This is a genomic window from Cysteiniphilum sp. 19S12-1, from assembly GCF_052030685.1.
Classification (GTDB): Bacteria; Pseudomonadota; Gammaproteobacteria; order Francisellales; family Francisellaceae; genus Caedibacter.
In genome coordinates, this window is record NZ_JBQAJM010000007.1 from 1 (window position 1) to 57,671 (window position 57,671).

General features: G+C 38.5%; 60 protein-coding genes (1 of these 60 running past the window's edge). 18 read left to right on the plus strand and 42 right to left on the minus strand.

The genetic code is table 11. The annotated features are described in order from the left end of the window. Positions 1–67: 67 nt before the first annotated feature. From ACTS4L_RS03370 to putA, 3 genes are all read right to left on the minus strand, one after another. Positions 68–706: an MFS transporter gene (locus ACTS4L_RS03370; protein ID WP_440651702.1), complete on the minus strand. Its 639-nt coding sequence runs from the start codon at positions 704–706 to the stop codon at positions 68–70. Between the two features lie 112 nt (positions 707–818). Continuing rightward, the gene (locus tag ACTS4L_RS03375) at positions 819–1,532 is read right to left on the minus strand and encodes a class II aldolase/adducin family protein (RefSeq protein ID WP_440615685.1); all 714 of its coding nucleotides are present in this window, start codon (positions 1,530–1,532) and stop codon (positions 819–821) included. A gap of 14 nt (positions 1,533–1,546) precedes the next feature. Beyond that, positions 1,547–5,014: a bifunctional proline dehydrogenase/L-glutamate gamma-semialdehyde dehydrogenase PutA gene (gene putA / locus ACTS4L_RS03380; RefSeq protein WP_440615684.1), complete on the minus strand. Its 3,468-nt coding sequence runs from the start codon at positions 5,012–5,014 to the stop codon at positions 1,547–1,549. 194 nt (positions 5,015–5,208) lie between these two features. Between putA and cls the strand changes: the two genes are divergently transcribed. Together cls and ACTS4L_RS03390 are read left to right on the plus strand one after the other, a co-directional pair. Next, a complete protein-coding gene (gene cls / locus ACTS4L_RS03385; protein ID WP_440615683.1) occupies positions 5,209–6,600 on the plus strand; it encodes a cardiolipin synthase in 1,392 nt (463 codons plus the stop codon). A 2-nt stretch (positions 6,601–6,602) separates the two neighbouring features. Next, entirely contained in the window at positions 6,603–7,352 is a 750-nt protein-coding gene (locus ACTS4L_RS03390) for an endonuclease/exonuclease/phosphatase family protein (protein ID WP_440615682.1), read from the plus strand. 206 nt (positions 7,353–7,558) lie between these two features. On the opposite strand, the gene rpmE is transcribed toward ACTS4L_RS03390, so the two are convergent. Beyond that, a complete protein-coding gene (rpmE, locus tag ACTS4L_RS03395) occupies positions 7,559–7,777 on the minus strand; it encodes a 50S ribosomal protein L31 (RefSeq protein ID WP_440615706.1) in 219 nt (72 codons plus the stop codon). A 135-nt stretch (positions 7,778–7,912) separates the two neighbouring features. Continuing rightward, complete coding sequence (locus ACTS4L_RS03400) at positions 7,913–8,650, minus strand: ferredoxin--NADP reductase (protein ID WP_440615681.1); 738 nt, start codon at positions 8,648–8,650, stop codon at positions 7,913–7,915. A 249-nt stretch (positions 8,651–8,899) separates the two neighbouring features. Here ACTS4L_RS03400 and ACTS4L_RS03405 point away from each other — a divergent pair, with 249 nt between their 5' ends. Continuing rightward, positions 8,900–9,127, plus strand: coding sequence for an antitoxin (locus ACTS4L_RS03405; protein ID WP_440615680.1), 228 nt, complete (start codon positions 8,900–8,902; stop codon positions 9,125–9,127). Beyond that, positions 9,124–9,534, plus strand: a complete 411-nt coding sequence (gene vapC / locus ACTS4L_RS03410) for a type II toxin-antitoxin system tRNA(fMet)-specific endonuclease VapC (RefSeq protein WP_440615679.1) — start codon at positions 9,124–9,126, stop codon at positions 9,532–9,534. The genes ACTS4L_RS03405 and vapC overlap by 4 nt, the downstream gene beginning before the upstream one ends. Positions 9,535–9,574: 40 nt before the next feature. Here vapC and thrC read toward each other — a convergent pair whose 3' ends face one another. The 7 genes from thrC to galE form a co-directional block, all read right to left on the minus strand. Continuing rightward, a complete protein-coding gene (thrC, locus tag ACTS4L_RS03415; protein WP_440615678.1) occupies positions 9,575–10,873 on the minus strand; it encodes a threonine synthase in 1,299 nt (432 codons plus the stop codon). Continuing rightward, the gene (locus tag ACTS4L_RS03420) at positions 10,870–11,856 is read right to left on the minus strand and encodes a homoserine kinase (protein WP_440615677.1); all 987 of its coding nucleotides are present in this window, start codon (positions 11,854–11,856) and stop codon (positions 10,870–10,872) included. Before ACTS4L_RS03420 ends, thrC begins: the two co-directional genes overlap by 4 nt. Before the next feature lie 181 nt (positions 11,857–12,037). After that, entirely contained in the window at positions 12,038–12,376 is a 339-nt protein-coding gene (locus tag ACTS4L_RS03425; RefSeq protein WP_440615676.1) for an endonuclease domain-containing protein, read from the minus strand. A 351-nt stretch (positions 12,377–12,727) separates the two neighbouring features. After that, the gene (gene thrA / locus ACTS4L_RS03430; protein ID WP_440615675.1) at positions 12,728–15,193 is read right to left on the minus strand and encodes a bifunctional aspartate kinase/homoserine dehydrogenase I; all 2,466 of its coding nucleotides are present in this window, start codon (positions 15,191–15,193) and stop codon (positions 12,728–12,730) included. A gap of 186 nt (positions 15,194–15,379) precedes the next feature. After that, a complete protein-coding gene (hemB, locus tag ACTS4L_RS03435) occupies positions 15,380–16,348 on the minus strand; it encodes a porphobilinogen synthase (RefSeq protein WP_440615674.1) in 969 nt (322 codons plus the stop codon). Between the two features lies 1 nt (position 16,349). After that, entirely contained in the window at positions 16,350–16,634 is a 285-nt protein-coding gene (gene yhbY, locus ACTS4L_RS03440; protein WP_440615673.1) for a ribosome assembly RNA-binding protein YhbY, read from the minus strand. Between the two features lie 103 nt (positions 16,635–16,737). Then, a complete protein-coding gene (galE, locus tag ACTS4L_RS03445; protein ID WP_440651704.1) occupies positions 16,738–17,733 on the minus strand; it encodes a UDP-glucose 4-epimerase GalE in 996 nt (331 codons plus the stop codon). A gap of 330 nt (positions 17,734–18,063) precedes the next feature. Here galE and lptF point away from each other — a divergent pair, with 330 nt between their 5' ends. From lptF to ACTS4L_RS03475, 6 genes are read left to right on the plus strand one after another with little or no spacing between them, the layout of a single operon-like run. Next, a complete protein-coding gene (lptF, locus tag ACTS4L_RS03450; RefSeq protein ID WP_440615671.1) occupies positions 18,064–19,152 on the plus strand; it encodes an LPS export ABC transporter permease LptF in 1,089 nt (362 codons plus the stop codon). Continuing rightward, positions 19,149–20,219, plus strand: coding sequence for an LPS export ABC transporter permease LptG (gene lptG, locus ACTS4L_RS03455; RefSeq protein ID WP_440615670.1), 1,071 nt, complete (start codon positions 19,149–19,151; stop codon positions 20,217–20,219). The genes lptF and lptG overlap by 4 nt, the downstream gene beginning before the upstream one ends. Positions 20,220–20,223: 4 nt before the next feature. After that, complete coding sequence (gene rsmD, locus ACTS4L_RS03460) at positions 20,224–20,817, plus strand: 16S rRNA (guanine(966)-N(2))-methyltransferase RsmD (RefSeq protein ID WP_440615669.1); 594 nt, start codon at positions 20,224–20,226, stop codon at positions 20,815–20,817. Positions 20,818–20,869: 52 nt separating this feature from the next. After that, positions 20,870–21,493 carry an RnfABCDGE type electron transport complex subunit B gene (locus ACTS4L_RS03465; RefSeq protein WP_440615668.1) on the plus strand — a complete coding sequence of 208 codons (624 nt, stop codon included), beginning with the start codon at positions 20,870–20,872 and terminating at the stop codon, positions 21,491–21,493. A gap of 9 nt (positions 21,494–21,502) precedes the next feature. Beyond that, the gene (gene nth / locus ACTS4L_RS03470) at positions 21,503–22,141 is read left to right on the plus strand and encodes an endonuclease III (protein ID WP_440615667.1); all 639 of its coding nucleotides are present in this window, start codon (positions 21,503–21,505) and stop codon (positions 22,139–22,141) included. Continuing rightward, positions 22,138–22,569 (plus strand): DUF1841 family protein, encoded by a 432-nt coding sequence (locus ACTS4L_RS03475; protein WP_440615666.1) that lies wholly within the window; start codon positions 22,138–22,140, stop codon positions 22,567–22,569. The genes nth and ACTS4L_RS03475 overlap by 4 nt, the downstream gene beginning before the upstream one ends. An 86-nt stretch (positions 22,570–22,655) precedes the next feature. On the opposite strand, the gene ACTS4L_RS03480 is transcribed toward ACTS4L_RS03475, so the two are convergent. The 3 genes from ACTS4L_RS03480 to relB are packed head-to-tail and all read right to left on the minus strand — an operon-like array spanning position 22,656 to position 23,712. After that, complete coding sequence (locus tag ACTS4L_RS03480; RefSeq protein WP_440615665.1) at positions 22,656–23,228, minus strand: recombinase family protein; 573 nt, start codon at positions 23,226–23,228, stop codon at positions 22,656–22,658. After that, a complete protein-coding gene (locus tag ACTS4L_RS03485) occupies positions 23,221–23,490 on the minus strand; it encodes a type II toxin-antitoxin system RelE family toxin (protein WP_440615664.1) in 270 nt (89 codons plus the stop codon). The genes ACTS4L_RS03480 and ACTS4L_RS03485 overlap by 8 nt, the downstream gene beginning before the upstream one ends. A 3-nt stretch (positions 23,491–23,493) precedes the next feature. Continuing rightward, a complete protein-coding gene (relB, locus tag ACTS4L_RS03490; RefSeq protein WP_440615663.1) occupies positions 23,494–23,712 on the minus strand; it encodes a type II toxin-antitoxin system RelB family antitoxin in 219 nt (72 codons plus the stop codon). 199 nt (positions 23,713–23,911) lie between these two features. Between relB and ACTS4L_RS03495 the strand changes: the two genes are divergently transcribed. Next, on the plus strand, positions 23,912–24,376 hold the full coding sequence (locus tag ACTS4L_RS03495; protein ID WP_440615662.1) for a hypothetical protein: 465 nt from the start codon (positions 23,912–23,914) through the stop codon (positions 24,374–24,376). Positions 24,377–24,619: 243 nt separating this feature from the next. Here ACTS4L_RS03495 and ACTS4L_RS03500 read toward each other — a convergent pair whose 3' ends face one another. The 8 genes from ACTS4L_RS03500 to rpsB all read right to left on the minus strand — a co-directional run bounded on the left by ACTS4L_RS03500 (position 24,620) and on the right by rpsB (position 29,651). Then, the gene (locus tag ACTS4L_RS03500) at positions 24,620–24,859 is read right to left on the minus strand and encodes a tyrosine-type recombinase/integrase (RefSeq protein WP_440651718.1); all 240 of its coding nucleotides are present in this window, start codon (positions 24,857–24,859) and stop codon (positions 24,620–24,622) included. Continuing rightward, positions 24,856–25,071, minus strand: a complete 216-nt coding sequence (locus ACTS4L_RS03505; protein ID WP_440615661.1) for a hypothetical protein — start codon at positions 25,069–25,071, stop codon at positions 24,856–24,858. Before ACTS4L_RS03505 ends, ACTS4L_RS03500 begins: the two co-directional genes overlap by 4 nt. A gap of 91 nt (positions 25,072–25,162) precedes the next feature. Further along, a complete protein-coding gene (locus tag ACTS4L_RS03510) occupies positions 25,163–25,963 on the minus strand; it encodes a phosphatidate cytidylyltransferase (protein WP_440615660.1) in 801 nt (266 codons plus the stop codon). Further along, a complete protein-coding gene (gene uppS / locus ACTS4L_RS03515; RefSeq protein ID WP_440615659.1) occupies positions 25,960–26,700 on the minus strand; it encodes a polyprenyl diphosphate synthase in 741 nt (246 codons plus the stop codon). The genes ACTS4L_RS03510 and uppS overlap by 4 nt, the downstream gene beginning before the upstream one ends. A gap of 6 nt (positions 26,701–26,706) precedes the next feature. After that, positions 26,707–27,264 (minus strand): ribosome recycling factor, encoded by a 558-nt coding sequence (frr, locus tag ACTS4L_RS03520; RefSeq protein ID WP_440615658.1) that lies wholly within the window; start codon positions 27,262–27,264, stop codon positions 26,707–26,709. A 12-nt stretch (positions 27,265–27,276) separates the two neighbouring features. Continuing rightward, on the minus strand, positions 27,277–27,993 hold the full coding sequence (gene pyrH / locus ACTS4L_RS03525; protein ID WP_440615657.1) for a UMP kinase: 717 nt from the start codon (positions 27,991–27,993) through the stop codon (positions 27,277–27,279). A gap of 6 nt (positions 27,994–27,999) precedes the next feature. Continuing rightward, entirely contained in the window at positions 28,000–28,872 is an 873-nt protein-coding gene (gene tsf, locus ACTS4L_RS03530; RefSeq protein ID WP_440615656.1) for a translation elongation factor Ts, read from the minus strand. 53 nt (positions 28,873–28,925) lie between these two features. Then, a complete protein-coding gene (gene rpsB / locus ACTS4L_RS03535; protein WP_440615655.1) occupies positions 28,926–29,651 on the minus strand; it encodes a 30S ribosomal protein S2 in 726 nt (241 codons plus the stop codon). Positions 29,652–29,957: 306 nt separating this feature from the next. On the opposite strand from rpsB, the gene ACTS4L_RS03540 reads away from it, so the two are divergent. The 4 genes from ACTS4L_RS03540 to ACTS4L_RS03555 are packed head-to-tail and all read left to right on the plus strand — an operon-like array spanning position 29,958 to position 32,946. Continuing rightward, the gene (locus ACTS4L_RS03540; protein WP_440615654.1) at positions 29,958–30,968 is read left to right on the plus strand and encodes a metal ABC transporter solute-binding protein, Zn/Mn family; all 1,011 of its coding nucleotides are present in this window, start codon (positions 29,958–29,960) and stop codon (positions 30,966–30,968) included. A 4-nt stretch (positions 30,969–30,972) separates the two neighbouring features. Then, positions 30,973–31,683 (plus strand): metal ABC transporter ATP-binding protein, encoded by a 711-nt coding sequence (locus tag ACTS4L_RS03545; protein ID WP_440615653.1) that lies wholly within the window; start codon positions 30,973–30,975, stop codon positions 31,681–31,683. 4 nt (positions 31,684–31,687) lie between these two features. Beyond that, complete coding sequence (locus tag ACTS4L_RS03550; RefSeq protein WP_440615704.1) at positions 31,688–32,470, plus strand: metal ABC transporter permease; 783 nt, start codon at positions 31,688–31,690, stop codon at positions 32,468–32,470. Continuing rightward, entirely contained in the window at positions 32,467–32,946 is a 480-nt protein-coding gene (locus ACTS4L_RS03555) for a Fur family transcriptional regulator (protein ID WP_440615652.1), read from the plus strand. Before ACTS4L_RS03550 ends, ACTS4L_RS03555 begins: the two co-directional genes overlap by 4 nt. Here the strand turns inward: ACTS4L_RS03555 and ald are convergent. The 7 genes from ald to gshB form a co-directional block, all read right to left on the minus strand. Then, the gene (gene ald, locus ACTS4L_RS03560) at positions 32,914–34,053 is read right to left on the minus strand and encodes an alanine dehydrogenase (protein ID WP_440615651.1); all 1,140 of its coding nucleotides are present in this window, start codon (positions 34,051–34,053) and stop codon (positions 32,914–32,916) included. The genes ACTS4L_RS03555 and ald overlap by 33 nt on opposite strands. A 163-nt stretch (positions 34,054–34,216) precedes the next feature. Next, positions 34,217–35,905: a peptidoglycan D,D-transpeptidase FtsI family protein gene (locus ACTS4L_RS03565; RefSeq protein WP_440615650.1), complete on the minus strand. Its 1,689-nt coding sequence runs from the start codon at positions 35,903–35,905 to the stop codon at positions 34,217–34,219. After that, positions 35,898–36,224 carry a cell division protein FtsL gene (ftsL, locus tag ACTS4L_RS03570; protein WP_440615649.1) on the minus strand — a complete coding sequence of 109 codons (327 nt, stop codon included), beginning with the start codon at positions 36,222–36,224 and terminating at the stop codon, positions 35,898–35,900. The genes ACTS4L_RS03565 and ftsL overlap by 8 nt, the downstream gene beginning before the upstream one ends. A gap of 1 nt (position 36,225) precedes the next feature. Continuing rightward, positions 36,226–37,152, minus strand: coding sequence for a 16S rRNA (cytosine(1402)-N(4))-methyltransferase RsmH (gene rsmH / locus ACTS4L_RS03575; RefSeq protein ID WP_440615648.1), 927 nt, complete (start codon positions 37,150–37,152; stop codon positions 36,226–36,228). 42 nt (positions 37,153–37,194) lie between these two features. Next, entirely contained in the window at positions 37,195–37,932 is a 738-nt protein-coding gene (lptB, locus tag ACTS4L_RS03580; RefSeq protein WP_440615647.1) for an LPS export ABC transporter ATP-binding protein, read from the minus strand. Positions 37,933–38,118: 186 nt separating this feature from the next. Next, positions 38,119–39,411: a glutamate-1-semialdehyde 2,1-aminomutase gene (hemL, locus tag ACTS4L_RS03585; RefSeq protein WP_440615646.1), complete on the minus strand. Its 1,293-nt coding sequence runs from the start codon at positions 39,409–39,411 to the stop codon at positions 38,119–38,121. A gap of 46 nt (positions 39,412–39,457) precedes the next feature. Next, the gene (gene gshB / locus ACTS4L_RS03590; protein ID WP_440615645.1) at positions 39,458–40,414 is read right to left on the minus strand and encodes a glutathione synthase; all 957 of its coding nucleotides are present in this window, start codon (positions 40,412–40,414) and stop codon (positions 39,458–39,460) included. A 126-nt stretch (positions 40,415–40,540) separates the two neighbouring features. Here gshB and ACTS4L_RS03595 point away from each other — a divergent pair, with 126 nt between their 5' ends. Beyond that, positions 40,541–40,684, plus strand: coding sequence for a hypothetical protein (locus ACTS4L_RS03595; RefSeq protein WP_440651706.1), 144 nt, complete (start codon positions 40,541–40,543; stop codon positions 40,682–40,684). Between the two features lie 300 nt (positions 40,685–40,984). Here the strand turns inward: ACTS4L_RS03595 and ACTS4L_RS03600 are convergent, their stop codons facing one another. Together ACTS4L_RS03600 and ACTS4L_RS03605 are read right to left on the minus strand one after the other, a co-directional pair. After that, positions 40,985–41,692, minus strand: coding sequence for an SDR family oxidoreductase (locus ACTS4L_RS03600; protein WP_440615644.1), 708 nt, complete (start codon positions 41,690–41,692; stop codon positions 40,985–40,987). A gap of 282 nt (positions 41,693–41,974) precedes the next feature. Further along, the gene (locus tag ACTS4L_RS03605; protein WP_440615643.1) at positions 41,975–42,163 is read right to left on the minus strand and encodes a hypothetical protein; all 189 of its coding nucleotides are present in this window, start codon (positions 42,161–42,163) and stop codon (positions 41,975–41,977) included. Positions 42,164–42,794: 631 nt separating this feature from the next. On the opposite strand from ACTS4L_RS03605, the gene ACTS4L_RS03610 reads away from it, so the two are divergent. Together ACTS4L_RS03610 and ACTS4L_RS03615 are read left to right on the plus strand one after the other, a co-directional pair. Then, positions 42,795–43,490 carry a hypothetical protein gene (locus ACTS4L_RS03610; RefSeq protein ID WP_440615642.1) on the plus strand — a complete coding sequence of 232 codons (696 nt, stop codon included), beginning with the start codon at positions 42,795–42,797 and terminating at the stop codon, positions 43,488–43,490. Beyond that, a complete protein-coding gene (locus ACTS4L_RS03615) occupies positions 43,483–44,295 on the plus strand; it encodes a hypothetical protein (protein WP_440615641.1) in 813 nt (270 codons plus the stop codon). Before ACTS4L_RS03610 ends, ACTS4L_RS03615 begins: the two co-directional genes overlap by 8 nt. Before the next feature lie 233 nt (positions 44,296–44,528). On the opposite strand, the gene ACTS4L_RS03620 is transcribed toward ACTS4L_RS03615, so the two are convergent. From ACTS4L_RS03620 to pnp, 10 genes are all read right to left on the minus strand, one after another. Then, complete coding sequence (locus ACTS4L_RS03620) at positions 44,529–50,015, minus strand: RHS repeat-associated core domain-containing protein (RefSeq protein WP_440615640.1); 5,487 nt, start codon at positions 50,013–50,015, stop codon at positions 44,529–44,531. Between the two features lie 4 nt (positions 50,016–50,019). Then, a complete protein-coding gene (locus tag ACTS4L_RS03625; protein ID WP_440615639.1) occupies positions 50,020–50,679 on the minus strand; it encodes a hypothetical protein in 660 nt (219 codons plus the stop codon). A gap of 142 nt (positions 50,680–50,821) precedes the next feature. Continuing rightward, on the minus strand, positions 50,822–51,427 hold the full coding sequence (locus tag ACTS4L_RS03630) for a hypothetical protein (RefSeq protein WP_440651708.1): 606 nt from the start codon (positions 51,425–51,427) through the stop codon (positions 50,822–50,824). A gap of 213 nt (positions 51,428–51,640) precedes the next feature. Beyond that, positions 51,641–52,879, minus strand: a complete 1,239-nt coding sequence (locus ACTS4L_RS03635) for an MFS transporter (protein WP_440615637.1) — start codon at positions 52,877–52,879, stop codon at positions 51,641–51,643. Between the two features lie 17 nt (positions 52,880–52,896). Then, positions 52,897–54,144, minus strand: coding sequence for an MFS transporter (locus ACTS4L_RS03640; RefSeq protein WP_440615636.1), 1,248 nt, complete (start codon positions 54,142–54,144; stop codon positions 52,897–52,899). Positions 54,145–54,295: 151 nt separating this feature from the next. Next, positions 54,296–54,757 carry a hypothetical protein gene (locus tag ACTS4L_RS03645; protein WP_440615635.1) on the minus strand — a complete coding sequence of 154 codons (462 nt, stop codon included), beginning with the start codon at positions 54,755–54,757 and terminating at the stop codon, positions 54,296–54,298. Between the two features lie 173 nt (positions 54,758–54,930). Continuing rightward, positions 54,931–55,386 carry a nucleoside deaminase gene (locus tag ACTS4L_RS03650; protein ID WP_440615634.1) on the minus strand — a complete coding sequence of 152 codons (456 nt, stop codon included), beginning with the start codon at positions 55,384–55,386 and terminating at the stop codon, positions 54,931–54,933. A gap of 24 nt (positions 55,387–55,410) precedes the next feature. Next, the gene (locus tag ACTS4L_RS03655; RefSeq protein WP_440651710.1) at positions 55,411–56,577 is read right to left on the minus strand and encodes a metallophosphoesterase; all 1,167 of its coding nucleotides are present in this window, start codon (positions 56,575–56,577) and stop codon (positions 55,411–55,413) included. 537 nt (positions 56,578–57,114) lie between these two features. After that, positions 57,115–57,459, minus strand: coding sequence for an iron-sulfur cluster insertion protein ErpA (gene erpA, locus ACTS4L_RS03660; protein WP_440615632.1), 345 nt, complete (start codon positions 57,457–57,459; stop codon positions 57,115–57,117). Between the two features lie 13 nt (positions 57,460–57,472). Beyond that, a protein-coding gene (gene pnp, locus ACTS4L_RS03665) for a polyribonucleotide nucleotidyltransferase (RefSeq protein ID WP_440615631.1) crosses the window boundary here: on the minus strand, positions 57,473–57,671 show its end. It continues 1,877 nt past the right edge of the window; the window shows 199 of its 2,076 coding nt (coding positions 1,878–2,076); its start codon lies beyond the right edge, outside the window; its stop codon occupies positions 57,473–57,475.

Sequence of the window (57,671 nt, forward strand, 5' to 3'; positions counted from 1 at the left end):
TTGATTAAGGAATAGCCTACATGATTTGACCGGCAATTCTAGTTGTCGTGACCGGTAAAGCTAATTGTCATCTAATAAAAGGCGACTCACGCACTGAATGCTGCAGGAACATCGAGGTTAACGCAAAAATAAATCCAATAAAGAATGCCACACGCCAACCGTACTCAAGCATTTGTGCTTTACTAAAAACCGTGGCTAATACACCAACAACTACGGCACTTAGGATCGTACCTACCTGAGACGACATCGCCGCTAAAGCCGTTGCAAACCCACGATATTTTTTGGGCGCACTTTCAGCCAACATGATCAAAACACCAGTATATTCGCCACCTACCGAGAAACCTTGCAGCATACGCGCTAAAATTAAAATCACCACCGCCCAAATACCAAAGCTATTGTATGTTGGCATAATGGTCATAATAAACATTGGAATAGACATAAGCCCAATGCTAAGCGTGATCGCATAACGTCGCCCTAACCTATCACCAATAGAGCCTAATACAAAGCCACCCAGTGGTCGCATAAAATAACTGGCAGCAAAAATGCCAAACACGGTAATCAAACCAACGGTTCTATTTTCATCTGGGAAAAATAAGATACTTAAATAAGTTGCTAAATAACCATATAAACTAAATTCAAACCACTCCAGTGCTGCACCTAGGGTTGTGACTGCAACCGTTTTCTCTGTGCTTGCTTGCTTTGTCATTCGATTCATAACCTTTTTATCTTGTAGCGCGACGAGTCTATCAAAATTCTAAAGATTAATTAACTGAACCGACTCAAAATGTATCGAATTTGCTAAAGTTTGATATATTTTATTAAATATCAGACTTCAATAAATAATTGACTCGACGTTTGAGCACCTCAAATTCTTTTTCTGGTGTCAAAATACGATCGAATTGGGTCTTGGTTTTTGCGCATATTGCTTCATCTAATGCAATCAATGAAGCGTTAACACTTTGTAGTTTAATTTGCAGCTCACACACTTTTTCTAGGTAATATAATAAATAAACAGCTTCCGCTATACTTTTACCCGTCGTTAATAGACCATGATTACGTAAAATCATAACCTTTTTATCCTTCAAACTTTGAACGATTTCATGCCCTTCATTTGCTAACGCTAAGCCATTGTAATCATGATAAGCAACATCATTATAAAAGCGTAATGCTTGCTGATGACAAAACAACAAACCACTTTGTAATGAAGAAACCGCAACGCCATAGGTACTATGGGTATGCATCGCACTATGAATACTGCTACTTGCTTTATAAATTTCGGCATGAATATTAAAAGCTTGCGGCATGACCGTATAGCCATTTTGTGATAAAATCTGACCATTTAGATCAACTTTAACCAGATTTTCTGCAGTAACTTCTTCAAAGGGGACATTATGCGGGGTAATTAAAACCTCGTTTGATTCGACCATACGTGCACTTAAATGCGTTGCCAATAAATCATCCCAACCATAGTGGTAGACAATATGGTGACTTGCCACGAGGTCCTCACGCAGTTGATGCTCTAAGTCAGTCATATAAAACGTTATCCTTATTGCTCTAAGCTCATTAAAGACGCATTACCGCCTGATGCGGTCGTATCAATACTAATCGTGCGCTCAACAGCTAAACGATGCAAGTAAAAAGGTCCCCCTGCTTTTGGCCCTGTACCTGATAGACCTTGACCACCAAAAGGTTGCACCCCAACAACCGCACCAACAATATTGCGATTAACATAAATATTACCAACGCGAATATGCTTTTTAAAGAAATTAACGGTTTCTTGAATGCGACTATGCACACCAAAGGTTAGACCATAACCAGTTGAGTTAATGTCTTTAACAACCTTTTCAAGCTCGCTTGCTTTAAAGCGCACAATATGAAGCACCGGACCAAATACTTCACGCTTAAGCGCATGGATACTATCGATCTCAAATACCACAGGGTAAATATAATTTCCTTTCTCAAGTGCTTTATCCTCGCTAACCTCATGCACAAGCTTTGCTGATTGGCGCATGTTATCGATATGTGCTTTTAAGTTAGCTTGCGCTTCCTGATCGATCACAGGACCGACATCGGTTTCAATAAACGCTGGATCATGTACCTTTAACTCATCCATTGCCCCTTTCAACATAGTGATAACATTATCAGCAACATCTTCTTGTAGATACAATACTCTCAATGCTGAACAACGTTGCCCCGCGCTATCAAACGCGGATGAAACCACATCACGCACTACCTGCTCAGGCAAAGATGATGAGTCAACAACCATCACATTTTGCCCACCAGTTTCAGCGATAAATGGTACAATCGCACCCTCTTTGGCTGATAGTGTTTGTTGAATGGTTTTGGCTACCTCAGTAGACCCTGTGAAGATCACACCTGCAACACGTGGATCTTGCGTTAATGTACTACCAACGTCTTCTCCTGTACCTGGTACAAATTGCAATACACCCTCAGGAATACCTGCTTGATGCAGTAATTTAATCGCTTCATAAGCAATAATTGGTGTTTGCTCAGCAGGTTTTGCAACTACCGTGTTACCCGCAGCCAAGGCGGCTGTTACCTCACCTAAGAAAATCGCTAAAGGAAAATTCCACGGACTGATACAAACCACAGCACCACGACCATGTAGGCTAATTTGATTAAGCTCCCCTGTAGGACCTGGTAAAGTTTTAGGTGAGGCAAATTCAGCACGCGCTTGTGCAGCATAATAACGACAAAAATCAACGGCCTCACGAATTTCATTAACCGCATTTGCCAATGTTTTACCTGCTTCACGCACAGCAATCGCCATAAATTTTGGCATATTTTCTTCTAACAAATCCGCACACTTATCCAAAGCATCCGCACGTTTTTCAGCTTCAACTAGGCTCCAAGCGTCAAATGCAGTATGCGCAACTTCCATCGCTTTTTCAGCCATTATCTTATCGGCATTATAAACTTTGCCAAATATTTGATTATTTGCCGGATTAAAAATATTTTCCGCAGTAAGTTTTGATGTATCAACACCTTTAATTAAAGGTTTAGCAATATAATCATCACGATCAAATTGACTCATTTGCAAAGCCAATTTTTCCAAAGTACGCGTATCATTTAAATTATAACTTTTTGAATTCATTCTCTCTTCTCCAAACATATTCACAGGTAAAGCAATTTGTGGGTGAGGCATAAAACCTAAACGTGTCGCTTTCTCCACAGGATCTTCAACCAAGCTCTCAATGGGCGTTTGTTCATCAACAATGCGATGGACAAATGATGAATTGGCACCGTTTTCTAATAGTCGCCTGACCAAGTAAGGTAGTAAATGTTTATATGTGCCCACAGGTGCGTAAATACGACAAGGAATATTAAAATTATCTTCACCAACAACATGATCATAAAGCGCATCACCCATACCGTGCAAACATTGAAATTCATAATCACGATAATCTCCTGCTAACTGCATCACTAGCGCTGTCGTATAGGCATTATGCGTCGCAAACTGTGGGTAAATATGTTTGCTATTGGCAAAGAGCTTTTTAATGCACGCTTGATAAGAAACATCAGTATAACATTTTTGAGTAAATACCGGATAACCCTCTAGCCCTTCAACTTGAGCATGCTTAATCTCAGAGTCCCAATATGCCCCTTTGACTAAGCGGATCATGAATCTATGTCCCGTGCGCTTGGCCAAATCAATTAGATAATCAAGTACAAAGCTAGCACGTTTTTGATACGCCTGAACAACGATACCAATGCCTTCAAAGCCTTGCAAAGACGTCTCATGTGCTAAACGACTCACCAATTCAAGTGACAACTCTAAGCGTTCTGTCTCTTCGGCATCGATATTTAGACCAATATTATAGCGTTGTGCTAGCTCAACTAATTTTAATAATTTAGGGTACATCTCAGCATGCACACGATCTGCTTGCGCCACTTCATAACGTGGATGTAAAGCAGATAATTTAACTGAAATCCCAGGGTTAGTGCGTACACTGTTTTTTGTTGCTGCAAATCCTATGGCATCAATCGCCTGACGATATTCATTATAGTAATATTCAGCGTCCGCTTTAGTAGTTGCCGCTTCACCCAACATGTCATACGAGTAAGTAAAGCCCATCGCTTCTTTTTCTTGGGCGCGTTTTAAAGCTTTATCAATCGTCTCACCCATCACGTATTGCTGACCAAGCACTTTCATTGCATGCATCACCGCGCGACGCACAACAGGGCGTGAGCGCTTATCTAAGAAGCCTTTTAACACGCCTTTAAATTTATTTTGATATTGACCTGGCTTTAATATCTTACCTGTCAACATCAAACACCAAGTTGCGGCATTAACAAACAGGTACTCACTATCACCAACATGCTCATGCCAATTAGCACTCGTTAATTTATCTTTAATGAGCTTATCTGCCGTATGCTTATCTGGAATACGCAATAAGGCTTCTGCTAGACACATCAATACAATCCCTTCATCACTTGAGAGATCATACTTGGTCATGAAGGCATCTAGTCCGCTCTTACTTAAACGCGTTTCACGTACACTGGCTACCAAACCGCTAGCAATATCCTGCACAGATAAACGCTCTTTATCTTTGAGTGCTGCTTGCTTGGCGAGCTTCTCTACAATCATTTGTTCATCACACAACCAGTGCTTTGATATCTCTTGCATCAAACTGGATTGATCAAACTTATTATTTCTATCTAAAATCATCGTTAATTCCTGAGAAGGGAAATTTATATTACTTGCTTTCTGTTGCGCTGTTTGTTTTTTAACGGTTAAAACCTTATCAATCATCATTTGATGGGTCTCGTCTGCCGGTTTTGCTTTAATAAACCAGTTAAAAAGATCCTGATCTTCACATCTAAGCAATGCATGAAATGCTTCTTTTTCAGCTTGAGATGCTGTTAAGTAAGCACATTCGATATATGGCAAAAGAATAAGGTCTAATTCGAGCATGCCTCTTCTTGCCGCCCAACGTAGGCGCGACAAAACTTCTTGATCTGTCGCATTTTCATTTTCGTTTTCAACAATCATCGTTCACCCCTTAGCCACAATAAAAGATTCCTAAATTCTCGGCATGGTAGCATAAAAAATAAAAAAAACGTAAAGAAAACTAGCGATTCAAAATACTTGTAATTTTATCAAACTTTGACACTGTCCATTTATCAAAGCCATGCTATTATTGTTATAGAACTTGCTAAACCTCATCTAAGGATAGAAGGAAATAAATGAGTCTATTTAACCTTATTGAGTTACATACATTTTTAATAATATGTGAAATTTTAATTTTAATCGTTGTCGTGCGTATGGTTGCAGAAAAACAAAAACCAACTAGCATGATGGCATGGCTTCTTGCGATTATTTTAATACCCTATGTTGCCGTGCCATTTTATTTCATTTTTGGCATTCGCAAACGTAAGCGCAAACGTCATAAACATGAATTTAATTTACGTAAAATTGATCATGTCGACACTTATAACCCACACCCTATTCGTACCGTACTGATTAATCAGGATATTCCAGCACCTACAAGCAATAATCACTTTGAACTTTATCTTGACGGTATTCATGCCTATGAGGTACTCATTAATCAAATTCATAAAGCCAAAACAAGCATCTACATTAGTACCTATGTTTTTCAAAATGATCATGTAACCTTAAGACTTCTTGCCGCATTGACTGAAAAAGCCAAACAAGGAGTCACAGTGAAGCTCTTAATCGACTCTCTAGGCTCCTATCGCGTGTATTTCAATCAGCGAATTTTTAAACGCTTGCGCAAAGCTGGAGGCAAAGTGTGTTTCTTCATGCCAATTATTCAAATGCCTTTTCGTAATTATATTAACTTTAGAAACCATCGAAAAATTTATCTATTTGACAATCATACTGTGCTCACCGGAGGAATGAATTTAGGCGATGAATATATGGGACCCACTGCTTGCAATAAGCGCTGGGATGACATCTTGTTTAAAATACAAGGGCATGCAGTTTGCCATTTTCACAACATCTTTGCTTCTGATTGGGAGTATTCAGCAAAAGAGCATCTTGATCAAATGAGAGAGGTTTGTTTGAAAAAAAACTATGGGCAAAACTTAATTCAAATCGCCCCTTCAGGACCTGATATCCCTAATGATGCCTTATATGACTCACTTATTGCCGGCATTTATGCCGCACAAACACGAATCTGGATTGTAACCCCTTATTTTGTACCATCTGACTCATTGCTGGAAGCACTACAAATTGCTTATCATCGTGGCGTTGATGTCAAGCTGATCACGCCTAAAGTTTCCAACCACTTAATTGCTGATTTAGCGCGTAGTAACTTTATGCGCCAACTTGCTAAAACCGGCATTGAAATCGCGCTATTTGACAAGAAAATGATCCATGCAAAAGCCGTTTTATTCGATGATAAAGCAGTTATGCTTGGTTCCGTCAACCTCGACAATAGAAGCTTATTTTTGAATTATGAAGTAGTGACCTATGCTTATGAAGCCCCCATTATCAAACAAATTGATCAATGGATGAGTGAGTTTTTAAAAGATGCTGACAAGAGATTGCCAGCACCATCAAAAGCACGTAAGTTAGGAGAAAGTATGGTTAAAGTTTTATCACCTTTATTATAGTTATGTTTAAGCCATCACTAATTACGCTAAGCTGTGAGAGTCAGGTTAAATCCTCATTTACGCCTGATTTTTTTAACATCTTGAGTTGGAATATCTACAAGATCAATCATAAGGATCCTGCTGAGTTTCAACATTTTATCAAAAGCTTACAGCAAGCATATAACCTTCACTTTTATTGCTTACAAGAAGCAAAACATAGTGATAGCGCAAGCTTTCCATTAGATGGCTTTTGTTTGCATTTTGCACCTAATTTACAACTTAAATCACATGCCTATGGTGTGATGACTGCAAGCAGTATTATGAGTCATCAAGCACAGCAAATCTTGTCCAAAAAAACGGAAGTTCTATTTAAAACACACAAATCAAGTCTTGCCAATCACTATGTTTTTGCTGACAACACCCCACTAATCATCATTAATGTACATGCGATTAATTTTAATAACTCACGTATTTATGCAGAAGAAATTCTGCAATTGCATGATTATCTTGCCGAGTACCAAGACGCTGCTATTATTATTGCCGGTGATTTCAATAGTTGGAATAAAAAGCGTAATTCACTCATTCATGAGTTCTGCCATGCGCTGAACTTAACACAAGCACAATTTGAAGAAGATAAACATATCAAGCGTTTTGCCAAGCATCCGCTTGATCTTGTTATGTATCGCAATCTCAATTGCCGATATGCCACGGCAATCGATAGCCGTAAAATCTCAGATCACAATCCATTATTACTTAAATTTAGTCGGAGTTAATGACTATGAATGAATTTAGGAAATAAGTTGTGTTTCATCAGATATTACCTCTCCCCTTGAGGGATCGCTCGTGCAGCTTACGCTGCGCGGGTGAGGGGGAATTAAACTCAACTTATTTTTTTGCTATTACTATGGATATAAAAAAAGCGCCCTTAGGCGCCCTTTTTATTATCAAAATCGCCCACCAAAGTGAGCAATGTTGCAACTTATAGTTTACGAGACTTTAAGTTGCCAAAACGTTTCTGGAAGCTATCCACACGTCCAGCTGTATCAACCACACGTTGCTTACCAGTATAGAATGGGTGACACATTGAGCACACATCTAATTGAATATCTTGGCTCTTTGTAGAGCGTGTTTCAAATGTATTGCCACAGCTGCAGCTTACTGAAATTTTTTCATACTTTGGTTGAATCTCTAAATTCATTTTCATTTACCTCTTTAAATATATTCTTGCCGCCACCTAAGCCCATCTTAAGCACCGCAGAGTAAAAACGCTGCACATCATAGCGCAAAGCATATCATCTCTCAAGCTTTTAGCTCGATTAAATTAACGAATTCACTAATTCGATGAAATATACTTCTCACGACGTACACGCTTAGCATCAAAACCACTATCTGTTAATAGGGCAAATGCATCATCAATCATATTGGGGTTACCGCATAGATAGACAACATCTACCTCAGGGTTTAAATCCAATTGATCAAAGACATGCTGCACATAACCTTTTTGCTCATCAGCAGCTAAAGCTTCTTGTTCACGAGACAAACAAGCCTTGAAGTATAGCGAATTTATCTTATCTGCATATTGACGAAAGTCTTCTGCATAAATCGCATCAGCCTTATACTGCACGCCAAGTAGGATATGCACCTCTTTTACATCTTCAGCTAAAGCTTTCTCAATCGTTGGCAGCATCGCACGATATGGTGCAATACCCGTGCCAGTGCCTACCAGAATAAGCTTACGGATTTCCTCGCCCTCTTTTAATACTAAGCGCCCTGCAGGCCCCATTGCGTTGAATTTATCCCCTACCTTCATATTAAATAAATGATCTGAAGCTATCCCTCCACCAACATAAGAAATGGCGATTTCAATCAAATCCGTATCTTTAGGAATGCTTGCCACACTATAACTACGTCGCCTGACTTTGCCATCTTCATGATCAAACAAGAAAGTAATAAACTGCCCCGGAACAAAATTAAATGCACTGCCATCTGCTTTTTTAAACGTTAAGTGTTTAACATTAGGTGCAATATCTCTTGATTCAACCAACTCTGCTTCAAATTTCTCAATTGCCATAAAATTTAGAATGATCATTTATCAATAATGGGCAACAGTTTACGAGTGTTATTATCAATAATCCATTATTTTGTATGTAATGATGTATAAATAAGTTGCATCAGCTAGCACTCCCCCTTGCCGGAGCGGTCGTGGAGCTTAAGCTCCACGAGTTAGGCGGTAGTTATACATTGATATATATTTCTATGTACATCCTATCGCGATGGTATATACTACTAAATATATATTAAAGCTAACGGAGCAATAAAAATGATCTCGACAGTTTTTAAAAATGGTAATAGCCAAGCCATCAGAATACCACAAGCACTAAAGTTGGAATCCAACAAAGTGGACATTAATAAAGTTGGTAACGCCCTTATTGTTCGGGAAATTCCTCAATCATGGGAGCAAGCTTTTAAGTGTTTAGATGAGTTTGATAATTTCATGATTGAAAAACGAATCGATCTGCCATTACAAAAAAGAGAGGATATAAGATGATTAAGCTTATGTTAGATACTAACATTTGTATTTTTATCATTAATGAAAAGCCACCTATGGTACTCGAAAGATTTAAACAATATAAATTTAATGAAATCGCTATATTATCTATCGTTTATTCAGAGTTGGTATACGGTGCTTATAAAAGCAAAAGAGTTAATCAAAATATATCAGCATTGGCAGGGTTTGTTGCCCCACTTTCTATTGTTGAGTTTGACCACGATGCTGCTAATGAATATGGACTTATTAGATCATCTCTTGAAGCAACAGGAAATTTGATTGGTGCAAACGATTTACTCATCGCTGCTCATGCAAAATCGCTGAATATACCATTAATAACAAACAACACTAAAGAATTCAAGAAAGTAGATGGTCTTACTGTCATTGATTGGGTTATAAAGCAATAGATTATTGACACTTTATACGCCTTATCAATTCAAGCCATTACTAACTTGATAAATCAATTTCAAAATACGCCTGATAACGCTCTGTCAAAGCATTAAGGTTAGCAGTAATTTCAATACTTTCTTGCTTCTTTTCCAGCAAGTTCATTAAATGCTCAGGCACTTTAATTGTCTCTTGGACAACCGGTTCAATCACTTCTTCAAACTTCGCCGGATGGGCAGTCGCGACAACGATATAATCTGTATCTTCCGGTAAGTGTTCACGCGCAAAAAATGCGGTTGCCGTATGTGGGCAAATAAGCATATCATGCTCATTCTTTACCTTAGCAATCATCTCTTTAATGTCACTATCAGATGCTTTAAAAGCTTTTATCTCATGAGCAAAAACATCAAAATCAGGGAAAAGCGCATAAAGGCGCTCAAAGTTACTTGGCTTACCGACATCCATCGCATTAGCAAGTGTTTCGATACTTGCTTTATTTGGCAATCGTTGATTCGCTAAGAACTGACCAATCACATTGTTTTCGTTTTGCGCAATGACAATATCACCAATCGGCAAGCCCATTTTTTTCGCCCAAAAACAAGCGCAAACATTACCAATATTACCCGATGGCACGATGAAATTTGCCTTTTGACCATGCTTTATAAAATACTGCCAAGACACATAAGCATAATAGGTTGTTTGCGGCAAAAGTCTTCCGATGTTAATGCTATTGGATGTATTCAAATAAGTATTATTTTGCCACCATTTATCGGCAAATGCACCTTTAACCAATGCTTGACAATCATCAAATGTACCATCAACTTCAACTGCACAAACATTGTCTTGCCAACAGGTAATCTGTTTTTGTTGACGCAGTGAGATTTTACCCTTAGGAAAAAGTACCAGCACATTGATATTTTGCTTTTGATGAAAGGCTGCGGCAACAGCAGAGCCTGTATCGCCTGACGTTGCTACCATAATCGTGAACTTCTTATCTGTTTTAATATGACTTAAAGTGTTAGCCAAAAACCTTGCGCCAAAATCTTTAAACGATAAGGTTGGACCATGAAAAAGCTCAAGAACCGATGTTTTTTGATCAACATTGACCAATGGCAAGGGAAAGCTAAAACTATCATGGCAGATTGTATTTAATTGACTAGCAAGCAGATCACCTTTAAAAAATGGTGCTAGCAGCTTTGTTGCAAAATCAGGATAAGTGATTGTACTATCTAAAATCTGCCAATCAAATACGGGGAAAGATTGAGGCACATACAGCCCACCATCTTCTGCTAAGCCATTTTGTAATGCATTTGATATTGATACAGCTTTTGCATCACCTCTTGTACTGATAAACTTCATACTTCCTCCTTTGCGATAATTTGCCCACCTTTTTCGGATAAGCTTGTGATATATTTCTGCGCTGATAACCCCTCTTTAGCAAATACACCAACTAACTCATTGGCAACCATTATTGCATCATTTTTATTACGACTTAAAGCAAATAGTGCAGGACCGGAACCCGAGATACCAAAGCCAAGTGCGCCAAGTCTAATTGCGCTGTCTTTTGCTTGATCAAAACCTTTAATAAGCACTTTACGTTTTGGTTCAATTAATACATCTGCAAAATATCTTTTAAAACGTGCAAGATCACCTTCATAAAGCGCGCTAATGATTGCGGTAGTTTTGGCACTTTGTGCAACAAAATCTTTGACTGTAAAAGGTACATCAATAAGCTTTCGCGCCTCTTTGGTTTCGACTTTTAAGCTCGGCACGACAACACTAGAATATAAACCTAAACTCGGTAGTTGGATAAACTCACATGGTTTAGAGTTTTGCAACAACACCAAGCCGCCAAACATTGCAGGGACAGCATTGTCTCCATGATAAACCCCACCGGAGATAAGACTCTCGCCATAAATCGCATAATCAATTATTTGATCTCTTGCCAGTGGTTCCAATAAAAATTCATTAACGGCTAAAATCGCTGCCACCGAGGATGCCGCTGAACCGCCAATACCAGAGCCTAAAGGAATTCCCTTTTCAATAACAATGTCTAAACCAATTGATAGATGGTGATCTTGCAAAAATTTCTTTATTACCGCGCCACAGACATTCTTATCGATATCTAAACTAAGATCATTTTCTGTTAATACGCCACAGATTTGTCTAATGACTAATTGTTTGTCATTCCGCTTTTGCAAGTGTACTTTATCACCAACACCCGATAACGCAAAGCCCATGAGGTCAAACCCTACCGCAAAATTTGCACTGGTTGCTGGCGCAAACGCACTGACTTTGGTTATTTTTTCATTTATTTTTATGCTTTTTATCATTTCATCCATTGGCTAAATCCTTTACCTCTAAACGCATCATTTGTTCATGCCCCCTCACTCAACCACTTTTCAACTAATGATTTATCATTATGTGTAACTTTTTTATAATGCAAAAGGCTACTGATCACCTCTCCCCTTGCGGGAGAGGTCGCACTGCGACTGCAGTGCGGGTGAGGGGTATTTTTATCTATCACTTCTGTAGCTCCTTATAAATATCATTTAGAACATCTTCCGTTTTTTCCAAAACATCATGATTCCAAAAGCGTAATACGCTATATCCTTTGCTCACCAATTTTTGTGTTCTTACCTCATCTACAGCCTTTTTCTGCATATTATTATGCTGACCACCGTCACACTCAATAATCAATTTTTTTTCAAAACAGATAAAGTCCACGACATACGCATCAATAATAACTTGCCTTCGAAATTTATAGTTGCCTAAATGTCGATTTCTTAGGTAATACCAAAGTTTTGTCTCTGCATCGGTTTGATTTGTTTTTAACTGTTTTTGGAATAGCTTAATATTCATAACACCCCTCACCCGACAGGCTTTGCCTGTCGACCTCTCCCGCAAGGGGAGAGGTAAGTTATTTTCCAGTATTCTAGTGCATTACCAGCTTTATATCTCTTGCCTGACAAAACAGCCTCACTATACATTAAAATTTAAAATTCAACTGCATTATTTACCTCTCCCCCCGTGGGAGGTCGCACTGCAATCGCAGTGCGGGTGAGGGGTGTTTTTATCTACTGCCACTTAACTCATTCCTATTCAACTTCTCATTTACCTCTCCCCTTGCGGGAGAGGTCGCACTGCGACTGCAGTGCGGGTGAGGGGTATTTTTATAAGATTCCACTAGATACTATTCCTGTGAATTTCATCTTAATTAGAAATCGCTAATATATCACCAAAAACACCCGCAGCAGTCACTTCAACACCAGCACCTGCTCCTCTTATCACCATTGGCGAATGCGCGTAGCGCTTGGAATAAATCAGCACCATATTATCGGCACCATCTAGGCTAACAAATGGACTATTTTGTGCCAATGGTGCGACAGATACTTTGGCTTCACCTGTGTCTGATACTTCTCCGATAAAATGAAGTGCTGAAGCTTTCCCTTGTAATGCTTTAAGCTGTTGTGTCAATTCCTTATCATGGGTTTTAATATTCTTTAAAAACGCCTCTTTTGAGCATGATCTTAAATTCTCAGGTGTTAAATTCTGCACTTCAACATCACTCAACTCAAGATTCAAACCAATTTCACGCGCCAAACAAACCACTTTGCGCACCACATCCATACCGGATAAATCTTCACGTGGATCGGGCTCTGTGTACCCTTTGCCATAAGCCAGCATTAAACTTTCAACAAAGCTTTTGCCTTTATTGACTTCATTGAAAATAAAGCTCAATGTCCCTGAAAAGACTCCTTGGATTTTATGGATTTTATCCCCTGTTTTTTGCAAGATCTCTAAGGTGCTAATAAGAGGTAATCCTGCGCAAACATTGGTTTCATATTTAAATGAAACATTATGATTACATGCCACTTGGCGAAGTTTGCGATAATAATCCATCGATTGCGTATTAGCATATTTATTGGGTGTTACTACATGAATGCCTTGTGCTAAAAAATCGACATAGACTCGAGCAATATCAACACTTGCTGTTGCATCAACTAATATCTTGTGCGCACAAGACAGTGATTGTAAGTGCTTGACTAAAGCACTTGTATTTGCTTTGCGATCACTTGTTTTTAGTAGACTAAGCACATCTTCTTCTACTAACAAATCATCACCACATAGCAACTTAGTTGAGCTCATTACTGCAACCAAACGCAAATTAATATTTTGCTTATGCAACACTTGTTGCTGTTGTTTTAGCTGATTGACAAGCTCAGCACCGATGCCACCGACACCAATCAATGCAATCACCATTTCTTGTACGGGTGGGTTTTTTGCTTGTTGATGAATTAGATTAAGCGCTAGATCTTCATCTGCTTTTTTTACCGTAACGGTAATACTCCGCTCAGATGAGCCTTGGGTAATTGCATGGATATTAATCTTCGCATCTGCTAGTGGTTTAATCACACGCGCTAAAGCACCAGGCTGCGCTTTCAATCCATCACCAACTGCTGTAATCATCGCATAACCTGTTTCACAATAGATATGCTCAATATCACCACGTTCAATTTCCGCTTTGAAATGACGCTCTAGTGCTTTGGTAGCACGCTTGGCAAGCTTTGCTTCAATCGCAAAGCAAATCGAATACTCCGAGCTTGATTGTGAGATCATCATCACTGAAACTTGTGATTGCTCAAGCACATTAAAAACTTTGGCTGCCATTCCTGAGACGCCAATGATGCCCGCACCTTGTACGCGCATCAAGGCAACATTTGAGATACTCGTTAGGCCTTTGATAAGGTATTGCTCAAGGTTTGTCTTATCCAGTGCACGAATAATCTCAGTTCCTTGTTTTTGTGGTTCATAGCTACTTTTTATCTCAATTGGAATCCCCATTTCCATCATCGGATTGATTGTTAATGGATGAACAACTGAGGCGCCAAAATAGGCCAACTCTAACGCTTCTTTATAAGATAACTGCTTGAGTTGACGCGCAGTTTCAACCACTTGTGGATTCGCACTATACACACCAGCAACATCCGTCCAGATCACTAATTTACTCGCCTGCAAAAGCTTAGCAAAAATAGCGGAGGAATAATCACTACAATTCATACCCAAAATACTGCGCACACCCTCTTGGTTTTGTGCAATGAAGCCAGTAATGATATAAACTTTGTGTTTACGATTATGAAATTTATCATCAACTGCCTGCTGACTTTTTTGCCAATCAATACTGACAGGATTATGATTATCATCAACGAATAACACCTCAGAAGCATTAACAAACTCAGCAGCAACGCCCCTATACTGTAAGGCAGCTGTTAAAATCTGTGCTGACCACAGCTCACCAAACCCTAAAATAAAATACTCTAAGGCATCACCACAAATACCACTTAATGCAATTGTCATTAACATTTGTTTTAAATGAACAATGTCATTGCTAAAAACACTCTTAAGCGCTTTGTCTTCAGGACATAATGCACTAATCAGGGATAGATGGTGCTCAGTAAGTTGCCCAATAACTTTAGTGCTATCTCTATTTTCCAAAGCAAGTTCGATTGATTTTTTCAATAAATTCGTAGTTTTACCACTTGCAGAAACAACCACTGATTGCGGTGTCGTGCCGATAATACTAACTACACGCTCAATTTTTACCACGTCTGCAAGACTACTACCACCAAATTTATTTACGATATACTCCATCAACCACTCACCTTCAAAAATTAGCATGAGCTTTCATTATATAAAGATTACTTGGCAGAATTCATTATAAAAAATCAACTATTTGGTGATGGTGCTATTAGCGCTTAATTTTACAAAAACAAGAGCAAACCAAAGCTTTTATTGATATGTCATTTTAAGCCAATACCCTTCGACTTCGCTCAGGGTACAGTAAGCATTATTGGGTAACTATTTTCATAACCACTTAGCAACATCCAGTGCACTATAAGTAAGAATGATTTTAGCACCAGCGCGTTTTATCGCTGTTAATGATTCAATAACAACACCTTTTTCATCCACCCAGTCTTTTTCAGCAGCGGCTTTAATCATCGCATACTCACCGCTGACATGATATGCCGCGATTGGCAAGTTGCTATTAGCTTTAACATCCTGAATAATATCTAAATAGCTCAAAGCCGGTTTAATCATTAAAAAGTCAGCACCCTCATCTTCATCCATTTGAGCCTCTTTAAGCGCTTCTTTTTTGTTGCGATAATCCATCTGATAGGACTTTCTATCACCCTTTGGTGTTGAGTCACAGGCACTTCTAAAGGGACCATAAAAGCTTGAAGCATATTTTACTGCATAGGACATAATCGCAACCTCAGCGTAATCTGCTTGGTCTAAAGCATAACGCATCGCTTGAATCATACCATCCATCATGCCACTGGGAGCGACAATATCTGCCCCTGCTTCGGCATGTGAAACGGCTGTTTTTTGTAAAATTTCTAAGGTCTGGTCATTATTAATCTCTTCATTATGCATAATGCCACAATGACCATCTTCAGTATATGCACAAAGACAAACATCTGTGGCAATAATCAATTGCGGATGAAGCGCTTTGATCTTAGCAATCGCCTGCTGCACAATACCGTCATCAGCGTAATTTTCTGAGGCATATTTATCTTTATTCGCAGGGATGCCAAACAGCATAACCGATAAAACACCGGCTTTTTTTATCTCATCGATCAACTCAGGTAGCCGATCAAGTGACCAATGATATTGATTTGGCATACCATTAATCTCACGCTTGATATTCTCACCATGCACGACAAATACTGGGTACATCAAGTCACTCACATGCAAGCGTGTCTCAGCAACATGCTCTCTGATCGCTTCAGTTCGGCGCAATCTTCTTGGACGTGTCACCGGGAAAAAACCCATGTTATGCCCCTTTTTTCTTTGGTTTCTTGCGATATAACACCGAGATATTGCCAATTAATTGCACCAATTCACATTTGGTCTTCTGGCAAATTTCCTCAGTCGTTGCTTGACGCGCGTCTTTTTCAGCTCCCGCAATTTTCACTTTAATAAGTTCATGCGCTGTTAACGCCTGATCAATCTCAGTTAATACATTCTCAGTTAACCCTTTTTCTCCGAGCATAACAACTGGATTTAAACTGTGTGCTTGCGCCTTTAATTGCTGACGTTTTTGTGATGTTAATGCCATATTTTCCTCTGTGTTTTAAACAACATATATACTCAAGCAATTCTACACTTATTTGCTTAAGCTTAACTAGCTTTACTTTTTATTTATCTGTATTTGTCAAATTTTATTGACTACTCTGCCAACGCCAGCTATCTATCATCATGTCTTTAATATCACGTGTCGCCTGCCAATTAAGCTCTTGTTTTGCCTTTGAGCAATCGGCCCAACACTCATCAATATCACCTGCGCGTCGTGGTTTTATTTCAAAAGGAACTTTCTCTCCTGTAGCGTTTTCAAATGCATCAATGACTTCAAGCACCGAGTAACCATTACCCGTACCTAAGTTCCAAATGTGACATCCTTTTTGATCTTTAATGTGTTCATATGCCTTTAGATGTCCTAATGCCAAATCCACTACATGAATATAATCTCGAACCCCTGTACCATCAGGCGTATTATAATCATTACCAAATACCGATAGCTTTGCTAACTTACCACTGACAACCTGTGTCAAGTAAGGCAGTAAGTTGTTTGGAACACCATTAGGTAACTCGCCAATTAAGCCACTTTTATGTGCACCAACTGGGTTAAAATATCTTAGCAACGCGATCGACCATTCATTATCGGCAAATGCCAAATCTTGCAGTATTTTCTCGACCATCACCTTAGAAACACCATAAGGATTGGTTGGCGCGCCAACAGGGCATTTTTCAGTAATCGGCATTTCTGCTGGACTGCCATAAACCGTCGCTGATGAGCTAAACACAAGGTTTTTGACATTATGTTGTTGCATCACTTTCAGTAAATTAAGTGTGCCTGAAACATTGTTATCATAATACTCAAGCGGTTTAAAGACACTCTCACCTACTGCCTTTAATGCTGCAAAATGAATCACCATTTTTATATCGTATTGACTGAAAATTTGCTGCAACACAACCTCATCACGTATGTCACCTTCAACAAATATGGGCTTTTTTGAAGTAATTTGCGCAATACGCTCAATTATATTCTCGCTACTGTTATAAAGATTATCTAACACAACAACATCTAAGCCTGCTGTTAAAAACTCGACCACCGTATGTGAGCCGATAAACCCAGTACCGCCGGTTATCAAAATCATATTTGTCCTATTAATATCACTTTGTCTTTTAATGCCGTTAATCTAACAAATTAACAAAATAACGCCAATCAGAAGTTAATATAAAAACGACAAAGTTAGAATCAACTCTAGAGTTTTAACAAAAAACTTGGAACGGACTCCAGACTTTTTAGATAAAAACTGGAATCAGCTCCAACATTCCTCATTCAAACTAAGCTTTAGCGCGATATATGTAACTTCAAAATAGCTGACAAAAACACTGATTTTCTAACACATTCGTGTAAAATACACTAAGTTTTCATTATCGAGTTAATTAACTTATATTTTTATACAAGTTATAGAGGATAAATTTTGATTTTATTACGTTATCTTAATCGCGAACTTGTGAATATGACCATGGCGATTATTCTTATCCTACTGTTGATTGTCATCAGCAATATGTTTGTGCGTTACTTATCGATCGTCTCTGGCGGCAACATTGAAGCTGATGCCGTTTTCAAGATGATCTCGGTGATGTTACCTAAATATATCGCATATTTGTTACCAATTGCCTTTTTCTTTGCTATTTTGATTGTTTACGGCAAGATGTTTGCTAACAACGAACTAACGGTCACCTTTGCTTGCGGCACAAGCTGGTTTCGCTTATTAAAATTCATTATGATTCCCGCATTAAGTCTATTTGCGATAGAGCTTGTTTTAACCTTATTGGTTTTACCGAAAATGGATCAAAATTACTTTCTGGTACAAAAAACAACAACTAAAAACTCCCTTTTAAGCTTTATTCAACCGGGGAAAATCACCCCCTTTAACGATGGAAAGCAAGTCGTTTACACCAAGTCAACCGACCCTGATGGCACTTTGCATGATATTTTCATTTACCAGCAAAAAACCAACAATGGCAGCACCATTATCACAGCGCCTACTGGATATGCCGAAACGAGACCCGATGGCAATCAATATTTAGTGCTTAAAAACGGCTATTTTTATGACGCAAAACCTGGTGTTGCCGAAGTGCAGAAAGGTCATTTTGCTGAAGCAACACAATTTATCTCAACCAAAGTCAGCGTAGGCTACAACAACTCGATCGAATCTGTCCCTACCTCTGAGCTGATCAATAGCAATGAACCACGCTATCAGGCTGAGCTACAATGGCGCTTAAGCTTTCCTTTGGCAATACTCGTAGCCTCTCTTATTGCATTGGCAATGTGTAAAATGCGTCCACGCCAAAGTCGTTACAGCAAGATTATCCCTGCACTTATTGTATTTATTCTTTATTTTAATCTATTGTCTTTATCCAAATCATGGCTTAATGATGGCAATATCCCAAGTTGGCTTGGGCTTTGGTGGGTGCATATTGTATTTGCAGGTATTATGCTTCTAATACTCAAACAATACAATGGACGTATTTTTGGAGATAAAACCAAAGAGGTCAACGCATGAAACGCTTAACTTTATACGTTGCCTCAACCGTTTTATACACGTCTTTTATTATGATTTTGGCATTAACTGCCATTTTCTTTTTATTCACCTATATCGCACAAGCCGGTGATATTGGCAAAGGCAACTTCACTGCATTAGCTGCCTTTTTGTACGTCCTATATGAAGTTCCTGCTAATATCTATTTGATTATGCCAGTATGTGCTTTGTTAGGTGGCTTAATGGGACTTGGACTTTTAGCTAACAATAGTGAACTGATCGTTATGCGCGCTTCAGGTCAATCAATCACACAAATTGCCAAGGGTGTACTATTAGCCGCTTTTGGTTTAGCCTTTCTTACGTTTTTAACTGGCGCTTATATTGCACCCTATTTCCAAAAAAAGGCAACGATTAACAAGACGCTTGCCACCGGAGGCAATGAGGCGTTGGTTTTATATGATACCCAGACCTTATGGATTCGCGAGGGTAACGCCTTTATTCATGTTGGCAAAAACGATGCTAATGGGACACTTAAAGACATCACTAAGTATACGATCGATAACAACCAGCTCACGGCAATTGACCATGCCGATAATGCATTATTTACTAATAAGCAATGGCAAGTCAACGATGTCTCAAGTACGCAAATTGATAAAAATAGCAGCATTGTTTACCATGATAAACAACAATACTGGAATAATCTATTACCTCCCTTTTTACTTAAGATCATTACCTCTAATACTGACTATCTCAATTTAAGCGAGCTGATTGACTATATCAAAGTCAACAAAGAAGGTCAGCAAAGCGCTAATCGCATTTGGCTTAAATTTTGGCAGACTTTCTTCCAGCCGCTATCACTCATTATCTTAATGCTGATTGCCGTCCCCTTTTCTTTAGGATCGATGCGCTCATCAGCTTTGGGTTATAAGTTTATTATCGGTATGCTTTTTGGCTTTAGCTTCTATATTATTAATCAAACCTTTGGTCCCTTTAGTCTTGTTTATAACCTCTCAGGATTCTGGGGAGCTGCTATTCCAAGTTTTATCTTTTTGATTATCTTAGGCTTCTTATTCTGGAAAATGCGAGAATAAAACAATGCACCCTCTTTCTAAAACACAAGCTAATAAAGATAAAGTACCATTAAGCAAAGTACGCATTATTGCTGGCAAGTATAAATCACGCCAGATTGAATTTAGTGGCGCAAATAACACTAGTCTGCGCCCAACCTCAGATCGCTTACGTGAGACATTATTTAATTGGTTGACGCCATATATGGTTGATGCCGTCTGTCTTGATGCCTTCTCTGGTAGTGGCGCTCTGGGTTTTGAGGCTTTATCGCGCTTGGCGAAGTCTTGTGATTTTTTTGAGCTTGATGCCCAGACGATAAAGCACTTAAACAACAATAAACATAGACTTGCTATAGATAATGCTGTTATTTATCAAAGAGATGTTTTAAGTCATCTCAAAGTTTGCACCAACTATAATGTCATTTTCCTTGACCCTCCGTTTAATAGCGATTTGCTAGAACAAGCCTTATCAGTGATCCTTGCAAATAATAATATTAGCAAGGATTGCGTCGTTTATGCCGAATACGCAACCAACAATCAGCCGCTATCATTGTTACACTTCACTAGGCTTAAACAAACCAAACAAGGTGCAGTTTCTGCGTGCTTGTTACAAAAACCATGATTTGTGCTACAATGCCCAACTTATCAAATGAATAAAATAATTTAATACTCCAATGATTGTATCCATTGACGCCATCGATGCGCTTTTACCACAAACACAATGCACTAAATGCGGTTATCAAGATTGCTATGATTATGCCAAAGCGATCACCAATGGCGAGAAGCACAATCGCTGTCCACCAGGCGGACAACAAGGTGCAGATGCATTGGCAAAATTACTACAAAGAGAAAATTTAAGCCTTGATAAGACCTGTGGTACGCATCAGCCAAAGAAAGTTGCTTGGATTAACGAAGATCTATGTATCGGCTGCAAAAAGTGTATATTGGCTTGTCCTGTAGATGCGATTATGGGTGCTAAAAAACTGATGCACACTGTCATTCAAGAGGAATGCACAGGATGCGATTTATGTGTTGAGCCGTGCCCTATGGATTGCATCGAAATGCATGAACTACCATTAGAAGCACAACCTCATGCATTAACTGATATTCAATATGAGGCGCAAAAAGCACATTATCGTAATAAGCATAATAAACGTGCAACACGTCTTAAACAGCAAAAAGAAAATGAAACTAAGAAGCATCAACAAAACATTCGTTTAAGCAATATGAATATCGATAAAAAAGCTTATATTGAACAAGCCTTAGCAAACTTTAAAGCCAAGAAAAAAATGGATTAATTGACTCTCATGAATAAAGCAAAGCGCCAAAAAATTTTTGAGATCTGGCAACACAATAATCCTAATCCAACGACTGAGCTAAATTACAGCTCAGACTTTGAGCTTCTCATTGCCGTCATTCTATCAGCGCAAGCCACTGATGTTAGTGTTAATAAAGCCACTGATAGGCTCTACCCCATTGCAAACACCCCCGAAGCGATACTGGCACTAGGTGAAGCACGCCTTATGGAGTATATTCAATCGATTGGTTTATATAAAACCAAAGCTCGAAATGTCATTAAAACCTGTCAGCTATTGATTGAAAAACATAATGCTCTTGTGCCGCGTGATCGCAAATCATTGGAAGCGTTACCAGGGGTTGGACGCAAAACCGCAAATGTTGTATTAAATACGGCTTTTGGTGAGCTAACCATGGCGGTTGATACCCATATTTTTCGCATTGCCAATCGCATTAATCTTGCACCTGGCAAAAATGTTGATGAAGTAGAAATGCATTTACTTAAAGTAATTCCCAAACAATTTTTAAAAGACGCTCACCATTGGCTTATTTTACATGGTCGCTATATCTGCACTGCCAAAAAGCCAAAATGTGGCACATGTCCAATTTATGATTTATGTGAATTCAAACAAAAAGAAGCCTATTTATGATTTTTAGCTCCGATCGTTTAGAACTGAGAAAACTATACTTTGACAGTTGGCATAAATATTTAACTAAGCAGCCATTAACCGACCTTGAAAAGCAAATTACGCGCATTATCGAGCATCACCCAGAGTATCACCATTATCTCTCAAACCTGAATAATCTAGACAAAGATTTTCCGCCTGAAATCGGTGAAACCAATCCGTTTCTTCACATGGGTCTACATATGGGCTTAATTGAACAAGTTGTTACTAATCGTCCTCATGGGATCCATAAGATTTACCAACAGCTTTGCCAACAACAACGTGATGAGCATAAGGCACAGCATATGATGATGAATCATCTAGCAGAATCCATCTGGAGCGCGCAAAAGAATCATATGGCACCTGATGAGCTCAACTATCTAACACAATTACAATCGCTAATTGCTCGATAAAAAATTTGGCGATAATAACATTCCAACCCACTTTGATCGTATAAGCGCTAAATGAGCGAGGCGCTGCCGTTGATCATAGAACCTGATTACTTAATTAGCGCATCATAGTAACCAGACTTGATTCTGTAATAAGTCGTCTGACTAATCTTATAAAACTTCAGTATTCTCGATACGGTAATACCCTTTTCAATTGCAGCCTTAACATTGTCAATCAAATCATTATCTACCTTAAGCGGTCTACCAAAAGGCTTGCCCTGCTCTTTAGCTTTTTGGATTCCTTCTAGTTGTCGTTCTTTACGTAGGTTGTTCTCAAATTCCGCAAATGACGCCAACATCTGAAACATTAAAGTGCCATGTGGCGTGCTTGTATCTATATTTTGATCTAGCACCACAAAATCTACTTTTTTCTTTTTCAGTTTCTCTACAATTGTACCTAAGTGATAAGCCGATCTTGCCATGCGATCTAATGTGGTAATCACTAAAGTATCACCTTTTCGGACATAGTCCAAGCAAGCAATAAGCTCTGGGCGATTCTGGTCTAAGCCACTAATCTTTTCTTGGTAAACCTTTTTGCAGCCATACTTGTTTAGCTTCTCTAACTGCACATCTAAACTTTGCCCCTGACTAGACACTCTAGCGTAACCGACAATCTCACCCACGGTATACCTCTTTGCGGTGTCCAATGCGTAAAACTAAAACCGTGATTTCTTGGTCTTGAATATCGCAGATTAAACGATAGTCACCAACTCTAAAGCGAATGTGCTCACCAAAGGTTTTACCTTTTAACACCTTACCTAAATCGCGTGGATTGTCTGAGGTAGCAACTCTATTTTCAAGAAATTCAATAATGCGCACTTGAGTCACTCGATCTAAGCGCTCTAAATCCTTTTTCGCTTTTTTGTCTAACCTTACTAACCACATAGATTACAAACCAAGTCCTTTTTTTACTTCCTCTAGTGTATATGTCTCGCTGCGCCCTGCCCTTATATCCTCTAGGGCTTTTTCAGCTAAATAAATATCTTCTAAATCCTCAAGCTTGGATTCAACCGCTTCACGAATATAATATGAAATAGTACGACCTGTTTCCTTAGATAGAAAAGCCAAGCGGTCTTGTGTCTCTGCATTAAATCTAACATTTGCCATAATTTCACCTTTGGTTTACAGTAGTTACCAATAATTATATATCAATTAAAGACTTTTGGAAATATACTTATATACATATTTTTCGCATTGCTGTAACGAGCCAAATTAAATTGCCTGATTTGTGCCACATTATTTTGCCTGTTATTATATTTAGTCTATTTTCTAGTTTAGAGATTTTTAGTACTAAGGAATAGTTAAAATGAATAAGTGTTGTAAAGGATTTTTTAAAACTCTTGGAACCTTTTTAGGTGGAATAGGATTGTTTTTAACAGGCATATCAGCATTTTATTTTGGGCAAGATGCAATTGAAAAAATGTCAAAACAGATTCAACTTTTGAATCAACAATCTCAAGATATTGCTAATATTGTCAGAAAATCAAAAAACATAGATCAAGAGAATAATGAAATATTAATATTAGTCAAAGAAATGTTAATAGAAATTAGCGCAAATGCAACCGTTCAGAAAATTACGATGAATTTTGAGGAAACTAAACAATATCTCAAGAATGCTTATACTCATAATAATAATAGAGGAATTCAACTATTCTTACCTAGCAATAGATTGGACTTAATAGCTCATGAGCTTGTAAATGCAAAAGATAAGCAACAACAATACGAGATACTAAAAGATGAGCTTAGAGTAGAATTTAACGATAAACGATGAAAACTTATTCACGAGGAAGGAGTCCATTTAGTAATCGCGTTGGAATTGGTAATTTTTTATCTTCTAGGCACTTTAATAAGGTAGGTTCATACTTAGAATTCCAACCATCCCAATTAAAACGCCAACATGTATCACAGACCATAATATCATAAAGTTGAATTTTATGTCCTCCATATCTATGTGGTCCGTGTTGATATTGAGATTTGCATAGAGGACAACTAAACATAAATTGTTTCATATTAATCACCATTTCCTTGTAAACTCATCAACGACATGCTCATCTGTGAAGTTTAGATAAATAGAAGTGGTTGTCAAACGATCATGTCCCAATATCTTCTGCACAAATGCAATGGATATCCCTTTTTGCAACGCCAGTGTTGCAAAGGTGTGGCTCAGCACATGAGGTGATACCTCTTGAGATATTTGCGGTTTGTAATCGTTAAAAATGTGCGAGTTCGTAATATCTAGCGGAAGGCAAACTATTTGAAATAGTTTTCAATTTCAGCTTTTAGAGCGTCTAAGTTTGTTTGTTGAATCTTTAGTCCAGTAGGATACAAACTAGGTTGCTCTATAAAATATAAGCAACCTTTATTATCACAACAGATATAGCCTATTTGTTGGAAATTTCTCTTAACTTGATAAATAGCGCTACTTATTCCAAGTGGTGATTTTTCGATATATTCATAGTTACTCACACTTTCCAACCTTAAATGAGCTTAGCTTCTCACCGTTGTTGTTTTGCAAGCCGAACTGTTGCATCACAGCAACAAGCTCTTAATGCTACTTTTAATGCAAAGCTAGCAATCCAAAAGCTAATAGAACTAAAACAAACACCGGTAAGCTTGAAAACAAACTATCCATGCGATCTAAAATACCGCCATGCCCTGGCAAGATCTTGCCACTATCTTTGACACCGCATTCGCGTTTGATCATACTTTCAAACAAATCGCCAAGTAAGGCAATTAACACAATAACAAAAGATAGGATAATTAAAACGGTTTGCTCATAGCGACTGTGACTTATAATGAGCGCACAAACAACACCTGCAAGCCCACCAAATATCACACCTCCCACTAAACCTTCTATCGTTTTCTTGGGACTAATTATGGGAGCTAATTTTTTCTTGCCATACTGACGCCCAACAAAATAGGCACCACTATCAGCAAGTGTTACCACCAACATCATCAACAGTAAAAATGATGGTTTTTGTTGATGCAGTAACGAGATGGATACCCACAGCGGCACAATCACAAAAAAGCCTATCAGATAGCGTAATCCATTAGATAACGCATTAAACTTAATCTTTGGATAACGTAGAATTAAATAAAGCGCAAAAACCCAAAAAACACAGGATAATATCAATACCGGCAATCTAACAAATTGCGACAGATAAATTAAAAAAAGCGTCACAACCAAATAGAGAATACGTTTAGGCAATGTTTTTGCATTAGCAAAAGCAGCCCACTCCCATGCGCCAAATAATAAAATAATTGCCACTGCCGTATCGAAAATCGTATCACTTAAGCGAAAAATCGCCCATAGCACGATAAGACCTAAAATAACGCCAGTAATGATTCTTTCCTTCACACTTTCCCCTTCATTTGCTCATCCGTTTTGCCAAAGCGTCTTGTACGCTTTTGATATTCGTCTAGCGCCAGTTTGAAATCTTTTTTAGAGAAATCAGGCCAATACTTGTTGCAAAAGTATAACTCAGCATATGACAACTGCCAAATCATAAAATTGCTAATCCGTTGTTCACCACTGGTACGAATCAATAAATCAACAGGCGTTTGAATTTCTTTAATCAAAAATTCGCTGAAATCCTCTTCGTTAATTTGATCAATTTTATCCGCTTTCAACACGCCACTTTGCAGTTGTTGTAATAGCTTTTTGGCAGCAGTTAACACTTCCCATTGACCGCTGTAATCAATCGCAACATTCAATTGCAGTCCTGTGCAATGTGCTGTTTCTTTTTCAGCACTGCTGATATTGTTAACAACCTCATTAGATAGGCGGCTACGATCACCAACAACATGTAATCGCACATTATTGTCTTGCATCATTGCTATTTCATTAACCAACACTTCTGAAAATAGCGTCATGAGCGTGTCAACTTCCTCTTGCGGACGCAACCAGTTCTCACGTCCAAAAGCAAAAAGTGTTAGTATTTGAATACTTTTCTCAACGGCAAATTCAATCGCAGCACGCACGCTTTTGACTGCCGCTTTGTGTCCTGCTGTACGTGGGAAAAGTTTCTTTTTTGCCCAACGCCCATTACCATCCATGATAATCGCAACATGCTTGGGCATGTTATCATTTGGCATATAGCACTAGATTTCCATTAAATCTTGTTCTTTTTCTTGAACGATAACATCTGCCTTTGCGATCATGTCATTGGTCAATTTTTGAATATTTTCTTCGCCTTTTTTTGCTTCATCTTCAGAGATTTCTTTCTCTTTTAATAAATCTTTGATATCAGAGTTTGCATCACGACGAATATTGCGAATCGCTACACGCCCTTTTTCAGCTTCACCACGCACTAATTTAACCATCTCTTTGCGACGCTCTTCATTTAATGCTGGCATTGGAATACGTAGGTTATCACCCATATTCGCAGGATTTAGCCCTAAATCAGACATCAAAATGGCTTTTTCGATTTTAGAAGCCAAGCCCTTTTCCCATGGCGTAATACCCAGCGTGCGCGCATCCAAAACCGTAATATTAGCCGCCTGCGCAATCGGTGTGTCAACACCATAGTAATCAATCGTCACATGTGCCAACAAGTCAGGATGAGCACGCCCTGTTCTGATTTTTGCCAAATCATGACGTAGATTCTCTAAACTTTTTTCCATACGGTCTTTAGCATCCGCTAAAATCTCTTTCATCATAATGAATTTCTCCTAGTCTCTAACCCAAGTGCCTTCGCTTTTACCTTGAAGCACACGCAATAGCGCACCTGAATTATTTACATTAAATACACAAATAGGGACATTAAAATCACGAGCCTGTACAAATGATCCCAAATCCATTACTGCCAATTCACGTTTGAGCGTCTCATTAAAACTCAAAGTATCAAATTTAACTGCATCTTCATGCTTATTTGGATCTTTATCATAAACGCCATCGACAGTTGTTACTTTTAAAATGGCATCTGCATCAATTTCAATGGCGCGAAGCGTCGCTGTGGTATCGGTTGTCACAAAGGGGTTGCCCGTACCTCCTGCAAAAATAACCACTTTACCTTCATTTAAATAAAGTTTTGCACGTTTTGGATTGGTGCACTCTAGCACACCATCGATGCCACGTGAGGATAACACTGCATTGTTAATGCCTGCGTGAGTTAATATATCTGATAACGCCAATGCATTAATCATCGTCGCAAGCATCCCCATGGTATCAGCGGTACTTCTTTCAATTTGGTTTTGAAAATCAGCACGCCCACCTCTTAGGATATTGCCTCCGCCGATGACTATCGCCAACTGCACACCTGCACCCAACGCTTCTTTTATATCATTTATAATACTTTGAACCGCTGATACTTGGATACCGAAACCATCCGTTGATAGCGACTCACCGCTTAATTTGATTAAAACACGCTTAAGTGCCAGGTGTGACATATGAATTTATGCTCCTTGAACTTGGCTCATCACTTCAGCTGCGAAGTCAGTCTCTTCTTTTTCGATACCTTCACCAACACCAAAACGAATAAAACCAGTTACGGTTGCATTGTTTGCCTTCAATAGATCTGAGACTTTTTGATCAGGGTTTTTAACAAACGGCTGACCAACTAAGCTTTGCTCATCCAAGAACTTACGAATACGCCCTGTGATCATCTTCTCGATAATCTCATCAGGCTTACCACTTTCACGTGCTTGAGCGATAAAGATCTCTTTCTCTTTAGCAACGATATCTTCTGGCACCTGATCTTGTGATACAACGATTGGATTTGATGCAGCAATATGCATTGCAACATCTTTTGCCAACTCTTCATTACCACCGTTCATGGCAACGATCACACCAATACGACCACCATGGCTGTAAATGCCAACCGTCTCACCCTCAAGTGCATCAATACGACGCACATTGATGTTTTCACCGATTTTAGCGATCAAGTTCTTACGCGCTTCTTCAACACTCGCGCCACATGGCAAAGTTAAAGCAAGTACTTCTTCGAGTGTTTTCGCATTTGAATTGGCAACTGCAGTAACGACTTCATCAGCAAACTTTTTGAAGTTCTCATCACGTGCAACGAAGTCAGTCTCTGAGTTGATTTCAACGATTACCGCTTTGTTTGCAGATTGCGCCATTACGATAACACCTTCAGCTGCAACACGAGATGCTTTCTTATCTGCTTTTGCAGCACCTGATTTACGCATTTCTTCAACTGCTTTTTCGATATCACCATCAGTTTGTGTCAATGCTTTTTTGCATTCCATCATGCCCGCGCCAGTGCGCTCACGAAGCTCTTTTACTAATTGTGCGCTAATAGTAGCCATTGATTAGATTCCTTATTGTTAATACTTTTAACTATAAATGATAAACTTGATAATTAAGCTTCTTCTTCAGAAACATCTGCTGTTTTTTCTTCTGCAATATGTGATGCTTGTTTGGCATCAATAATCGCATCAGCAAATTTGCTTAAGTAAAAACGAATTGCTTTAACCGCATCATCATTACCTGGGATAACATAATTAACATCATCAGGGCTTGAATTACTATCAACAACAGCAACAACAGGAATACCTAAGCGCTTAGCTTCTTCAATCGCAATATGCTCTTCTTTACTATCGATAATCACTAAAACATCTGGCAAACCACCCATATCTTTGATGCCACCTAATGCTTTTTCTAGCTTCTCGATTTCACGTGAATTTTGTAATGCTTCTTTCTTTGTCATACGCTCAAACGTACCGTCTTCTTGCATTTTTTCAAGATCACGTAAACGCTTAATGGATTGACGAATTGTTTTATAGTTCGTCAACATACCACCTAACCAACGATGATTAACATATGGCATACCACAACGTGATGCTTCTTCAGCAATTACTTCTTGTGCTTGACGCTTAGTACCAACGAATAGAATCTTGCCGTTTTTAGACGCTGCTTTACCAACGAAATTAACAGCATCCTGAAATAAAGGCACTGTCTTTTCTAGGTTGATAATATGAATACCGTGATTAATACCAAAAATGAACTCGCTCATTTTTGGATTCCAGAATCTCTTTTGGTGACCGTAATGAACACCAGCTTGTAACATTTCTTTCATTAAAGACATATTTTTCTCCAATTATGGGTTATTCCGCCATTACTCCCACTTTTAAACCTTTTTAAAAGGCACCCTAAAAGCGTGTCGAGCAACGTGTGGTTTCTTGTTGTTTTACATAAACATTAAGCCAAGCCTGACAGCAAACGTGATTGCAAACAGATATTACTGACAAAATGCGAGGCGGATTCTAGCATAAATGAACAATATCTGCTAGATAAAACCTTTAAGCATTGCGAAAAATAAAAAATGATATATTATAACGTTTCGCAGGATAACGTTAACACTGAAAGATTTATCATCTTAAGGAACTATTTTATGTCTACCTTCTATAGAAATAGCAAACGAATCATATTAACCGCTACAGGCTTTCTCGCACTCATCAGCAGTTCATATGCTGATATCAAAGTCGTGGCTGCTGAAAACTTTTATGCTAATGTCGCAAGCTTAATTGGTGGTGACTATGTAAAAACCAACAGCATCATCAATAACCCTGATGCTGATCCGCATTTATTTACTACCTCAGCCAATACTGCCGTGGCTATCAATGATGCGCAAGTTATTATTTATAACGGTGCGGATTATGATCCATGGATGAAGCAGTTATTAAACGCGCAATCCAGTAACAATAAAGTCGCTATCATTGATGTGGCAACTTTAATGAATGCTAAAAGTGGTGACAATCCACATCTGTGGTACAACCCAGATACTTTCCCGAGACTGGCTAAAAAGCTGACCGAAATATTTAGCCAAATTGAACCTGAACATAAAAAGACTTTTGATTTAAACTATCAAACTTTTGATAAACGTTATCAAACCGTTTACAGTCAAATCAATGATATCAAAGCACGCTTTGCCGGCACCAAGGTAACTGCCACAGAGCCGGTCTTTGGCTACATGGCTGATGCATTAGGGCTTACAGTGCTCGGGCAAAAATTCCAATGGACGGTAATGAATGATGCTGAAGCTTCACCAAAGATGCTCGCTGACTATCAAAGCTTATTCACAAAGCGCACCGTCAAAGTACTTTTTTATAACCAGCAAGTACATGACAATGTCACTGAAAACATGCTAAAGCTTGCCAAAGACAATAACATCCCTTATGTTGGCGTCAGCGAAACCATGCCGCAAAATGATAATGTAATCACTTGGCTTAAAGCCAATCTTAGTGACACGCAAAAAGCATTGGAACAAGCAGCCGCCACTAAACATAACAGCAGCAAAACATCTGCTGTGAAAGCAGTGCCTCATCAAACAAGTAGCGATACAACAAAGGCAAGCGCCAAAGGGGCAGACAAAGAAGACAACCCTTTGACAAACCTTCATTAATAATATGCATGATACAACCACCATCCAATGCAACGATCTTGTCATTGGTCACTCAGCTCAAGCTCCTTTATGCAAACCTTTCGATCTAACGATTTATCAAAATCAATGGTTAGGTATCGTTGGTGAAAATGGCACCGGCAAGTCCACTTTTCTTAAAACTATTCTAGGCTTTGAACCACCCATTTCCGGCAATCTAACACTTTTTTCTCAGGCAATAGGCAAAAATAATCAATTGATCAGTTATATCCCGCAAGAACGCGAGCTTAACCTTAACCCAAATATCTCAGCTTTAACGTTGATCAAGTCTAGTTTTAATGCTAACAAAATTGGATTACCTGCTTTTGGCAAAGGTGTTGAGCAAAAAGCACATGATATTTTAGAGTTTGTCGGTGCTTTAAATTATGCGAAGAAGCCCTTTGAAACCCTTTCAGGTGGGCAAAAAAAACGCATTTATCTTGCGCAAGCGTTAATTAACAATCCTAAATTATTGTTACTTGATGAGCCTTTATCGGATCTTGACCCTCAAGCCAAACAAGACTTTATCCAAGCGCTGAAAATCATTCATGCCAAGCAAAATATAACACTTTTGATCATCTCACATGATATGCATGAAATTGCGCATGAGCTTGATAACTTTATTCACTTCAAAAACCAATATGTGCATCTTTGCCAAAAATTGCCATGTTTAAAGGAGGATCGCAGTGTTATCTTATAGTTTTATGCAAAACGCTTTTATCGCTGGCACCTTAATTGCCATCATCTGCGGAATCGTGAGCTTTTTTGTTGTGCTACGCAAAGCCGCCTTTGCCGCACATGGTTTGGGACACATCAGTCTCACAGGAGCCGCAGGTGCCGTATTAATCGGTATCTCAGCAATGAACGGGCAACTCATTTCTAACATTATTGCCGCAAGCATCATGGGTGCTATGGGTGATAAAATCAAAAAAAATGACCTAGCAGTTGGTATTGTATTAACCTTTTTCTTGGGGCTTGGCGCTTATTTTCTATATCTTTACCAAACCGGTTACTCAGGCTCGATTATGTCGATCTTATTTGGCAATATCTTAACGGTATCAATGGAGCAAATCATCACGCTTATCATTATGGCGCTTATTAGTATTGCCATATTACTATTCATCTCAAGAGCACTATTTTTCACCTCAATTGATCCACTACTTGCACGTGCGAAGAACATTCCCAACAAGCTTCTATCTGTTATCTTTTTTATCATCTTAGCATTGACCGTAACCATGGCATGCCAAATTGTTGGTGTACTATTGGTATTTGCATTACTCATCGGGCCTGCTGCTTGCGCATTTCAATGGAGTGATGGTTTTTATCAGGGCATGCTACTTAGCATTATAATATCTCTGGGCAGTGTTTGGGGTGCGCTTTGTCTTGCGTTTTATGCCAACTTACCCGCAAGTTTCTGTATTACCATGATTATTTGCGCAGTTTATGCCATTGGTCTTATCAAACAGTTAATAATGGGACAATCATGAGCTCAACCAAAAATTCTTTAGCTAAAATCGAAGACTTTTGTCTAAAACACAACATTAAGCTTACACGCTTGCGCAAAGAAGTGCTTACTATTTTTATTGATCAGTCATCACCGATTAGTGCCTATGAGCTGCTTGATCTAATAAACAAAGCACAGACAGTTGAGAAAACGACGACAGAAAATAAAGCAACTAAACGCTATAATATTATGTCGATTTATCGCGTCTTGGACTTCCTACAACAATCTGCACTCATTCATAAGTTGCACACCAGTAATCGCTACAGTTTATGCTGCCATCCTGAGCAAAAAATGTGTCAGCTTTTTATTTGCACTGTGTGCGGTCAAAAAACCGAGCTACATCATGAAGCGTTTGATCAAACATTGGAAGAGTTGGCGCAAAAAAACAGCTTTCAAATCACTGCTCACACCATTGAAATAACAGGGCTATGCCGTAGTTGTTTGAGCGCCCATAGCTAAGGCTTCTTTTGGCGCAACATAAGCAATGTTAAGCGCATCAGCAACCGGCAGTGAGGTTAACATGCCATTATGAACACTTAAGCCATGTTCAAGGTGGATATTATCATGAATCGCTTTTTGATAACCTTTATTTGCCAATTCCAAAGCAAAGGTTAAGGTAGCATTATTTAATGCCACAGTCGAGGTTCTGGCAACGGCACCTGGCATATTAGCCACACAATAATGCACAACATTGTCAACCACATAAGTAGGGTCTTGGTGTGTAGTTGGTTTTGAAGTCTCAAAACAGCCGCCTTGATCTATGGCAACATCAACAACAACAGAGCCTTTTTTCATCGACTTAATCATCTCTTTAGTCACAAGCTTAGGTGCTGCAGCACCTGGCACGAGCACCGCACCGATCACCAAATCAGCTTCTTGTACATATTTTTGCAAATTATCTTTGGTTGCATAAATACAATTTAATTTAGGTCCAAAATAATCATCTAATTCACGCAAACGATCTAAAGACTTATCAAGCACAGTCACATGTGCTTCCATGCCAATCGCCATACGAATCGCATTTAAACCAACCACACCGCCACCAATAACAACGACTTTTGCTGACTTGACACCTGGCACACCACCTAGCAACACACCACTGCCACCTTGGGCTTTCTCAAGACAGTGCGCTCCGGCTTGCACCGATAGACGGCCTGCTACTTCACTCATAGGTGTTAACAATGGCAAACGCCCATTTCTATCGGTTACCATCTCATAAGCAATTGCTGTACATTTAGACTCTAAAAGTAGCTGTGTTTGCAATGGATCAGGCGCTAGATGCAAATAAGTAAATAACAATTGGCCTTGACGCAACATCTTGCACTCATTAGGTTGTGGCTCTTTGACTTTAATAATCATATCCGCTGTAGAAAAAATCTCTGCTGGTGTTTGCATAATTTTAGCACCTGCTTGTATATAATCTTCATTGGTAAAACCAATCGCATCCCCTGCGTTATGTTCAACAAGCACTGTATGACCATGATAAACAAACTCGGCTACATTACCTGGTGTTAGACCAACACGGTATTCATGATTTTTAATCTCTTTAGGGATTCCCACGATCATTGACTATTTCCTCCGCAATTACTTTTTTAGTTTATCTCACTCTTAGTTTTTCTAGCTGCATCTTGCCGCATACAAAAATAATTCACGCGAAATATAACAAGCAAAACAACAAAAACCAAACATTAATTAGCATTCTTGAATGAATTTTACAAAGGGCTCAGTATCAGCTTTTTTTAAGCTTATCAGTAGGAACGCCCATCACTCTTAACACATGCTCAGTAATTTGCGCAAAAATCGGCGCTGCTGCCGATCCCCCACCATACGCTTCCCCTTTCGGATCATCAATCACCACCACAGTAACAATTTCTGGATTCGATGAGGGCGCAATACCGACAAAGGTTGCCATATAACTATCGGATGCGTAGCCTCCTGCAATTGCTTTACGTACTGTTCCAGTTTTACCGGCGACATGATAGCGTGGCACACGCGCTTTAGAAGCCGTTCCTCCCAGTCCTTCAACCACGGAAGTTAACATATCAACCACTTTTTCCGCAATGTCACTATTAATAATCTGATAAGCTTTAATGTCTTCTTTTTTATTGCGCTTTAATAAAGTTGGTGGAATCAACTTACCACCATTAGCAATGGCACTATAAGCTGTCGCAATCTGTAAGGCTGTCGCATTCATACCATAGCCAAATGACAAAGTTGCCAAGGGAAAGTCTCCCCACTTACGTGGACTGGGCACATAGCCTGAGCGCTCTCCAGGAAACCCTATTTCAGTGACTCGTCCAAAGCCAAATTTGCGCAATGTATCACCCAAGGCATTGGCATCAATCGATAAGATAATACGCGAAATACCGACGTTTGATGATTTCATTAAAATATGCCGTAAATCCATCTCACCATAATTACGAAAATCTCTGACCGTACGCCCATTGAGTTTGTAATACCCTGGCGATGTGTCAACCATTGTGTCAACATCATATTGCCCTGATTCCATCCCTGCAATAGCCGCAAACGGTTTCATCACAGAACCAGGTTCATAGACATCTGTCAACACACGATTGCGACGCTTCTCAGGTGTCGCATCGTGCATATTATTAGGGTTGTACGAGGGGTAATTAACCATTGCTAGGACTTCGCCTGTTTTAACATCCATTACTACAGCAGATCCAGCTTCCGCATGATTGTTAATTACACCCTCTTTAATATACTTATAAGCAATATATTGCAGCTTGCGATCAATACTTAAACTAATATCATGGCCATGTTTGACTTCTTTATCATCATCATTTTTACGTGCCACACCACCTTTTAAATCCTTATGAATTGAACGGGTGCCATCCTTACCTGTGAGATATTTATTGTATTCCAGCTCAATGCCTTCTTGCCCTTGATCATCGATATTGGTAAAACCTACAACATGCGCCATGACTTCAGCGTCAGGATAAAAACGTTTAAACTCACGTTCAATGTTTACCCCCTTAACATCTAGGCTTTTGATTTGTTGTGCGATAAATGGTGATGCCTGACGTTTGAGATAAACAAAACCATGGCGCCCTTCGCGCGCTTTGATACGCGAAATAATTGCTTGTTGTTGTGTTTTATCCAATTCGAGCATATTAAGAATTTTACGCAAACTCGGATCATCACTTGCAATGTAATACGGATTGACCCAGATCGAATCCACAGGTGTACTAATCGCTAGTGGTTTACCATTGCGATCACTGATCATACCGCGATAGGCCGTTGTCGTTAAGCTACGCTCCGAGCGATTATCCCCTTCTTTTTTAAGCTTGCTATATTCTACTGTTTGCATATGAGCAAGCTTATAAATCAATAAACCTAGCACACAAACAATGACTAATATAATAAAATAATATCGCCAACTTAGTTTGATCTTACGCATTACTTTGAATCACTTTTGTTTCTTTCACACTTGGCAGACGCATATCATTTTTCTTGGCAACCTCCTCAACATGTGAGGGCGACGCCAAGGTACTATGCTCAATCAAAATCTGTGTCCATTGATCACGCAAATCTTCTTGCTGATAGATTAGTTTCTGCTCTTTATCCAATGCCACTTTATAATGATATTTCACGATTACCACCATAAATGCCGAGATAATAAGAGAAACACATAACAAAAAAGCAATAAGCACGCGTGCATTAAAGGTACTTTTGACAAAAGATGTAAATAGTTTCTTGCGTACTTCAGAGCGTGTCATATCATAGCCTCTCAACAGCACGCAATATCGCACTACGTGAGCGCACGTTTTCTTCCAGCTCCTTGGTAGATGCTTTACCTTGCTTGACACACCATTTTGCTTTAGGTACAAACTCTTCCAAGACTGGCATACCACGTGGCAATTTGTTATCCTCACCTTTGATCAGTTTGGTCATAAACTGCTTAACGATTCTATCTTCTAATGAATGGAAGCTAATGACTGCCAAATGCCCAGAGGGTTTAAGTGTTTCAAAAGCAGAGTTGAGTGTCGTAGTCACTTCATCAAGTTCGGCATTAACACAGATTCTAAGCGCTTGAAAACAGCGCGTGGCGGGATGTTTTTTTTCCTTTTTGCCAATCGTTTTTTCAATTAATGATGCCAATTTTAAAGTGCGATCAAGAACCTCTCCTTTCTCAAGTGAAGATTTTATTGCTTGAGCAATGCGCCAAGCATGTTTTTCCTCGCCATACTCACGAAAAATACGCGCTAATTCTTCAGCATCATAACTTATCAGAACATCTTCTGCAGAAAGTCCTTTAGTTTGATCCATACGCATATCTAGCGGACCATCTTTCATAAAGCTAAAGCCACGATCAGCCACATCCAGCTGCGGCGAAGACACACCTAAGTCTAACAACACACCGTCAACTTTGTCTGCAAATCCAAGCTCAGTTAATGCCTTAGTCATTGTTGAAAATGGGGCGTGCACAAGGATCAGTTTGCCACTCTCAATATCATTTTCAAAATGCACTTTGGCATACTCTATTGCCTCAAGATCACGATCAAATGCAATTAATTTACCGGTTGTCAAACCTGCTAAAATTTGACGTGAATGTCCACCGCGACCAAATGTGCCATCAACATAAATACCATCCGGCTTAAGTGCGAGTGCGGCAATCGATTCATTAAGTAATACGGAATAGTGCATTGATTTGTTTCCATTTACATAAACTTATATGACTTATATGAGTTACATTCTAAATTGCTCGCCAAGATAAACTTTGCGCACCTGCTCGTTACTTAAAATCTCGCGCGGTTTGCCTGAAGCAATCATCTTACCGGCATTCACAATATAAGCTCGCTCACAGATATCCAATGTTTCACGTACATTGTGATCGGTAATTAATACACCAATGCCTCGGTTTCTTAGGTGCGTTATAATCTTCTTAATATCAATCACTGAAATCGGATCAACACCGGCAAAAGGCTCATCCAACAAGATAAAGCGTGGTGACATTGCCAAAGCACGCGCAATCTCAACGCGACGACGCTCACCGCCGGAGAGGCTCATCCCCAGACTATTGCGAATATGCTGAATACTAAACTCATCTAATAGCGATTCAAGTTCATCCTGGCGCTGTTCTTTGGAAAGCTCACGTCTTGTCTCCAAGATCGCCATGATATTTTTCTCCACACTCAACTTCCTAAAGACTGAAGCTTCTTGCGGCAAATAACCTATACCTTGACGTGCACGCCAGTGAATCGGCAGCTTCGTTATATCCTGACCATCCAAAAAAACCGTACCGCGATTTGGCCGCACCAACCCTACAATCATATAGAATGACGTTGTTTTACCCGCACCATTTGGTCCCAAGAGTCCGACAATTTCACCGGTATTGACCTCCATCGAAACATCAGCAACAACCCAACGCGAGCGATATGCTTTGCCAAGATGTGTCGCCACCAACTTATGTTTTTGCTCTGTCATATTACTTTCTTAACTTATGATGATTAGGTTATATGAGACCACTTAAAAAAGGGATTATTTTAATAAGCTCACAATCTGCTAGACATCCTAATCACATAGGTCTTTATATTCAAGTTTTTTTACCAGTGTCCGATAAGAAAGCATGGAGGAATATATCCTAACATATTATCAAATTAAAATGAGGGGTTAGCCAATTACAGCTTCTTTTTGTAGAAACTCTGCAAACAATACAACTGTTTTATCAATATCTTGGTCACTATGAGCAATTGACATAAAACCTGCCTCAAATGCCGATGGTGCGAAATAGATACCACGCTCAAGCATAAAATGGAAAAAGCGATTAAAGCGCGCTAAATCGCAAGCTTTAACATCATCAAAGCTTAGAATATCTTGTGCGTCAGTGAAAAACACCCCAAACATACTACCCAAAGCTTTTGCCAAAAAGGGGAAATTTTGTGATTGAGCAACTTGATTTAAACCATCAACAAGTTTTTGTGTTTTGGTTGTTAGTGCCTCATAGAAGCCATCTTGCGAGATCTTATCTAAGGTCACTAACCCCGCGATCATTGCCACTGGATTACCTGATAACGTACCTGCTTGATAGACACCCCCTACAGGTGCAACAAGCTCCATAATCTCTTTCTTGCCACCAAAGGCACCCACGGGCATACCCCCGCCAATAACTTTACCAAAAGTCGTTAAATCAGGGGTAATTTGATATAAGCCTTGTGCTCCAGTTAAGCCAACACGAAACCCTGTCATTACTTCATCAAAGATCAGTAAAGCACCATGCTCATCACATAATTGACGTAAACCTTGCAAAAAAGCTTTCGTTGGTTCGATCAAATTCATATTGCCCGCAATTGGCTCTAGAATAATACACGCGATTTGCTCTGGATAGGCTTTAAATAAATTAGCCACACTCTCAAGATCATTAAAGGATGCCGTTAGTGTGTCTTTAACCGTATCTTTTGGCACACCCGGTGAGTTTGGCACACCAAGCGTTAATGCCCCAGACCCTGCTGCCACTAAAAACTGATCGGCATGACCATGATAGCATCCTGCGAATTTAATGACCTTGTCACGCTTGGTATACCCTCGTGCCAAGCGCACTGCACTCATTGTAGCTTCAGTACCAGAGCTGACAAAGCGCACCATATCAATGCTATCAATCAAATCACAAATCTTCTTCGCCAGTTTCACCTCAAGCTCACATGGCGCACCATAACTTAAGCCAAGGGTTGCTTGCTCCTGTACCGCTTTAATCACATCATCATCGGCATGTCTTAAAATCATCGGCCCCCATGAGCCAACATAATCAACATATTGATTACCATCAACATCATAGACATAAGCGCCTTTTGCCTTGGCAATGAATTTAGGTGTGCCGCCGACACCTTTAAATGCGCGCACCGGTGAGTTGACACCACCTGGAATATATTGCTTTGCTTGATTAAATAAGCTTTCTGATTTTGTCATTTTATGTATTCCTATTTATTATTTTATGCTTATTTGTTGGCGTTATTTATTTTCGATTCATTACCCGATCTTCAACAACGTCCATTAATATATCTGTGGCATTTATCCCACTTTCACTATAAATCTGCTGTGTCATGGTTGGACTGGTTATATTAATCTCAGTCAAGCAGTTACCAATAACATCAATGCCGGCAAACAACACGCCACTTTGTTTAAGATCCCTGCCAACAATACTACCAATCTCATATTCTTCAGCGGTGAGCTTCCTGACCAAAGTTGATGCACCTCGCGCGAGATTACCACGACTATCATCACCACTTGGAATACGTGCCACCAAATACTCCAGTGGCTCACCATCAACAATTAAAATACGCTTATCGCCATCTTTAATCTCTGGCTGATATTGCTGCACCATAATAAATTGTGACTCATATTTGGTAATGGTTTCAAGAATGACATTTTTATTCGGATCATTGGGTTGGATACGAAAAATTGACTCGCCGCCCATGCCATCAAGCGGTTTAACCACTACATCCTGATAATCATCCATAAAACGCTTAATATTTTTAAATGAACGACTCACCATCGTTTTTGGCGCTAAATCAGGATAACGTGTAATTGAAAACTTCTCATTGGCATCTCTTAAAGTTTGTGGCTTATTGATAATGAGCGCCCCCTGTTTTTCAGCCATTTCCAAAATATACGTGACGTAGACGAATTCCATATTAAAGGGTGGGTCTTTACGCATAAAAATCGCATCAAAATCACCCAGCTTCACTTTATCCATTGGGTTTAGGTGATACCACTTGTTATGTTCTTTACTCGCGGTTAGTGTCAGCTCATAACCCTCGCCATAAGCAACACCATCCTCGACAAATATATCTTCTAATTCAAACACATACTGTTGCCAATCTTTTTTAGCAACAGATAACATCATCATATAAGCGGTGTCTTTTTTAATGTTAAAGGTATGTAATGGATCAATAATAAAGGCGACTTTCATATAGTTCCTTAAGTTAACACGATAAACTTATGCTAATTCTAACACCATTAAATCTTGATCATAGAATTGATTGTGCACTTTTATTGATTTTGGTTCTGTAGCGCTTGTAAATTCAAACTGGGACTAATGGCACTACCTTTAGGAGGATCACTAACCATCCATGGCAGCTTCGCATTGGATCCTCACGCCATCCTGGCTCAGGATGACAAGTCAGAGGGTGTCATTGCGAGCATGGATGCGTGGCAATCCATTTTTATCAGGGATGGTTGATTTAACTTCGTTGCAAAGCCTATATTTACGAGCTAATGCTTAAGGTAGTGCCATTAATAACTGGGACTATTTCCAAACTTTAACGTATTAGAAACGCCGAAAATGTAAAGCAAGAAACTTGTAGATAATGGTTTGTGACGAGGATAAAGTTATGCATATAAAGATTCTAGCAACTGCACGCAATAAGAACGGGAAGGGAGGGATGTAGGGAAGGGTTCTTATTGCGTACAGAGAACAGATTATGCCGCGCTCTTTTCATTGAATGCTACTCAAACAAAGCACGTTGCAATTGTTAAAAAACTACCATGAGCATATACGCCCATCTAAGTCATAAAAGTTACCAGAATTCTCATAAGTTAAAGAGCTAATAAAGCTGATCATGCGCTCAACACTGTCGCTAACTTCAATGGTTGCATTATCTCCGCCCATATCTGTTTTCACCCACCCTGGGCGCAAACTCACTGTAATAATATCTTTATAATCTGCTGCAAACGTTCGCGTCAACATGTTAAGGGCTGCTTTTGACATTCGATAGGAATAACCAAAACCTGTTTTTGTTTCAGAAATCGAGCCGGCCTGACTCGACATATTGATAACTTTTGCCTCTTCTGCTAATAGAAGATTCGGTAAAAAACTTTGAATACAACGATAAGCGCCAACCGTATTAACACTTAATGCTTCGATCAAATTTTGTACTGGAATATCCTCAATGCCATACTTGGCGTGCTGCTCAGGATAGACGCCCGCATTGTTAATCAATATGTCGATTGGCACTCCCCCGAGTTTTTTCTTGAGCTCTTTGAAGTCTTGCCAGCGTGACACATCGATAGTTGCCAATAAAATATTATCTTTATTAGCATGATATGCCTCAAGCAATCCTTCAGATTCTCCACGCCCTCGATAAGCGGCAATCACATTACAACCCGCCTGAGCATATTGCTTTGTAAACTCCAAACCAATACCTCGATTTGCGCCGGTAACTAATATTGTTTTTTTTCTTTGCTTCATATTCTTAAGATTTAATCTAAAACCAATAAAGTTATTATTCTATACATCATAACAACTTATCACGTGGAATATACTCAAATACTATTTGGCTAAGACTAAATATTTGCTCAAAAGGGCTCGTCGTACCCTGAGCGTAAGTCGAAGCGATGCACTGAGCATCAGTCGAAGTGGGTAATCTTGGGAAGACCCACTTCAATAAAGGCTTCGACTTACGCTCAGCCAGCGCTTACACAATCGAAATGGGCTGGAACATCGTCATAACCTATTATTTCAATCACTTCCTTACACTTCCTTAGAGAGACTAAGCTTTTTGTAATTTTGAGAATCTTCCGCTTCAAGCTCTCGTATTGGCTCTACGATTTGATAATGACGACAATCATAAGGAGCTAATTGGTAATAAGTATATTTTCGATTCCAACGTACATAACCCCAAAAAGCTTTTTTTATTAGATACCATGCTTTAGAAATCATTGTTTTTCTCCTTTTAAGATAGATATTAATCATCCTACATTTAACTAAACCTCTTTAAACCCAAAACCAAATTTATATTATTGATCAAGTGCAAACATTCAAATAATTTTGTACAAATCACTCTTGTTAGCACCACCACGTTTACCCTTAACTTTATTAGTCCACAACAGATTGCAAGACCAACGTTTCTTAAGCGCATAGTTATAATGACACTTTAGACTTTATTGTTTTGCGTGAAAAATACGTATTATTTTCACACAATCGATCAGGCGATTGATATCATTTAAAGCTTAAGCTACTATTCAACTCAGAACGTAGCCCAGTTCTTTTGTGTTAGCTTTATCGCAGCTCATTATGATTATCTTGGATTTCGTTTAATTAATTTTAGTAATACTAATGGGGTATCAAATATGAAGTTGATTGAATTGCAGGTAATAGCCACCCTTGACAGAGTCTTTGGGCGCTCCTTGAACACTATATAGTTACAACAGCATCAAACACTGACGACTCAGGGCGTCCAGCAAGAACTTATACAATTGCATTGCAAAGCTTCTGTCTGTAAAATCAGTTTTGTATTTACAACATAAGAAATATGGTTTTAGAAAACTATTTATACAAGGTGATTTCTCAAATGGAAAACAATATGCTTTCAACTGACATCCCTTTGATCTATTTAAAATTAGAAATTTCGGAGTGTTATGTAAAATTACTGAAAGCGCCAACGACAATCGCAAAATATTTTGACATCAAGGCTTTAGAACAACTTTATGAGTACTTTTGCTCTTATCAAACCATACTAAAATTGCCACACCAGTTTAACCTTGAAACGATTAAACATACACTTCCTGCAGAAATTACTCAGTTAATTAAAAAACCAGATGACACCTACTTTTATTGTCGTTATCACTTTGATGCAAGCATCGAAATCGTCATATTTTCACAAACAGATACTAGCATGGCGATAACAACAACGCACTCACACTGGAATCACTTACTCAAATTTATTGATCAGGCAGAAATTAGCCATACGGTTTATAGAGGAAATCCTAACTTTACGGGATTAGTTGATGAGCTACCTCAACCAAATATTTCCCTCACTCACGTTGAAAGTGACTGTTTTGCAGCTATGTATTGCGATAAATATAGCGATAAGGAACTCTCCGAATTTTTACAACTATCCATTCGAAGAATTGAAGACTTAATTTCAAGTCTCAAAGATAAATTTTGTGCCAAAGATCGATATGTATTATTAGCAAAAATTAACCACAGTGATGCAATTATGCGATACTATATTGCAAAGAAATTAATGGGGCATCATCATGGCTAACAAGCGTGAAATACTTATCAACGACCATTACTTCCATTTCTTACCTAAGTATTTTCATATTTTTCGTTCACTTGTCAAAAACCTTATTCAGAAAACAGGCGCTAGCAGTGTTCACCTAAACATTATAAAACCTGACGATACGGTATTTGATATTCCGCTTCATCAACATAATTACTTTGATTGGCATTATAGTCAACCTATTAGCGCTGATCCATTATATGGTTATCACAATTTACTTCAGTTACCACATCTTTTTTACTATAACAGCTTACAAAAACTAGCCCCAGACCTGCCTAGTAATTTAGCATTGACACTCGACCCGTTTCTACCCATTATTGTTGCCAAAATTTTAAATACAGATAATTCAATTAACCTTATCACCTTAGGTTTTCAGTATTTGCATGATATTAAAATATCTATCGGTGAGATATATCCAGTTCTCCAGCAATTTAATAATGCACTTGCCAATATGATGATGGATAAACAATATGCCATTGATCAATGCAATATCACTGGGGTAGCAAATCCAATTCAACTAAATACAATCGCCAATCCAGCTTACACATTGATCAGTCAGCTCAACTTATCAGAAAAAAAGACATTGTTAGCTATTTATCATGGCTATATCACAAATAAAGATATTTCAACCCAGATTTACCGCTCTTCTCGAACAGCAGAAATTATTGTAAAAAAGCTCATCTCACTCTTTAATTGCAATACACGTTATGCACTATGGCTGAATATACGCAATATGCACGAACTTGTATATGCAATTGTTAAAGACTTATTGACCCAACAAAAGTAACACAACGGTTAACTTTATTGATCATTTGAAAACCAGTTTACTGTTATGACATAAAAGACATCGTTTACCTGTACATGCATGTACATACACATTTGATTGCATGCCTTGCTTCATGGGTTATTGATCCTATCTCTATTGTTGGGCAGAAAAAATTGAGTGTTTTATAAACCGTAACTTCGAACTGAGGTTACTCATAACCGGCAAAGATAAATGTCGTTCAATATGTTGAAGTGTCATTTGCTAGGGTGATCGACCCTGTAAGTACTAGCAGTGAACTTATTGATCGCTACTATAAATACCCTTGATTTACGTCTTAATAACCAATTGCTGACTTTCTTTTTTGATACAAGAATATCATACTCTGCCTTTAAGTCCTTAAGTTCTATATCTATTAACGGAGAGTTTAGTCGATATTCATCAATAGTAAGCTTCATATACTTCTGAGCCAAGCGCACAGCCATCATGTCCAAAGAATGTACATTATCGACAACCAAATACCATTGCTCACGATTATCGAACCTAGCTATAGCATCGTTATAAACTGCCTCACCATTATCAGGAATAGAATCCTCCTTATTAGCATAACTACTACTATCTTTAGATTCTTTAATATCAACATTACTTTCGCTAATATTTGTAGTATACCTATTTTTTTCTGGTTCTAGGATAGTAGAAAATTGTTCACTATTATCCCTCGATGCTTTTTTGATTTTCGCTACTGGATCTCTCACATACTTCTCAGAGTAAGCTACTTTTAAAATTTCAATATTCTTATCTAGTCTAGCGGTTATCATTGTAACTCTGGCAATATTCAGCAGATCCAATGGCGCGGTAACAGCAAAAAGAATACTGCTAACATCTGCATTAAACCCATTTCTAAACATGGATATTCCAGTCAACACTGTGGATGACAGTCCTGCAAGAGCAGAAGTCACATCTAGTCCATAGTTCAACATACCTAATGCTAGCGATGTCCCACCAGTTTCTGGCGTTAGTAATATACCACAAACACCTAGCAGTATTGACAATCCTGATGTGCTATACGACGCTATACTAATTGCATCATGCCCATTTGGATCAATATTCATAGTCGGCGAGCCATTAAATGCAGCAAACCGATTTAAATTCCGATCATCTCTGGAGATAAATTGCTTTAGCTCAGGAGAATAATAGCGCGATTGCATATAATAATTCCCACTCTCGCTATCGTAATAAGCGCCACCATACTGATATGGGTTATCACTTAACGCAAATGACGCCTGTGTGCTTTGAGTGTGACTGTTTGCACTTAGCTTGTTCCCTGTCTTTAAATCGATCTGCAGACCATAGTCATCTAAAAAGACACTGTTTGACTTCCCCGTATTGAGATTAAAATCAGCGGGAGAGTTTCTACCTGTAGAAAGCAATAACTGTTTCTCAATCTGACCGTTATCCTTATAGTAACGGATAAAATGCCCCAGATAACTAGCAGTGCTGTCACCTGATTTACTACTTTCTAGTTCACCACCATCATAGTAATAGATGCCATTCGTTTGATTTCCTTTATAGATTCTTTGCCCTGAAGGATCATACGCATAATCTGTTTGCGTACCTTGTTCACTGACATAAGTCTTTAAACGATTCATGCTGTCATACATATAGATCAGCGCATTGTTAATATGCGTTAAATTACCATTATTATCATAGGCGTAGGTCTTGGTAATATTATTTGTCTTATCTAACTCCGTCTTCAACTGCCCCAGACGGCTCAAATCATAGCCATATTCGATATCTCTATGATTACTAATATCCTCAACCATATTGCCCAAAATATCATAACGATATTGATGTGTCAGTTGCGCTTGCGTCTCCTTTGCTATACTAACCCTGCTTTGCATTAACTGATCCAGCGCATTATAAGTGTAATTGGTTACATTGTTTACGTTATCATCCGTACCATCTGCTGCAGAAACATTTTTTTGTATAATATTGTCATACGCATTATAGGTATTCTCCGTTGTGAGATAGATATTACCATCTTTAAGATACTGGTTTTGTTGTTCTCGCCCTTCCTTATCATAACTAAATTGTTGGGTAATGCTCGTCGATGGATTGCTTGCAGTATAAGAAATACTTTTTGATAAGCCCGAAATCAACGGATTGTCTGCACTGTAATCATTATATGACAAGCTCACCGAATCGCCATAATTATTGCTTAGCGTCGTTAATCTCCCCATATCATAGACATAGTGAATTTTATTGTGATTAATTTCATGGTTTACCAAAAGACCCGTTGCAGGATCATATTCATCTGTCACTGTCTGTGATGGCATATCTCCTGAGTAAGTCGCCTGAGTTACATGCCCCTGAAAATCATATTGGTAATCAATACTTCCATGAATGCCATGATCTGATAGATACTGAAGATGACTTATTTGCCCTGTGTGTTGATCATATCGACTGCTTAGTGATAACTCCAGTCTATTATCTGGCGTGTAATGCTCCACTTTGTAAGGCATCCCGGCAAGTCTGCCCTTATCTGAATCATTCTGATTAGCATAGGCATATTTTGTTACATTACCATTGTAATCCGTCTCCTGAGCAAGTCGTCCATCCTCATCATACTGATAAGCTTTACAAATCTTACCTTTGTCATAGCAGACGCCTGTTGCCTGACCCTGTATGTTAAAGTGCGTAATAGGAGAGCTAAAAAAGACCTCAGATGTATTTGCAGGATCAAATAACTGAGCCTGCATAATCTGATTACTAAAATCATCATAGCGATAGGTCACTTGACTATAAGGCTTATCTGCCAACGTCATACTTTGTTTTGTCAACCGACCTTGAGCGTCATAGCTATCGATTACTTTCTTTCTAACTTTAGCTGTATCCTCTGATTGCCCTATATAAAAACTTTTTTGCACTAACGTATGACCTAATCCGTCAAAGCTCTGTGCAAACTTCTGCTTAAGCTGACCATTCGCGTAGCTTTTACGATAAATCTCCTTACCTAACCAGCTATAACTCTTTTGATAAGTTGTTGCGTTAAGACTTGCCTGCTGCGTCATATAACATAGCGAGTCATCAAACCCTGGAACACTGCCACAAACCGCATTGTACGCATAATGCAGTGCGTTTTTGATTTTCCCTGTTTCATGATCGCCCCAATAACTTATCTGCCCAGCAGGGCGTAAAAACTCATCATAGCTATAAACCGTGTCATTACCAAAACGATCTTGGCTTAAAACAGGCTGCCCAATCTGATAATCATAGCTTATTGCAGAAATCAGACTCCATGAACCAGCCCCTGCGGTTATAGGGTTCTGCACCGCTTTATTCAACATTTCTGTTTTAATAACATGTCCAGCCGTATCCAAATAACGCTTCTGGGCATTGCCTACACTATCTATCTGGATAATCGTATTCTGACGATCGTCATAGTACCAACGATTGCTTAAGCCATTAGGTTTTGTTTCACGTAATTTTCGACCACTAACATCATATTGCATAGTCGTCATCAAGCCTGAGGGCTTAACCTCATTCAATACGGAATTATTAAAACCATCTGTCTTAATTGAGCCAAATACATATTTATCACTATAAGGGGAACTACTATAAGTAATAATATCTGGATATTGTGAAGCATGAGCCTGCTGCAGGTAAAAGGAATAATACGTCAATGATTTATTATCAGCTTGAATTGTTTCCTGACATAGTAACCCGGGTGCTTTTACATAATCATGCGTTGAAATATTCAGTGATTGATCTGTGGGAATACCCTCTGCAGAGCAATAATGATTTAGCGTACTGTACTGATAACCAATGGTTCTGTCGGTCGTTAAATCAGAAGATCCAAAACCACTTTTTTCTTCTTTTCTTACCAATAACCCATCGGCATTGGTATAATCCGTTTGCAAAACTCGTACCATTTGAGCGCCATCGTTTGTCGCCAAATAATCCTTCACTGTTTTGCGTTGCGGTAACAGATGATTATCACTGTCATAAACAGTGCTTTCCTCGTAAATCAGTTCTCCTGTTTTATTAGCAATACAATCATCACTCGTACAGGCTGTTGGCGCATATACCTTGGATGACGTAGTTTGATTATAATCATTATATGCTTTTTGTTGTAATTGATAAAAAACAGGTTGACTTGCTTTATTATAGGTAATCGTTTCCGTTGTGATGGGTAACCTGAAATCACTTGGCAAAACCTTGCGTGATCCATAGCTCACAGGCGCGGGATAAATCAAACGCTGTTTCGACAAAAGATCACAACTCCCTCCACTATTGCAGCTTCTAGTAAGTGTTTCGATCGCATTACTTAGGTAGTTATAACGCTTGACTGTCTGTAAATCTCCATCAATAACTGTTCGACTATACATCACTTTATCCGGCTCACCAGTAGGATCCTCCATCATGGTATCCTCGCCAAACTTCAAACCGTTGTTATATGCTCCATGATACTGATAGGTTAATGTGTTTTGTTCCTTTGCATCTAACAACGACTCATGTGTCACCTTATTGACAATGGGAACAGGTGAACCAATACGCGAACCATCCTCGTAATTAATTGTAATAGCCTTAAGCCATGTCGTAGCATTACCTGATAAGCCTTGCGATACACCCTGTGTTACCTGCTGAAGAAGATTGTCATAATTAGGATCGTATTTAAAAATCACATGGTTATATACCTCTGAAGCAGCATTTACAGCACTGTACTCTTTACCAACTGTATTAGCAAAAGAATGTAGTGAACCGTCGTAATTGAGCTTTAACTGAGCCTGATAAGCATCACCGCTAGCGTTTTTCAAATAATGTATATTGATGTTATTATGATCACAACTCAATTGAATCTCACCCAATGCATCTTTAATGCCAACTAATTTATTGTAGAGTGGATTTTTGACTTGAGATGCATAGATGTATTGAAGGCTGTGATATTGATTATATTTCTGATTATCCACATACCTGTCATCCGTCACTGCCACCGCCAGACCTTTGTCTGAGAAATAGATATGCTGACCCGTTTTGTAACGAATGACCCAGTGATAATTTACCGTTGTAAATGCATCTTTTTCAGCATTATAAATATGAAGATCGCCTGCTATTTTATCTAATTTATACAACGCACTTGCCCCATAAACAAGGTTGCTTTTTATCAGTGTCTTGCCATCAGTCGAAATACTGCTGTAATTAGGATTATAATAAGTACCAGCCCCTTTGATATAGAGAACATACCGGTTCTCTTTCTGCAGAATAAAGGGAATATCACTAAAAAACATATGCTTTGGCAAACCTAATAAACGACCATCTCCTCCAAAATAAGAAAGATCAAAACCGGAGTCATAACTCATCGACGGTGACGATGCAGAAAACGCACTTACATTTGGCAAGGTGATGCTTGCTGACGCTGTCCCCGTTACCGGATTAACCGTAACATCAAAGGGGCTCGCAAATGCTTTTTTAGCTTCCGTATTACTGGCTGCCGCTTTCTTACCATCCGCATCACCACTTGCATTCAAGTTTACCTGCGATTGCTTGTGTTGCTTCTTTTGAGCAACAGATTCATCGTTAAGATCATTCATACGATGAGCATCAGCATGGCCTTTTGATAATAAGGTCACCTCAACCTTATCATGCCTTACCGTCACCGCTGGCAAATTACTGACTGATGCAAAACACAACTGTGTAAATTGCAGGCCAGATAACATTACAACGGATATCACTTTTTTATTCATATCACTATACCTCTAAACTCTGAGTATCAGCTACAGATACACTCTCTGCTGGTTTCGTCCAACCAAAATAAGATGTCCCTCTATCGTGCAAATAAACTGTATAGGAAATATTCTCACCTGATCTACCGCTTCCTGGACAATCATTCCCCTGTGTATCTCCTTGTGATCTAATAATTCTTCCGGCGCTCTCATCAGAATTAGTGTTATATAAAATATTGTCTGGTACATTAGCATTGCAGTGATTGTGTCCTGTCACACTTCTTATGTGAACTGGCACCTCAATCATATCATGGTTAGCATCATCAAAAACACAGTCACCCTGGTCGTTATACTTACCAACCTGTGCCTGAACTAACTCATTAAAGGAATAACCAGAGGGAGGATACATAAAAGCTGTCATTGACTCACCTGGTTTGATTTCCTGATTTCGCTGAAATGGAATTGCCTTACCAGGTTCATCCTTTGCATTAACATAAGTAAAATGACCAAAACACTTACTCATTGTATCATTTACAATTTCTACTGAGGCAGTTCGATATGGATCATAGTATGCATCATAAAACTGGTTATATATCCGGTGATAATCAACAGCAAATGTAATTGTAGGTAAAATATAAAAATTCATCAGCAATATCAGTTTAAGTATATAATGTAATTTTTTCATCGCTTTATCATCTCCATTAGCATCGTTAATTAATCATTTCGATATCTATTGATGTCGAGGTACTCCCATAATCATACCCATTTGGTAAATAGACCTGAAATGGTAGCTTAACTAATGAAGGATAAGCATAAGCATACAGATCTTACTTCCATTCATTCCTCTGTTCACTATGATTCCAAGCAATTGGAAATGAATTGCCATCATCGTTACGTTCACTGTCATGGTAATACTTTGTACCCAAAACGTACAATGTATTTCTAGAAGAAGCAGGGAAGTGCGCCAATATCGTCATTGACGGACGATATTGATATAACTGGTTTTCGTGAGAAGTTATACATTTGCCGCCGATATATTGACCAATTGCAATAACCATCACAAAACTATATGTATCCGATGGAAAGGTCAATGATAAAGCCCCCCCAGGCTTTAAGATTAACTTTGGATGACTTGCTGGCATATTGCTTTTAGTTAAATCCAAATAACGATTACCTGTATCACTATTCATCGGGCATTCTGAACTATCACAAATAACATTTCCATTGGTAACATTACTGTCAGCAACGGTTGATCCAAAATTATAAAAACAGTAATTACTGGTTTTATTATGGAACCTAAAAGTAAAACCACCTGCATAAGAAAGCGTGGATATCGAAAAGAAACCCACCATGAATAGAAATAATTTTAAAACTATACTGTTAGCTAACAACACATCATTATTATAAAAATATTTTTGCATATTCTGCCCCATAAAATTAGAATTGATAAAATAAGTTTTCATCTTCCTAAAAAAAGAAGATATAAGTAAATTACAGACATAACGACTGGAGCAATACGTGGAAACCACTTAACATCATCAATGGATGAATCGATGAACATAGCCAGTTTTTATTTAGTTGATGTCACGAAAAGTAATTTAATCCGCCAATATTAATATTTATCATCACTTAATTTTAACTACTGCTCATGTTTGATAGGTTTCTTTTAAATAAAACTTAATCGTAAACCATGCAATTAATGACAATATCGGATAAATTAATAACACCCAAAAATAAGGATTCTCTACAAACGAGGTACATAGACTCAATAATAGACCTACGAGAAACTGCATTATACCACCACTTACCGCGCCAAATAAATTTAATATCCCACCAACCAATCCAAAATTTTCTTGCGAGGCATCCTTGGCAATAACTAACACAAACCCTTGAATTGGCGCAATAAAACCTAATAAAAACAGTCCTATAATCACCCAAAGCAAACTACTATCACCTAAATAGAAAGTAAATATAAAAGCAATAAACTGTAATAAAAAACCATAGGTCAATATTGGCTTTCTTTGTTTTAGCCACTCTGAAACTATAGGCATTAAAATCGCACCGATAGCTAAACCCAGCCAAAACATGGAAAGCAAAAGACTAATCTCTACTTCAGCAATATGTCGTAATGACTTAAACGCAGGAATAAGCCAAAATCCAGCCAATGACGCCACTGGCGACCATGCCACAAAACCCGCAAAACCAAGCTGCAGGTGAAGCTTATTACACACTGCCTTCTTTGCAGCGTGCCAGAGATTCTGTGAATATCTTGGATGGAACTCCCTTGCTCCCCTGAGCATTTTGTCACTTTTGGGTAACGTCAAAAAGGTAACAACAAATAGCAAGCTTATCACTGCTAAAACAAATGCAATTTGTTGCCATGAATATATTTGAGTCAGGTAAGCAATAGGGGTTTGTCCTAAAATGGCACCTATGCCCACAAAAGCCTGCAATACACTAATTAGTAGTGAATGATATTTAATCGCTGTATATTGAGTTATCACACAAACGGCGCAAACAAATGCCATACTTGAACCAACGCCTATGAGTAACCTCGACATTAATAAACCCGAATAGGTGTTTATCAAAGACATAACCACAGCGCCTAATAAGCAGAAAACACTCATTACAATAGCAACATATCTTGCACCAAAGTAATCAATCATATGTCCGTCAGGAATCTGCAAACCAATGTAGCTGACAAAAAAAATTGCGCCTAGTGTGCCAAGCTGAACAAGACTTAAACCTAACTCAAATTGAATGGTAGGCAGCAAAGTACTGATAGAAATTTGCAATAAATAGTCAAAGCAGTAGTACAATAAAAAGACACTGACCACTAAGGTTAGTTTAATTGATTTAAACTGAGGTTTGCTTGCTTTTACCATAACGCCAATTGTCACTCCTAATAACTTAGTTTATAAGGTTTCACCCTGTGCGATGCGGTCAAAGCAAATACGCAGACAATCGCCATATAAATCGCAATTGAAACAGCGTTACCTGTTTTGCTATACAACCATAAAGCTACCATAGGTATCGTACCGCCAAAAATTGCCTGCCCGAGGTTATAGCCTACTGCAGAGCCTGTTGCAATAATGCCTGACTTAAACATATCCATTAAGACTACCGGCAATAGCGCTGTTACAAACGAGGCAGCAAATGCAAACAAAATCTGCGCACTTAAAACAGATAGCATAGTGTTTTTTTGCAGCAGAAAAAACACCGGAAAAACCAATAACATAACTATCACTATACCTAGTCTGAACAGTTTTACGTAACAGTATTTTCTGGCTAAACAACCAATTAAGGGGAAGAGAAGGATAAGCAGCCCCAAGGCCATAAAATTAATTGTGTAAGAAAAACTCAATGGCAATTTAGCAAATTGCACACTATAGGTTGGGAAGTAACCTACCAAAATATAGTTGCACATTGCCATAACCGCAGTTAATAAAGTTGCTTTTATAATTGGTATTTTTGCTGTTTTAATGGCTAATAATGCAGGTCTTTGCTCTTTTTTTGCATTGGCAAAAACTGTAGATTCAGGCGTTTTTATTCTAAAATACAACACTGGCATGCCAAAGATAAATGACAATAAAAAAGGAATACGCCAACCATACTCATACATTTGTGACTGCGTAAACACCATACTCAATACATAAACCGTTGCGGCTGCGATTAGTACGCCTAAGAAGGCTGTCCCCATTGGCAAACTTGCTTTGAACGCTTTGTCTTTTCGTGTAGCGTGTTCAGCTAAAAAAACAGCAGACACGCTTAACTCACTACTCACACTAAATCCTTGAACCAATCTTAACAGCATTAAAAATACAGCTGCCAAGACACCAATGTGCTCCGCCGTTGGTAAGCAACCAATCACAACCGCACAACTTGTCATTACAATAAGGGTTAGAATAAGCACTTTTTTGCGCCCATATTTATCCGCCATAGCACCCATAACAAAAGCACCAATCGGACGAATAAAATAGCCACTCATAAAAACAAAAAAGGCTAACATCAACGAGATCAAAGCACTCTTTGATGGAAAAAATAGCACTGCCAAAATTGGTGACAAGTACAAGTAAAGCGAGGACTCATACCACTCTAAAAGACTGCCAGAGACCGCTGCAATTACCGGTAATTTTTTTGAATATGTCATAGTAACATTTATTAATTCAATACGAAAACGCTGATTCTACCCTCAAATCACTTGAGTAAACACGTGGAAAATACACTAAATATAAGGGGATTAGATTGAATACAACGCTACTATTGCAAATATTAAGTTTAGAATAGCAAAAACCCATCCACTAATATATCCTCTGACTATAGTCGCACTGCCATAAATCATCAACATGACGCCTGCAACTAACATGAAGCTGTTTTTGGAAACTAATAAAGTTAAATAGCGTGCCAAGGTTAAGCGCTATAAATCCCATGCTAGCCATTATAAAATATACGTTTAATCTATATAGCTTAAACAAATAAATGACACCCCATAGGGATATTACGATACAAAATCCCACAATTATAACTGCTGGGACATTGATAAGAATCAATAGTGAGATGACTAAAACAGCGCCATTTATTAAAATGAATGGTCTTTCTTTATCGTAAATTGCAGTACCCGTTAAAAAAATATTAGAAAAGACAAACAGAGCATTCTTAATGACAACGTTAATTACAGGCAATGCAATAATACTTAAAAAAAGACCCAAAACCCCTAAAGCAATTATTAAATTGTGCTGCTTTTTAAATGCATGATGTTTCATGATATATAACTTCTACACATAACACAGCTAGTAATAATGAAAAAATAAGTTGAGCTTCAATTACCCCCTCACCCGCGCAGCTTAAGCTGCACGACCTCTCCCACAAGGGGGGGAGAGGTGCTAGCTGATGCAACTTATTCTTGATTCATTACCTAGCAATAAGAATGATAATTTCAAATGCCAATATCTTCACTCCATAATTCAGGCTTTTCATCCATAAAATTTGTCATCAATGCCGTACATTTTTTATCCTCCAAACACAAAATCTTAACTCCATTTTGAGTTAAAAGCGCTTCAGCACCATAAAAATTCTCTCTCTCACTTATTACAACCATTGGTATTTTGTAAAGGAGGATTGCACCTGAACACATGCTACAAGGAGAAAGTGTCGTGTATAAAATTGCATTCTGATAATCAGTGGCAGCCAATCTACCTGAATTTTCCAAGCAATCCATTTCTCCATGCAAAATAGAACTGCCTTTTTGAACTCTTTGATTATGTCCTTGCCCAACTACTTCACCATTTATAACAAGAACACTGCCAATTGGTAACCCACCTTCATGGTAACTTTTTAATGCCATTTTATAAGCAAGCATCATATGCTTTTTATGACTCTCTGTTTTGTTCATTAGAGTTCCTTATGGAGTAGCGGATTAACCATAATTGAAACAGTCAAAACACTTATAACGATAATGTGGATAGTTTGGGTTGTGTAGCGTTACTAATGGCAATAACTGATGAAAGTTCATAGAATCAAGGCACTGATTAATATCACCTGCTGCATCCTTACAAAACTTAGATTTAAATGAATACACGGTATTTAAGTAAAGTACTGAGCTATTTGGCGTTATCACTCGGTTACTAGCCTGACTAAAAGCATAACTTGTATAATCCTCAATTCGCCATGTTTTATTTGTATTTATCAAATGAAAGGTTTTAACTGATGGCAGATTGCCATGGGAAGTTGACAGTCCTGCAGTAAAGTACTCTCCTAGCAATCGATGCTTAAGTTTAAGGGTTTTCAACTCCTCCATATGTGTATGCCCCACTAAAACACCAGCGATAACACTTTCATAACGGTTAAGCAAATTCATAAACTCTTTGGCTTCATTTTTATGCCAAAAATCTTTACCATCATAAATATTTAATCCCACTGGAATGTGCATTGCAATAATTACTTTATTTTGCTTGGCTTTGGCTATTTCCAGTACCATTTTAACAAACGCCAACTGCCTTTGGATTTTAGCAACATCCTCTTTTGATCGTAATGAATGTTCAACTGAGAACATCACACTATTTAGTGCTAAAATCTCAAGTTTTGGCGCAATTTTAACTACACCATACCCATCCGTTTCATTTATCTTATCAACGTCAAGGCATGGGTAAATTCGAGTTTTATCACACACTTTCCCTGTCGATAGCAATCCATTTTTAAAGCCCACCCCCTTAATCACTTGATACATATTATTGCCTTGGTACGTAAATCTGCCATAATTTTTTTCAAAACTATCATTATTACCAAAAACACTAATAATCGGTGTCTTAGGGAACTCTCTCATCAATATTTTGTAAACTGCCGATTGATTCTCATGAACAAACTGCTGCCTATCCATGTATATATTACGCATTTTATGCCCCACCAAATCACCTAGTAACAATATAAAATTGGGCTTTTTAATATGAGTCAGCTTTACATGTTGATTGACTTGCTGCATGAAAGATTGATATGTTTTAGCATCCAAATCATTTGATGAATGATAACCTTTTGGCATAATCTGCATCGGCTTGTCTTTTCTTATATTTAAGTGAATATCACTCATAACTAAAAAATCTAACTGATCACTAGCTTGCAAGCTTTGACAACTTACAAGCATTAGTGAAAACACTCCACAATATAACTTTGCCAAAAATTTCACAATAAATTTCGCACCTACATAGCGTTGCCGTTAGCAGCAATTATAATCTTAATTAAGGTTATTTTTATACGTGGGAACTACGTAAAATGAGTGCGATTTATGCAAATAAACCGTAGGGGCATATCGCATAAGCCCTGTGGTTATGCATATCCTTTAAGTGTAGCGGCGTATTGCATACGCCCTATATTAATACGCTCACCATTATACATAAGTAGTTATCAAGTAATAAATCAAATCCCCCTCACCCGTGCAGCCTAGCTGCACGACCTCTCCCGCAAGGGGCGAGGTATGAGATGATGAACCTTTTTATGCAACGTTACTAAACAATGGCTCTCTGGCAATAATGAGCATTCGGATTAAGCCTGAGAATCCAAAGAGCATCTGATAATATTTGCATTATTACTTATGCTCTATATTGAATATATATTAAGACAAAGAAATTTAAACAGAAAAAGAAGAACCACAACCACAAGTGGCTTTGGCATTCGGGTTACGAATAATAAAATGAGCACCTTCAACATCTTCTTTATAGTCGATATCAGCGCCAACAAGATATTGAAAACTCATCGCATCAACCAATAAATAAACACCATGATTTTCAAAGATCATATCATCTTCTTTTTGCTCTTGATCAAAGGTAAAGCCATATTGAAAACCCGAACAACCACCACCGGTGATATATACGCGCAACTTCAAATCGTTATTGTCTTCTTCTGAGATCAGCTCTTTTACTTTCAAAGCAGCTGCATCAGTAAAATTAAGCGGCTGTGCTTGTTGAACGCTCATTTTGCTCCCTTATTTATTGAACTGGCACAAGCTTGATTTTGCCCATGCGGTCAATATTTTGCACCATAACATTCATGCTTTTGCCTTCTGCCATCGTATTTGGATTAACACCAATACTTTCAAGCTCAGCAAATGGCAATAAGCCATCTTTACCTGGTAGAATATTAATAAATGCGCCAAAGTCTAATACTTTAACGACTTTACCGCTATAG

Bases quoted from the DNA above. Each gene is read 5' to 3' on its own strand.
- ACTS4L_RS03370 (WP_440651702.1), bottom strand. From the start codon at position 706: ATGACAAAGCAAGCAAGCACAGAGAAAACGGTTGCAGTCACAACCCTA.
- ACTS4L_RS03375 (WP_440615685.1), bottom strand. From the start codon at position 1,532: ATGACTGACTTAGAGCATCAACTGCGTGAGGACCTCGTGGCAAGTCAC.
- putA (WP_440615684.1), bottom strand. From the start codon at position 5,014: ATGATTGTTGAAAACGAAAATGAAAATGCGACAGATCAAGAAGTTTTG.
- cls (WP_440615683.1), top strand. From the start codon at position 5,209: ATGAGTCTATTTAACCTTATTGAGTTACATACATTTTTAATAATATGT.
- ACTS4L_RS03390 (WP_440615682.1), top strand. From the start codon at position 6,603: ATGTTTAAGCCATCACTAATTACGCTAAGCTGTGAGAGTCAGGTTAAA.
- rpmE (WP_440615706.1), bottom strand. From the start codon at position 7,777: ATGAATTTAGAGATTCAACCAAAGTATGAAAAAATTTCAGTAAGCTGC.
- ACTS4L_RS03400 (WP_440615681.1), bottom strand. From the start codon at position 8,650: ATGGCAATTGAGAAATTTGAAGCAGAGTTGGTTGAATCAAGAGATATT.
- ACTS4L_RS03405 (WP_440615680.1), top strand. From the start codon at position 8,900: ATGATCTCGACAGTTTTTAAAAATGGTAATAGCCAAGCCATCAGAATA.
- vapC (WP_440615679.1), top strand. From the start codon at position 9,124: ATGATTAAGCTTATGTTAGATACTAACATTTGTATTTTTATCATTAAT.
- thrC (WP_440615678.1), bottom strand. From the start codon at position 10,873: ATGAAGTTTATCAGTACAAGAGGTGATGCAAAAGCTGTATCAATATCA.
- ACTS4L_RS03420 (WP_440615677.1), bottom strand. From the start codon at position 11,856: ATGGATGAAATGATAAAAAGCATAAAAATAAATGAAAAAATAACCAAA.
- ACTS4L_RS03425 (WP_440615676.1), bottom strand. From the start codon at position 12,376: ATGAATATTAAGCTATTCCAAAAACAGTTAAAAACAAATCAAACCGAT.
- thrA (WP_440615675.1), bottom strand. From the start codon at position 15,193: ATGCTAATTTTTGAAGGTGAGTGGTTGATGGAGTATATCGTAAATAAA.
- hemB (WP_440615674.1), bottom strand. From the start codon at position 16,348: ATGGGTTTTTTCCCGGTGACACGTCCAAGAAGATTGCGCCGAACTGAA.
- yhbY (WP_440615673.1), bottom strand. From the start codon at position 16,634: ATGGCATTAACATCACAAAAACGTCAGCAATTAAAGGCGCAAGCACAC.
- galE (WP_440651704.1), bottom strand. From the start codon at position 17,733: ATGATTTTGATAACCGGCGGTACTGGGTTTATCGGCTCACATACGGTG.
- lptG (WP_440615670.1), top strand. From the start codon at position 19,149: ATGAAACGCTTAACTTTATACGTTGCCTCAACCGTTTTATACACGTCT.
- rsmD (WP_440615669.1), top strand. From the start codon at position 20,224: ATGCACCCTCTTTCTAAAACACAAGCTAATAAAGATAAAGTACCATTA.
- ACTS4L_RS03465 (WP_440615668.1), top strand. From the start codon at position 20,870: ATGATTGTATCCATTGACGCCATCGATGCGCTTTTACCACAAACACAA.
- nth (WP_440615667.1), top strand. From the start codon at position 21,503: ATGAATAAAGCAAAGCGCCAAAAAATTTTTGAGATCTGGCAACACAAT.
- ACTS4L_RS03475 (WP_440615666.1), top strand. From the start codon at position 22,138: ATGATTTTTAGCTCCGATCGTTTAGAACTGAGAAAACTATACTTTGAC.
- ACTS4L_RS03485 (WP_440615664.1), bottom strand. From the start codon at position 23,490: ATGTGGTTAGTAAGGTTAGACAAAAAAGCGAAAAAGGATTTAGAGCGC.
- relB (WP_440615663.1), bottom strand. From the start codon at position 23,712: ATGGCAAATGTTAGATTTAATGCAGAGACACAAGACCGCTTGGCTTTT.
- ACTS4L_RS03495 (WP_440615662.1), top strand. From the start codon at position 23,912: ATGAATAAGTGTTGTAAAGGATTTTTTAAAACTCTTGGAACCTTTTTA.
- uppS (WP_440615659.1), bottom strand. From the start codon at position 26,700: ATGCCAAATGATAACATGCCCAAGCATGTTGCGATTATCATGGATGGT.
- frr (WP_440615658.1), bottom strand. From the start codon at position 27,264: ATGATGAAAGAGATTTTAGCGGATGCTAAAGACCGTATGGAAAAAAGT.
- pyrH (WP_440615657.1), bottom strand. From the start codon at position 27,993: ATGTCACACCTGGCACTTAAGCGTGTTTTAATCAAATTAAGCGGTGAG.
- tsf (WP_440615656.1), bottom strand. From the start codon at position 28,872: ATGGCTACTATTAGCGCACAATTAGTAAAAGAGCTTCGTGAGCGCACT.
- rpsB (WP_440615655.1), bottom strand. From the start codon at position 29,651: ATGTCTTTAATGAAAGAAATGTTACAAGCTGGTGTTCATTACGGTCAC.
- ACTS4L_RS03540 (WP_440615654.1), top strand. From the start codon at position 29,958: ATGTCTACCTTCTATAGAAATAGCAAACGAATCATATTAACCGCTACA.
- ACTS4L_RS03545 (WP_440615653.1), top strand. From the start codon at position 30,973: ATGCATGATACAACCACCATCCAATGCAACGATCTTGTCATTGGTCAC.
- ACTS4L_RS03550 (WP_440615704.1), top strand. From the start codon at position 31,688: ATGCAAAACGCTTTTATCGCTGGCACCTTAATTGCCATCATCTGCGGA.
- ACTS4L_RS03555 (WP_440615652.1), top strand. From the start codon at position 32,467: ATGAGCTCAACCAAAAATTCTTTAGCTAAAATCGAAGACTTTTGTCTA.
- ald (WP_440615651.1), bottom strand. From the start codon at position 34,053: ATGATCGTGGGAATCCCTAAAGAGATTAAAAATCATGAATACCGTGTT.
- ACTS4L_RS03565 (WP_440615650.1), bottom strand. From the start codon at position 35,905: ATGCGTAAGATCAAACTAAGTTGGCGATATTATTTTATTATATTAGTC.
- ftsL (WP_440615649.1), bottom strand. From the start codon at position 36,224: ATGACACGCTCTGAAGTACGCAAGAAACTATTTACATCTTTTGTCAAA.
- rsmH (WP_440615648.1), bottom strand. From the start codon at position 37,152: ATGCACTATTCCGTATTACTTAATGAATCGATTGCCGCACTCGCACTT.
- lptB (WP_440615647.1), bottom strand. From the start codon at position 37,932: ATGACAGAGCAAAAACATAAGTTGGTGGCGACACATCTTGGCAAAGCA.
- hemL (WP_440615646.1), bottom strand. From the start codon at position 39,411: ATGACAAAATCAGAAAGCTTATTTAATCAAGCAAAGCAATATATTCCA.
- gshB (WP_440615645.1), bottom strand. From the start codon at position 40,414: ATGAAAGTCGCCTTTATTATTGATCCATTACATACCTTTAACATTAAA.
- ACTS4L_RS03595 (WP_440651706.1), top strand. From the start codon at position 40,541: ATGGCACTACCTTTAGGAGGATCACTAACCATCCATGGCAGCTTCGCA.
- ACTS4L_RS03600 (WP_440615644.1), bottom strand. From the start codon at position 41,692: ATGAAGCAAAGAAAAAAAACAATATTAGTTACCGGCGCAAATCGAGGT.
- ACTS4L_RS03605 (WP_440615643.1), bottom strand. From the start codon at position 42,163: ATGATTTCTAAAGCATGGTATCTAATAAAAAAAGCTTTTTGGGGTTAT.
- ACTS4L_RS03610 (WP_440615642.1), top strand. From the start codon at position 42,795: ATGGAAAACAATATGCTTTCAACTGACATCCCTTTGATCTATTTAAAA.
- ACTS4L_RS03615 (WP_440615641.1), top strand. From the start codon at position 43,483: ATGGCTAACAAGCGTGAAATACTTATCAACGACCATTACTTCCATTTC.
- ACTS4L_RS03620 (WP_440615640.1), bottom strand. From the start codon at position 50,015: ATGAATAAAAAAGTGATATCCGTTGTAATGTTATCTGGCCTGCAATTT.
- ACTS4L_RS03625 (WP_440615639.1), bottom strand. From the start codon at position 50,679: ATGAAAAAATTACATTATATACTTAAACTGATATTGCTGATGAATTTT.
- ACTS4L_RS03630 (WP_440651708.1), bottom strand. From the start codon at position 51,427: ATGGGGCAGAATATGCAAAAATATTTTTATAATAATGATGTGTTGTTA.
- ACTS4L_RS03635 (WP_440615637.1), bottom strand. From the start codon at position 52,879: ATGGTAAAAGCAAGCAAACCTCAGTTTAAATCAATTAAACTAACCTTA.
- ACTS4L_RS03640 (WP_440615636.1), bottom strand. From the start codon at position 54,144: ATGACATATTCAAAAAAATTACCGGTAATTGCAGCGGTCTCTGGCAGT.
- ACTS4L_RS03645 (WP_440615635.1), bottom strand. From the start codon at position 54,757: ATGAAACATCATGCATTTAAAAAGCAGCACAATTTAATAATTGCTTTA.
- ACTS4L_RS03650 (WP_440615634.1), bottom strand. From the start codon at position 55,386: ATGAACAAAACAGAGAGTCATAAAAAGCATATGATGCTTGCTTATAAA.
- ACTS4L_RS03655 (WP_440651710.1), bottom strand. From the start codon at position 56,577: ATGAGTGATATTCACTTAAATATAAGAAAAGACAAGCCGATGCAGATT.
- erpA (WP_440615632.1), bottom strand. From the start codon at position 57,459: ATGAGCGTTCAACAAGCACAGCCGCTTAATTTTACTGATGCAGCTGCT.